Origin of the sequence: Rhizobium pisi, assembly GCF_003938655.1 — a bacterium.
Classification (GTDB): Bacteria; Pseudomonadota; Alphaproteobacteria; order Rhizobiales; family Rhizobiaceae; genus Rhizobium; species Rhizobium pisi.
The window spans coordinates 115,344-172,341 of the sequence record NZ_RJJT01000008.1; the positions used below are offsets into that span (position 1 = coordinate 115,344).

Below are 56,998 nucleotides of genomic sequence, written 5' to 3' on the forward strand. Positions count from 1 at the left end.
CATTCAGGCCCTGGCTGCCAGCCACAAGATCCCGGTCAATCTGGTCGGCAAACCAATCGAGATCACTACCGGGCGCAGGCTGGCGCGGGACGGGCTTCTGACCGACAGCACGATCGTCATGCTCGACGGCGAACAGGCTTTTGCCAAGATCGACGATCCGGATGCGGAGATCTTCTGGGGCGCCTATCTCGGCACCGAGGATGAGATGGTCAGATCAGGACGGCTTGGTGATGTCGCCGCCGACATTGTGACGTTGAGGGCCGAGGCCAGGCAACGGCATGGCTGGATCATGGACATTTATCTCTTGCGCAAGGGACGGGATTTCGAGGAATAGCCGGTCCGAACCACTTCCATCATGCTTTGCCGCGCCGGGCATGATCATGTAAGAAATGGTCAGAGGATTGAGAATGAGCGTTAAGACCGCTGAGGCGAGCGACAGAACAAGCGAGGCGGATACGCACGGTCGCCCGGCGGTGGAGATGCGCAGGCGCGGCGCCTGCCCCGCCCTTGCCGCACCCATGCCAACCGGCGATGGCTTGCTGGTGCGGCTGCGACCGGCCGGTGGCGCGTTGACGTTGCCGCAATTCGCAGATCTTGCTCGCTCCGCCGCAGCGCATGGCAACGGCATTCTTGAGATCACCGCGCGCGGCAATCTGCAGATCCGCGGGCTGCGGTCCGAAACCGTAGGGCAGCTCGCTGCCGATATCGAGGCCGCCGGAATCGTTGTGCCGGACGGGCCGGCGATCGAGATATCGCCACTGCACGGCATCGATCCGGAAGAGTTGAGCGATCCGTCCGCAATGGAAATGACATTGCGCCGCACGCTCCACCATCTCATCGCCTCGCCGCGGCTCGCGCCGAAACTTTCGCTCCTCATCGACGGCGGTGGAGCCTTCGGCTTGTCGGCACTTTCCGCCGATATCCGTGTCGTCGCACAATTCGACGCAAATTGGCTTGTCTCGATCAATGGCGACGGTGAAACCGCAACGCCGGTCGCAGTCGGTCCTGCGGAGGTGGCGATATCCGCCGTCGGCGAAATTCTGAGCCTGTTGGCAGCCCTCGGGCAGGGCAGGCGGACACGCGATATCGATCCGGCGCTTCTGCGGGCGCATTTTCCTGCAATGAATGGCATTCAGTTCACTCCGTCCCGCACGACAGGGATGCCGCTTTCCGGCTTGCACCGGCTGGCGGACGGCAAAACCGTGCTCGGCTTCAGGCCCGAGTTCGGACAGATGAGGGTGCCCAATCTCACCGCTCTGCTCGATCTTGCAGAGATTCATGGCACAACAGCCATCCGACTTGCGCCCGGTCGCGGTTTCTTTCTCATTGGGCTTCCGGCAGATACAGTGCCGGCTATGCAGATCGCCGCAGCCAGACTTGGCTTCAGTGCGCAACCCGGCGAAGACAGCGAGCACATCGCCGCCTGCGCAGGCGCCGGCGCCTGCGGCTCAGCCTTCTACGAGACGAGAACTCTGGCGCGCCGCCTCATTGCCGCAGCGCCCGCCCTCTTTGACGGTTCGTTGACGCTGCATCTCTCCGGCTGCGCCAAGGGCTGCGCGCATGCGCGGCCCGCGCTGACCCTGACGGGCTCGGCTGAGGGTTACGACCTCATCCTCAACGGGCTTGCGGCGGATCATCCCGACGAACGGATCGCTGGCGGTCGGATCGATTTCGCTATAGAGAGGCTCGCCCGAGCCATCGAAGACAACAGAGATGCTGGCGAATCGACCGCCGCCTGCCTTACACGGCTTGGCACAACCGGCGTTTCGAAGGCGCTGCGACAGGAATAGGAATGCCAGACTACGATTATATCCGCAGCGGCGACGCGATCTACGAGCGTTCCTTTGCGATCATCCGCGCCGAGGCCGATCTTTCGCGCTTTACCGAAGATCAAGCCGAAATTGCCGTGCGCATGATCCATGCCTGCGGGCTGGTCGAGGCAGCAGAGCATTTCCTGTTCTCGGCCGATTTCGTCCGTGCGGCGCGTGACGCCCTGAAGAGCGGCGCACCGATCTTCTGTGACGCGGAGATGGTATCCCAGGGCGTTACCCGGGCGCGGCTGCCGGCACTGAACGAGGTGATCTGCACGTTGCGCGATCCCGCGACGCCCGAGCTCGCGCGTGAGACCGGCAACACACGTTCGGCCGCAGCCATGCATCTCTGGCTCGATCGGCTCGGCGGAAGCATCGTCGCGATCGGCAATGCACCGACCGCGCTCTTCCATCTTCTCGAACTCCTGCGCGACGGCGCCCCGAAACCGGCGGCGATCCTCGGCATGCCTGTTGGTTTCGTCGGCGCGGCGGAATCGAAGGATGCATTGGCGGAGAATTCCTATGGCGTACCCTTTGCCATCGTGCGCGGCCGGCTCGGCGGCAGCGCCATGACGGCTGCGGCCGTCAATGCATTGGCGAGGCCGGGCCTATGACGACCGGTCGTCTCATCGGCGTCGGCACGGGTCCCGGCGACCCGGAGCTACTGACCCTAAAAGCCGTGCGCGCCATCGAAGGCGCTGACGTGATCGCTTATTTCGCCAAGCAGGGCAGGGGCGGCAACGGCAAGGCAATCGTCGAACCGCTGCTGAAGTCCGGAGTGATGCTGCTGCCGCTCTATTATCCGGTGACGACAGAGATCGACAAGAACGACGAACGCTACCAGAGCCTGATCACCCAATTCTATGATCAGTCTGCCAAGTCTGTCACCGAACATCTCGATGCCGGATTGACCGTCGCCGTTCTCAGCGAAGGCGATCCGCTCTTCTATGGCTCCTACATGCACCTGCATGTCAGGCTTTCCCAGCGCTACCCCACCGAAGTGATCCCCGGCATCAGCGCCATGTCGGGCTGCTGGTCGCTGGCTGGCATGCCGATCGTCCAGGGCGACGACGTGCTTTCCGTACTGCCCGGTACGATGGCGGAAATCGAGCTGACGCGCCGTCTTGCCGATACGCAAGCCGCCGTCATTATGAAGGTCGGCCGCAACCTGCCGAAGATCCGCCGGGCGCTGGCGGCGGCCGGCCGACTTGCGGAAGCCGTCTATGTCGAGCGCGGCACCATGGCGAATGCGGCAATGGAAAAGCTTGCCGACAGGAGCGATGGCGATGCGCCGTATTTCTCCCTGGTGCTGGTGCCGGGCTGGGAGGACAGGCGATGAGCGGCAGGCTTTTCGTGATCGGCACCGGTCCCGGCAATCCCGAGCAGATGACGCCGGAAGCCCTGGCGGCCGTCGACGCGGCGACGGATTTCTTCGGTTACGGCCCTTATCTCGACAGGCTGCAACTCCGCCACGATCAACTGCGGCACGCCTCGGACAATCGCGAAGAGCTCGGAAGGGCAGGGGCAGCCCTTGCCATGGCCGCTGATGGCGCCAAGGTCTGCGTTGTCTCCGGTGGCGATCCCGGCATCTTCGCCATGGCGGCAGCCGTCTGCGAGGCGATCGAGAACGGCCCGGCTGCGTGGCGCTCGGTCGATCTCACCATCCTGCCCGGCATCACGGCGATGCTGGCCGTGGCGGCAAGAGCAGGCGCCCCGCTTGGCCACGATTTCTGCGCCATGTCGCTGTCTGACAACCTAAAGCCTTGGGATATAATCGAAAAACGCCTCGAACTGGCTGCAAAAGCAGGCTTCGTGATTGCGCTTTATAATCCGATCAGCCGGGCACGACCATGGCAACTCGGCGAGGCCTTCAAGCTGTTGCGCGACCATCTGCCGGCTGCAACGCCAGTTATTTTCGGGCGTGCGGCGGGGAGGCCCGACGAGCGCATCGCTGTGCAGCCTCTTTCGCAAGCGGATGCGTCGATTGCCGATATGGCAACCTGCATTATCATCGGCTCAGCCGAAACGCGGATCGTCGTACGGCCCGGCAAGCTTGATTTGGTCTACACGCCGCGGTTCATGGCAGGGGGAAACAGGTGATCGATCACCGCCAGTGCCGCCTCTGTTGTCTCGACCGCCGTGACCATGGGCGCCGGTGCGCGCACGACCATCATCACCTCGATACCGAGCAGGCGGGCGGCCTCAATTTTCGCATAGGTAGCGGCGCCACCGCTGTTCTTGGCAATAATGACGTCGATGTGGTGCTGCTTCAGCAAAGCGCATTCGCTCTCCAGCGAGAACGGACCACGATCAAGGATGTATGCGACATTCGCAAGCGGCGGTTCGACGGGATCGACGCTGCGGATGAGATAATGATGTTGCGGCGCCGCTTCCGCATGATGCGCGCCCTGCCGGCCGGTCGCGAGAAAGACATGGCGGGGGGAGGGGCCGAGCGCATCGATGGCAGCCGGAATGCTTTGCACGTCTCGCCAGCGATCGCCCGGCAGACGTTGCCATTCTGGACGGCGCAGAGCGATCGCAGCGATACCGGTGGTCTCGGCGGCAAAGGCGGCATTGGCCGAAATTCGCTCGGCGAAGGGATGCGTGGCGTCGATCAGCAACCCATACCCGCCGGTTTTGAGGAAATCAGCCAGCGGCAAAGCACCGCCGAAACCACCGACGCGAATCGGAACAGGCTGCACGGCCGGTTTTTCGGTGCGCCCGGCGAGCGACAGCAGAACATCGCAATCACCACGCGCCGCAAGCGCCTCGGCCAGCAGGCGCGCCTCGCCGGTGCCGCCGAGGATCAGGATGCGGGGTCTTCCCATGTCTGATGTTTCTCCTGTATCCGGCGAGCGCTGGCTGACTATTATCGGCATCGGCGAAGATGGTCCAGAAGGGCTGGGCGAGGAGGCGAGGCGGTTGATTGCATCGGCACCCGCCGTCTTCGGCGGAGCGCGGCATCACGCGCTCGCTGCGTCGCTGATATCGGGCGAGAGGCTTTCCTGGCAAAGCCCATTCGAGCGCTCGGTCGAAGCAGTCCTGGAGAGGCGCGGCACGCCCGTTGTCGTGCTCGCTTCCGGTGATCCCTTCCTTTACGGTGTCGGCGCAACGCTCTCCCGCGATGTGGCGGCGGAGGAGATGCGCACCATTCCCGCGCCTTCGGCCTTCAGCCTTGCCGCATCCCGCCTCGGCTGGCCGCTGCAGGAGGTCACGACGATCTCTCTGCATGGACGGCCGATGGATCTCATCCGACCGCATCTGCACCCCGGCCGGCGGATCATTGCGCTGACCTCGGACGAGAAGGGGCCGGGCGAGTTGGCAGCCCTGCTTGCCGGCACCGGATTCGATCAGTCGAAGCTTACCGTGCTCGAGGCGCTCGGCGGCGCTCGGGAACGGCGAAGAAGTGCCGTCGCGGCAAATTTCGATCTCGAGGACATCGATCCCCTAAACGTCTGTGCAATCGATATCGCGGCAGGGGAGGGGGCCCGTATTCAGCCTTTCACCGCCGGGCTCGAAGACGACCTGTTCGAGCATGACGGACAGATCACCAAACGCGAAATCCGGGCGATGACGCTTTCGGCGCTCGCGCCGCGCCACGGAGAACTGCTCTGGGATATCGGCGCGGGCGCGGGCTCGATCGGCATCGAATGGATGTTGGCCGATTCCAGCCTGAAGACAATCGCCATCGAGCAGTCGCCAGAACGGGCCGCGCGGATCGCTCGCAATGCATCGGCCTTCGGCGTGCCGCATCTCGCCATCGTCGAGGGTTCAGCGCCCGATGTACTGAAAGGCCTGCCGGAACCGGATGTGATCTTCCTCGGTGGCGGCGGCAGCGAAGCGGGTGTTATCGACGCTGCGATTGCCGCGCTGAAGCGGGGAGGGCGGCTCGTTGCCAACGCCGTGACACTGGAGATGGAAGCAATGCTGCTCGGCGAATATGCAAAACACGGCGGCTTCCTCACGCGCATCGAAATATCGCGCGCACAGCCCGTCGGCGGCATGAGCGGCTGGCGGCCGGCCATGCCAGTGACGCAGTGGCGCTGGACGAAAGGATGACGAGATGACCGTACATTTCATCGGCGCAGGGCCAGGTGCTGCGGATCTGATTACCGTGCGCGGCCGCGATCTCATCGCCCAGTGCCCGGTCTGTCTCTATGCCGGCTCGATCGTCTCGCCCGAACTGCTGCAATATTGCCCGCCGGGCGCGCGCATCGTCGATACCGCACCGATGTCACTCGACGAGATCGAGGCGGAATATCTGCAGGCCGATGCAGCCGGCCAGGATGTCGCCCGGCTGCATTCCGGCGATCTTTCCGTCTGGAGTGCCGTGGCCGAGCAGGTACGCCGTCTTCAGAAACACGGCATCGCCTACACGATGACGCCGGGCGTTCCGGCCTTTGCCGCCGCAGCCTCGGCCCTCGGGCGCGAGCTGACGATCCCCGCGGTAGCGCAGAGCCTGGTTCTGACCCGCGTTTCCGGCCGTGCTTCGCCGATGCCGAACGACGAGACGCTCGCCAAATTCGGCGCGACGGGCGCCACGCTGGCGATCCATCTGGCGATCCATGCGCTGAAGCAAGTGGTCGAGGAACTGACGCCGCTTTATGGCGCCGACTGCCCCGTCGCGATCGTCGTCAAGGCCTCCTGGCCGGACGAGCGCGTCCTGCACGCCACGCTTGCCGATATCGAGGCAAAGGTTGCGGCCGAGCCGATCGAGCGCACGGCAATCATCTTCGTCGGCCCCTCGCTCGCGGCCAATGACTTCCGCGAGAGCTCGCTCTACGATCCGGCCTACCAACGCCGGTTCAGAGGCAGGAAGTAACATCCGATAATTGGCCACGGCGGGTGGCCAATTATGGCGACAATCATTGGGCGGCGCTCTGCCCGGTTCTCAAACCCGCGCTGACAGGTAATCCATGCTGGTACGAAGCGCACCGGCCGGGTCCCTGACCGCATGCACTTCCGCTGCAAAGGGTTCGAAGGAGAACGGACCCTTATAACCCGCCTGCAGCAGCGCCCTGATCTGCCCGGCATTGTCGAGCCGGTCATCGCCATCCACGAGCACGCGATGGGAATCGCGCATATCGGAAACGGAGACGGAAGGATCGCTGACGCCGGAGATATGCACGAGGCCGGCCAGCTCAGGGAAGGTCGCTGCTTCGCCGGCAAGGTGGTGATGGAAGGTGTCGTGAACGAGCTTGAAGGTCGATTGCGCGCCAAGCTCTCTGATTGCCTCGGCCGCCTCGGTCTTCGAGCGCAGCGAGCAGATTTCGAAACCGAGCGGCTCGACGAGACCAATGATGCCGGCTTCATCGAGCATTGGCTTCAGTGCCGACAGCGCCTGGCGCAGATTAGCCTGCCGTTCCCCATCGGCGCAGCCGGTGCCATCGTTCTTCGGAACGAGGACGAGCGCCTTGGCGCCAGACGCGCTGGCATAGTCGATCAGTTCCTGCGCTTCTCGTGCGCGGGTTTCATTCCATTCGTTGAAGCGCTGCAAAGCGTTGATCGAAATGATTGTCAGGCCGTGACGAGCGGCGGCATCCTTGATCGCTTCCGGCCTGGTGCCGTCGACAATCGCATTACCGGAAAGGTCGTTGCGGATCTCGACGGCGTCGATGCCGAGCGACTTTGCCAGTTTGAAGAAATCATCGATAGCAAGCGACGGAGCGGCCATATGGTTGAGCGCAAAGCGGATCGAAGTCATGACGGAAATATCCTCCTCGTCTCCGCGCCACGGCGGAGCGGTTCCTCGTGAATGGGCGAGCGAATCTCTATCCGAATTCACCCGGCAAACCATCCGTCATTGCCGGAGGCCGCTTTCATTGCTGAGAGATTTTCAATCGAAATGATGGAATTCATTCATTCTCAGATGTTCTCGGAGATATAGATATCGAATGGCAGGAAGGACTGACCGGGAACGGCAGCCTCACCATGCTCGATCGCACCGACCATCAGCGACAAAAGCTCCTTGCAGAGAGCGGGCAGCGGAGTAGCGACCACCATGGTGACGATATCGTCGGCAAGGCCGGCCTTGCTCTCCGGCGTCAGCTCGTTGACCACGAGCACGATCCGACCGGCGACACCCTCTTCGCGGAAGGCGGAAATCGCCCCCTCCATGCCGCCGCCGCAGACATAGAGGCCGACGAGATCGGAATGTTTCTGCAGAAGCGTCAGCGTTGCCTCATGGGTGATTTCGGCAGTCTCGAGGTTGATCAGCGTATCGACGACATCGAATTCCGGGGCGTTCTCGCGAAAATAGGAGCGAAAGCCGATCTCCCGCAGCTCATGGCCGTGGAAGCGGTGGCTGCCGACGAAACACGCGACCTTGCCGGGCTTCTTCGCCGTCCGCGCGATCGTCCATGCGGCGGTGCGTCCGGCCTTGCGGTTGTTGACGCCGACATAGGCGTCACGCACCCCTGTGGCGAGATCGGAAAGCAGCGAGAAGACAGGGATGCCGCGTTCCTTCAGCTCCTCGACTGCGGTCGTCACCGCCGGATAATCGGGACCGACGACAGCGACGGCCTGGTTGCGGGCGCCGAGTGCCTTGATCTTTTCGTTGATGGCGGCAGGCGTCGTCGCCGAGGGGTACTCGATCTGGATCTGGAGACGGGCTGTGGTGACAGCGCGCGCCGCCGCTTCGATTTCGCGGGCAAAGGTCTGGTAGAAGGATTGGGTTGGTTTCTGCAGCAGGAAGGCAAGCCTGTATTGCGGCAGATCCTCAAAGACCCGCTGCCTGATGAGGCCGACGGCATGATAGCCGATCGCCTGCGCCGCATCATAGACCCGTCGCGCCGTCTCCTCCCGCACGCGATGGCGAGCATTGAGAACGCGGTCGACGGTGGCAACGCTGACGCCGGAGGCACGGGCGAGATCGGATATGGTGGGGCGGCGCATGGATGTTCCTGATGGATTCAATCATTGATGCAAGCCAATAATGATGGCTTTTGATAGATTATATCAAGCCTGCATTGAGCGCCTTTCAAAGTCAACCTATCCTCCTCGGCAACAGCATAGCGGGAGGCGGATGATGGCGATCCAGACAAAGAAACGTGACTACGACCTGCTCGGCGAAAGCGGTCGCACCGCCGTCGAGACGGGGCTGGCGGCAGCCGAATGGTATCACACCGACATTCCGCGCAAGGAAATGAAGGCACTGATGCAGCGCTCCGATGGGCCGGCAATCCGGGACACGATCATCTGGCTCGGCAGCATGGCAATCCTTGCCGGGCTCGGCATCTATTTCTGGGGTTCTTGGATCGCGATACCCTTCTTCCTCGCCTATGGCGTGCTCTACGGCTCAGCCTCCGACAGCCGCTGGCACGAATGCGGTCACGGCACCGCCTTCAAGACGCGCTGGATGAACGATGTCGTCTATCAGATCGCCTGCTTCATGATCATGCGCAATCCGGTGACCTGGCGCTGGAGCCATGCCCGCCACCACACCGATACCGTCATCGTCGGTCGCGATCCCGAGATCGCCGTCATGCGGCCGCCGGATCTCTTCCGGCTGATCCTCAACTTCTTCGGCATCCTCGACGCCTGGCATGCGGTCATCGACATGCTGCGCAATGCCTTCGGCGGCGTCAGCGCGGCGGAAAAGACGTTCATCCCGGAGATGGAGCAGCCTAAGGCGATCCGTTTCGCCCGTATCTGGCTGGCGATCTATGTTGTCACTATCACAACCGCCATCGCCATGGGCTCGATCCTGCCGCTGGTGCTGATTGGCCTGCCGCGCCTCTACGGCGCCTGGCACCATGTACTCACCGGGCTGTTGCAGCATGGCGGCCTTGCCGACAACGTCATCGATCACCGGCTGAACAGCCGCACGGTCTACATGAACCCCATCAGCCGCTTCATCTACTGGAACATGAATTACCACGTCGAACACCACATGTTTCCGATGGTGCCCTACCACGCACTGCCCAGGCTGCACGCGATGATCAAGCACGATCTGCCGGCGCCGAATCCGTCGATCTGGTCCGGCTATCGCGAGATGATCCCTGCCTTCCTGCGCCAGCTGCGCAACGAGGATTATTTCCTAAAGCGCGAACTGCCGGCAACCGCGCGGCCCTATCGCGGGGAATTTCACAACGAACTGGCCCCGGCGGCACAATAATCACGATCAAGGGAGGATAAGATGAGCGGCAACTGGATCCAGGTCTGCGGCAAGGACGAAATCGACGAAGAGGATGTCATCCGCTTCGATCATGGGGGGCGCACCTTCGCTGTCTACCGCAGCCCTGACGACGAATTCTTCGCCACCGACGGGCTCTGCACACATGAACATATCCACCTCGCCGACGGGCTTGTCATGGATGAGATCATCGAATGTCCGAAGCACAATGGCCGCTTCAACTACAAGACGGGCGAAGCCAAAGGTGCACCGGTCTGCGTCAATCTCAAAACCTATCCTGTGAAGGTCGAAGGCGACACCGTCTTCATCTCGGTATAAGGAAACGGACGTGGCTCATTTCGTCATCCTGGGTGCGGGCGAATGCGGTGCGCGCGCTGCTTTCGCGTTGCGTGAAAAAGGCTTTGCCGGCGAGATAACGCTTATTGGAGCCGAACCCCTTCCACCTTATGAGCGGCCGCCGCTTTCGAAGGCCGGTTCCACCGATGCTCGCGATCCGAAATTCATCGCCGCGTTGGAAAAATATGCCGACAGCGGCATCCGGCTGCTGACCGGCCTGGAGGCGAGGGATCTCGATACCGTAGCCAGGGCCGTCACGCTTTCGGACGGTACCGTGCTCTCCTACGACAAGCTCCTGCTCGCGACGGGCGCAGCCGCGCGTTCGTTCCCTGGCGCGCCTCTGGGAAGTCCGCGTATTCGCGCGCTGAGAACGCATCACGATGCGACGGCGCTGCGCGATGTCATGAAGCCGGGACGGCATATCGCCATCATCGGCGGCGGCTTTATCGGGCTGGAATTGGCGGCGACAGCGCGGCAGCTCGGCGCCGACGTCACCGTCATCGAAGGGCTGGAACGCGTATTGAAGCGCGGCGTGCCGGAGGAGATCGCCCATCTGCTCACAGAGCGTCACCGCGCCGAGGGCGTCGATATTCGCTGCGGCGTCTCCATCGAAGCTTTGACCGAGGAGAACGGCAAAGCCTTGATCCGGCTGTCGGGCAAAGAAGTGATTGAAGCCGATCTTGCCCTCGTCGGCATCGGTGCGCGGCCGAATGTCGAGATCGCCGAAAGGGCAGGGCTGACGATCGACAATGGCATTGCCGTCGACGCCTATCTCAAGACCTCCGCACCTGATGTCTTTGCCGCCGGCGACTGCTGCTCCTTTCCGCTGTCGATCTATGGCGGCCGCCGGGTACGGCTTGAATCCTGGCGCAATGCCCAGGAACAGGGCACATTGGCCGCGGCCAACATGCTCGACCTCGAGGAAGCTGTTTCATCAGTGCCGTGGTTCTGGTCCGACCAATACGACATGACGCTGCAGATATCAGGCCTTGCCGAAGGCGCCGTCACTCATCTGCGCCGCGATCTCGGCGCAGGTGCCTTCATTCTCTTCCATCTCGATGCTGACGGGCGTTTGATCGCCGCAAGCGGCATCGGGCCGGGCAATGCCGTGGCACGCGACGTCAGGCTCGCCGAAATGCTGATCGCGGCGCGCGCCCACCCCGATCCAGCCGCACTGGCAGCCAGCGACATCAAACTGAAATCCCTGTTGGCCGCCTGAGCCGCCCTCTATTTTTCAAAGGAATTTGACGATGAAGAAACATAAACGCGCGACGGTCGCCGACCTGCTTGCGGAAAAAGGCAAGCGCCAACTCACCATGTTGCGCGTCACCACGCTGGAGGAGGCCGAAGCCGCCGAAAAGGCGGGGATCGATATGGTTTCAGTGCCGCCCTCGCTACTTGGGCCGGTCTTTCGTGAGGTCGCCCCCACGCCTTTCGCCATTCCGGGGCTCGAATATGGCGACCATGTCTCGGCGGAAGACTATCTCCGTGCCGCCTTCGCGGCCCTGAAAGCGGGTGGCGATGCGGTCTATTGCGCCGCAAGCCTGCAGACGATCCGGCGCCTGCGGGACGAAGGCATTCCCGTCTGCGGCCATCTCGGGCTGATCCCCTCGAAGGCGACCTGGACGGGCGGCTTCCGCGCCGTCGGCAAGACGGCGGCGAGTGCAGCCGAGATCTGGCGCCAGACCAAGGCGCTGGAAGAGGCCGGCGCCTTCGCCGCCGAAATCGAAGTCGTGCCGGGAGAGGTCGCCGCCGCCATCAGCGCCAGCACCTCCATGCTGATGATCTCTATGGGAGCAGGCAGCGGCTGCGACGCCCAATATCTCTTCGCCGACGACGTGCTCGGCGCCAATCGCGACCACTATCCCCGCCATGCCAAGGTCTATCGCAACTTCGCCGCCGAACACGACCGGCTACAGCGCGACCGCATCGCCGCCTTTACAGAATTCGCCGACGACGTCAGAAGCGGCGCCTATCCGGAAAAGCGCCATCTCGTTGGCATCAATGAAGCGGAACTGAAAATTTTTCTGGACCAGTTGAAGACAGGCAATCGCTAAGCACAACCGCGTTTCGTGCCTGGATGATGTGGGAAGCGCAGCCAAGGCGCTTCTCCTCCATTGGCTTCGGCCATAGGCTGTGTCAGGAATGATGCGTTCGATTCATTCGGAACGGAGTATTCGGTCCCCTGTGACGATCGGCTTTGCGCATGCGGAATTGATTGCGGTGCTCGTCGCGGTGACGGGGGACGAGCCGCGCGTCATGACCATCCGATCAGGCAATGCGTTGCCGTCAGGTCCTTTCGAAATGGGCCACCGCACGCTGCAATCCGGCCTGCGCGAATGGGTGCAGGAGCAGACCGAGCACCCCGTCGGCTACCTCGAACAGCTCTATACCTTCGCCGACCGCGACCGCAACAACGACATCCCAGGCGGGCGAACGATCTCGATCAGCTATCTCGGCCTCGTAAACGAACAGTCGGGCGCCGGCCGGCCGGGATGGCACGGCTGGTACGAATATTTTCCCTGGGAAGATCACCGGCAGGGCCGCCCGGTCGTACTCGACGAGATCATGGCGCGCCTGAGGAGCTGGGCAGATGCCGATCCGGCAAGGCGCGACCACCGTCATCGCCGGGCGGATTTTACCTTCGGCCTCGACGGCGGCGGTTGGAACGAAGATCTGGCGCTGCAGCGCTACGAATTGCTTTACGAAGCTAGGCTCGTGGCCGAAGCCGGATGCGCAGCCGAGGCCAATCTTGGCCGGGCGATGTTTGCCGATCACCGTCGCATTCTCGCGACCGGGATCGCAAGGCTGCGCGCCAAGATCAAATATCGCCCCGTCGTCTTCGAACTGATGTCGGAGAGCTTCACGCTGCTGAGGCTGCAGCGAACCATCGAGGCATTGGCGGGGCTGACGCTGCACAAGCAGAATTTCCGCCGCCTCATCGAACAGCAGGAATTGGTCGAAGAAACCGGCGGAACCGAAAGCGAAACCGGCGGCCGGCCGGCCAAGCTTTTCCGCTTCCGTCACACGGTGCTTGAAGAACGGGCGCTGGCAGGAACGAAATTACCGCTCTCCCGCAATTGACATATGCTCATCGTGAGAATATCTATTTGCCCATGATATGCTCAGCTGGAGCATAATTAGGGCCGGTCATGAATCACCCTGTTTCCGCATCCTCGCTTTATCAGCGCGTCAGCCGTGTCATTCCCAAAGCCGAATGGATGACATTCGAAAACGACGTCGACGCGATCCTCGAGCTCAAGCGCAGCCGCAACGCCGTAATTCTCGCGCACAACTACCAGACGCCGGAAATCTTCCATGGCGTGGCCGACATCGTCGGCGACAGCCTGGCGCTCGCCCGCAAGGCGATCGAGGTCGACGCCGATGTCATCGTTCTTGCTGGCGTGCATTTCATGGCCGAAACCGCCAAGCTGCTGAACCCCGAGAAGACGGTACTGATCCCCGATCTCTCCGCCGGCTGTTCTCTGGCAGATTCGATCACACCCGAGGATATTGCGCTGCTGCGCCAGGCCCATCCCGGCGTGCCCGTTATCACTTATGTCAACACTTCAGCGGCGGTGAAGGCCGCCTCCGACATATGCTGCACCTCGGGCAATGCCAAACAGGTAGTGGAATCGCTCGGCGTGCCGAAGGTGCTGATGATCCCGGACGAGTATCTGGCGCGCAACGTCGCCCGCGAGACGGATGTCGAGATCATCGCCTGGCATGGGCATTGCGAAGTGCATGAACTCTTCACTGCCGAGGATGTGCGCCAACTGCGTGAAAACCATCCCGGCGTGACGGTGCTCGCCCATCCGGAATGCCCGCCCGACGTGGTGGCGGAAGCCGATTTCGCCGGCTCGACCGCCGTGATGTCGAACTATGTCGGCAAGCAAAAGCCGGCGCGGGTCGTGCTGCTCACCGAATGCTCGATGAGCGACAATGTCGCCGTGCACCATCCCGACGTCGAGTTCATTCGCCCCTGCAATCTCTGCCCGCATATGAAGCGGATCACGCTCAGCAATATCCGTGCAGCACTCGAGGAAAACCGTCACGAAGTCACCGTCGATCCGGCGATCGCCGTTGCCGCGCGCCGTGCCGTCGAGAGGATGCTGGCGATATGACCGAGATCCTCGAGCACCTCGCCGGACGCACGGTCATCGTCGGCAGCGGGCTTGCGGGCTTGATGACCGCGCTGACCCTGGCGCCAGAACCCTCCGTCCTCGTCACCCGCGCACTCCTCGGTACGGAGACGTCGAGCGCCTGGGCACAGGGCGGCATTGCCGCCAGCATGGGCGAAGATGACAGCGCCGAACTGCATCTTGCCGATACGCTTGCCGCCGGCGACGGCCTCTGCGATCCCGTGGTCGCCGGCGGCATCATTGCCGAGGCGCCGGCAGCGATTGCCGCGTTGGAACAAGCGGGCGTGCGTTTCGACAGGAATGTCGAGGGCGAGCTTTCGCTCGGGTTGGAGGCCGCACATTGCCGCCGCCGCATTGTTCATGCCGAAGGCGACGGCTCCGGGGCGGCGATCATCGCCGCGCTGGTGCAAGCGGTGATGCAAACGCCTGCGATCACGGTGCTCGAAGGCTTCGAGGCTCGGCGGATCTTGATGGATGGCGAGCGTGTGGCGGGCCTGCTTTGCGCCACCGCGAAAGGCGCCGCCATCCTGCCGACCTCCAAGGTGGTGCTCGCCACCGGCGGCATCGGCGGGCTCTATGACGCAACCACCAATCCGATGGGTAATTTCGGCCAGGGGATCGCGCTTGCGGCGAGAGCAGGCGCCGCGCTTGCCGATATGGAATTCGTCCAGTTCCACCCGACGGCGCTCGACTCGCGCCGCAGGCCGCTGGCGCTCGTCAGCGAGGCGGTGCGCGGCGAAGGCGCCTTGCTCATCAACGAACGGGGTGAACGCTTCATGGCTCGCACATCAGGCGCAGAGCTTGCGCCGCGCGACGTCGTCGCGCGGGCGATCAGCGCCGAAATCGCCCGCGGCGGTAGGGTCTTTCTCGATACCCGCAAGGCACTCGGCAGCCGGTTTGCCGCCCGCTTTCCCGTCATTGCAGCTCTGTGCGGCGAGGCAGGCATCGATCCGGCCAATGACCTCATTCCGGTGCGCCCGGCCGTTCACTATCACATGGGCGGCGTTGCAACGGATGCAAACGGCCGCGGCTCGGTTTCCGGTCTCTGGGTCGCCGGAGAGGCGGCTTCGACCGGCCTGCACGGCGCCAACCGGCTTGCCAGCAATTCGCTGCTGGAGGCTGTTGTCATGGGCATGCGGGTAGCACACGACGTATCTGGCATGCCCGCAAGTGCCGCAGGCACCATCTTCGCCGAGAAACTGCCGGTGGCCGCTGATGCGTCGCTTATCCGGCCGATCGTCTCGCGCCATCTCGGCGTGCTGCGCAATGCCGGCGCCATTCAGGGAGCGATTGCAGCACTTCTGCCGCTTGCCGAAGGCAATGGCCCGGCCGCCGATCCAGCCACTGTCGCGCTGCTGATCGCCGTCTTCGCCAGCCTGCGGATGGAATCGCGCGGCGCCCATGCCCGCACCGATTTTCCGCTGAAGCTCGCCGACGCCAACCGGCGCCGCATGTGCCTTTCCGACGTTCTGGAGATCGCCCGCGCGACCCCGCCCTATGCCCTTGCAAGGAGTGCCTGAAATGAGTCTCGTTCCCCTTCCGCGCCTGATCGTCGAGCCGCTGGTGCGGACAGCCCTGCTCGAAGATCTCGGTCTTGCCGGCGATATCACCTCGGCATCGGTCATCCCCCAAGATCATCGCTCGACCGTGGTTATGGCCGCTCGTCAGCCCGGCGTCATCGCCGGCCTCGATGCAGCCGAACTCGCTTTCACCCTCGTCGATCCCGAGATCGTCATGCGCCGAAATCTCAGGGATGGCGACGCGGTAAAGCCGGGCGACGTGATCGCCACCATCGAAGGCCCGTCGCGTGGCCTGCTGAGCGGTGAGCGCACCGCGCTGAATTTTCTCGGCCACCTCTCAGGCATTGCCACCGTCACGGCCGAGATCGCCGCTGCCATTCAGGACAGCAAAGCCTCCGTCGCCTGCACGCGCAAGACGACGCCGGGGCTGAGAGCGCTGGAGAAATATGCGGTGCGGGCGGGTGGTGGCATGAACCACCGTTTCGCGCTCTATGACGCGGTGCTGATCAAGGACAATCACGTCGCCATCGCCGGCGGCGTCACCGAGGCGATCCGCCGGGCGCGGACAGGCGTCGGCCATATGGTGAAGATAGAGGTCGAGGTCGATACGCTCGACCAACTGCGTGAAGCGATGGAAACAGGCGTCGATGCCGTTCTGCTCGACAATATGACGCCGGATCAACTGCGCGAAGCCGTCGTCATCGTCGACGGGCGGGCAATCACCGAGGCATCCGGCCGCGTGACACCGGCAACGGCCGCAGCCATCGCGGCTTCCGGCGTCGATCTCATTTCTGTCGGCTGGCTGACACATAGCGCGCCGGTGCTCGATATCGGGCTCGATTTCGTCAAAGCGGCGGCGACGGACGCGGTTCCGAGACGGATTGCGCAGGTACTCTGATCACTCTTCGCCGGGAGAGGGTGCAATCCTCAGGCTTCACGGCAATCCTCCCGGCTGGCACTCTATCGACGGCCAGTAACTTAACGTCTCGATATGAACGATGACGTCCGCCTGAGGACCGCGGCGAGATGAATAACGTGCCGAAATGGCACGCATTCGCATTCGACGGAAAGTGTCGGCAAAGCATTTCCTCCCAACGCAGCTTGAGAATATGCAAATATTAGATGAAAATTCTTCTTTTTAAAGCAAAGCGGCTATGCGAAGCGGCATTATAGCTCTAACATGCCTTCGACCGCAGGTGCGTTCGCGCGCCTTGGCTTTCAGGGGTGAGAACCGAGATGCAACCGACATCCGGGCAGACGTCGACGAACAGGCTATGCCTGCTCGGAAGACCGCGATTGCTGGCAGCGGGGAGGGAACTTCCCTTGCCGGAGAAGTCGTATTTTCTCCTCGCCATGCTCGCCGCCGAAGCCAATCTCGAACTTGACCGCGAAACCGTCAGGCGGCAGCTCTGGCAATCCGAATTGCCGGAAAAGCGGGCGGGCAGCCTGCGCCAGCTGCTCGCGCGCATCGAGCAGAGCATCCCCGCCGATCTTCCACCGCTGCTTGCCGCAACGCGAACCCATATCGGGCTTGCGGACGGCTGGGAGGTCGACGTCCATATTCTGAAACAGAAGGGGCCGCTTGCCCCTGGGGACAGCGAAATCCTCAACGGCGAGTTGCTCGAAGGCGCCAAATCGCCGACGCAGGGCGCCGAGGACTGGCTGACCTACGAACGCCAGCGTGTCGACGAACTGCGCTCTACCCACCTCAGCCGGCTGGTCGAGGCCGCCGACGAAAGATCGGACGAGGAGCAGGTCGCGCTTGCCAGGCGTCTCCTGGAACTCGACTCCGCCAGCGAGACGGCGTACCGCGCCTTGATGCGCCTCTATGTCGGGATGAACGATCCGGCGGCCGCACGTCAGGCCTATCTCAAGTGCAAGAGCCAGCTGAAGGACGATTTCGACACCGAGCCGGAGGAGAGCACCACGGCGCTCGCCCGCGAGCTCGGCCTGATACCCCCGGCGCAGGCCGCCGCACCGGAGCGCGCAACAGCGCCCGGCATGTTCGTCGATCCGGTCGGCCAACCGCGCATCATCATCCTGCCGCCGGAAAGCATCTTCACCGACCCGCTGATGGAGCGCGTCGGCAGGGCGCTTCTCGAAGACGTCACCATCGGCCTCAGCCAGCAGCGCGGCTTCAAGGTGATCGCCGCGCATACGAGCCTCGAGATTCTCAGCCGTGCGGTCGATCCCACGCGCGCCTTGCCCGGCCCGCTCGACCTCAGCTTCGACTACGCTGTTTACGTCAGCATCCAGGGCCGCGACGAGGATGTCTATGCCACTTGCCGCCTGACACGGACGACGACATCGGAAGTGATCTGGGCCATCGAGCTGCCGCTCGTCATGCAGAAGATCAGCGAATCCTTCGCGCATCTGACGCGGAGGATCGTCTCTTCGCTTGCCGACACGATCGAGCGTCATGAACTGGCGATGCCGATCGGCGAGGCGCCGGCATCCGCTTACCGTCTCTACCTGGAAGGCAAGCGGCTGATCGCCCAGACCGACCTGCAGCATCTGCGCCAGGCTCGCAAATGGTTCAAATCCTCGCTCAACCGTTATGAACACTTCTCGGCCGCCCATGCCGGCGTCTCACGCGCGCTCGGCATGGAATGGCTGATCCGCGGCATGCAGGACACGGAACTGCTCGACGAGGCGAACAGTGCAGCCCGCCTCGCGCAGCAGTCCGACCCGAACAGCGGCCGGGCCTATCGCGAGCTCGGCTTCGTGGCGCTTTATCGTCGCCGGTTCGACGAAAGCCTGGAGCATTTCCAGCAGGCCCAGGATCTCAATCCCAACGACGCCGACATTCTTGCCGATTTCGCCGACGCGCTTTCTCATGACGGCGATTTCGATCGGGCGCTGGAACTCAGCCGCGCGGCCTTCAAGCTCAATCCGCTGCCGCCGGATTATTATTACTGGAACCTCGGCGGCATTCACTTCATGCGCGAAGAGTATGGAAAAGCGATCGAGGCGCTGGAACCGGTAAAGACGAAGCAGGCGACCGCCCGCCTGCTCGCCGCCTCGCATGCCATGGCGGGGGATACCGGCAAGGCTGGGAACTACGCCCGGGTGGTGCTGGAAAATTTCCCGGATTTCCGCAGCGAGGACATCCGCCATTTCGTTCCCGATCGCGATCCCGCTTATACGGAACCGTTGATAAAAGGCCTGCAACTTGCCGGTCTTCCCTGATTACATGGCCTTTTAACAAAGCCTGTAACGCTTAAATGACGCAGGCAATGTTTCCCTCCGATGGTTAACGGCAGCAAGGCGCTGCCAGCACCAATCGGAGATGGACCATGAAGACGAATGCTGAAACCACCGCAGTTCAGACACAGTCGCTGCGCTTTTCTGCCGCTGCCAGGGCAGCCATGAAACAAGACGAACTCAACGTTTCCGCCAATGCGCTCGAGAGCCTGACGCATGCGCTAAGGTTCCGCTGAGGACCATATCAGCATGTCCGCTTTCACCGACCTTGAAACGCTTGCCGGTGACCTGGAACGATCATCGGCCGGTGTCAGCGACTATCACGACCGCGCGGTCACGCCGGCCCAGACGCTTGCGGCGATCAGGCCGCACCTGCGCGAATTCGGTATCACGCGCGTCGGTCTCCTGACCGCGCTCGATGTCCTGAACATTCCCGTCGCCTTCGCGACGCGGCCGAACAGCCATACGCTCTCGGTCTTCCAGGGCAAAGGCATCGACAATGACGCCGCCATGACCTCGGCGGCCATGGAGGCAATCGAGACCCGGATCGCGGAAATTCCGCCGGCCGACCTGACGGAGGCGACGGTCGAAGGCATGCGGGCGGAGCGTGCCGCCATGATCGATCTCGACAATGTCGCACGCTGCGCGCCCGACGAGATCGGCAGTCACCCCATTCCCTGGTGCTCCGGCCTCGATATCCTTTCCGGCAACAGCGTTTTTGTGCCCTGGTGGCTCGTTGGCCTCGATCATCGCGGCGAAAGGCCGCCGGGCTTCGAGCAGTCGAGCGACGGGCTTGCCTCCGGCAACACGCCCGCCGAAGCGGCGTTGCACGGACTCTGCGAGCTGGTGGAGCGCGACGCCTGGGCCTTGACCCAGCTCAAATCGCCGGAACACCTGAAGGAGAGCCGCATCGACCCGGCCTCCTTCGGCGATGCGGTCATCGACATCATGACCGATCGGATCGCACGCGCCGGCATGCGGCTGCTGCTGCTCGACATGACGACTGATATCGGCGTTCCCACTTTCCTCGCCGTCATCCTGCCCGGCAATCTTTCCGATCGTGTCGATGCACGCTGGTCGCATGTCTGCGGCGGCTGCGGCTGCCATCCCGATCCCGTGCGCGCCGCGCTGCGCGCCATCACCGAAGCGGCGCAGAGCCGGCTGACCGCGATCGCCGGCAGCCGCGACGATTTCTCGCCGCGCATCTATCAGAGGCTCGACCGCAGTGCAGCCATGCAGGAAGTGGTCGAACTCTGCGAGGGCGATGGCCGGATGCGCGCGTTCCAGACCCGTCATCGCCGCCCGGCGACGATCCAGGAGACCATCCGCCAAATTGCCGGCCGGCTGACGGCGACCGGCATCGAGCAGATCGTCGTCGTGCCGTTTGCGCACGGGACCCTGCCGGTCTCGGTCGTCAGGGTGATCGTGCCCGGCCTGGAGGTCGATATTTCGGGCCAGTACATCCAGCTCGGCATGCGTGCGGTCAACACCTTAAGAGGAGCCCAATCATGAAGGTGATGTTCGTCGGTCCGAGCCTTGGCATCGATCTCGCCGCGGCAAGAGCGATGTCTCCCCGCATCGATTTCCGGCCGCCGGCCGCCTGCGGCGACATCCTGAAGGCGGTAGAAGATGGCGCGACCGCGATCGGCCTCGTCGACGGCTATTTCGGCGACCTTCCTTCGGTCTGGCACAAGGAAATCCTCTATGCCCTCGAACGCGACGTCGCGGTTGCCGGCGGCGCCAGCATGGGGGCACTGCGGGCGGCCGAATGCGCTCCCTTCGGCATGGTCGGCCTCGGCGCGATCTTCGAGGACTACGAGGCCGGCCGGCTGATCGACGACGAGGCCGTCGCGCTGGTGCATGCGCCGCAGGAGCTCGGCTGGCTGCCGCTTTCCGTCCCCTGGGTCGATTTCGAGCCGACGATCGAAGCGCTTCACGCCCATGGCGAGATTTCGCCCGGCGAACGCAAGAAACTGCTGCTTGCCGGCCGTTTCCTGCATTTTTCGGAGCGAACCTATGCGAAGGTAGTCGACGAGTGCCACTTCGCCCGCAAACCACGCCGCGACCATATCCTCGCAGCCATCCGCAAGTTCCGCGTCGAGCGTAAGCGCAACGACGCGCGGCTGGTGCTGGAGTGGCTACGCCGCGACGAATTCCTCCCCGTCAACCGTGACTGGCGCTTCGCCGCTACCTCCCACTGGGAGCTTCTGCACGCCGAAGTCACGCGCAGCGTGACTCCTGTAACGGTAGAATAACGGTCGCAGCGGAAAGATGCACTGATGATGGAATCGTAGGGTTTCACGACCAAGAGGGCGGAAACGATGTTTGAACAATATGCCGAAGGTACAGGCAGTGAATACGCAAGGATCTTCCGGCTGCTGTCGGCAGCCAAGGAGGAGGCTGAAAAGCTTCAGCTGCGTAATCTGATGCACCTGACGAACATGGCGCTGCTGCAGGTCGTCATCGATTGGGACGGCATAGATCCCGACAGGGAGCTAGACGTCAATCTCGAGAAGCTGCTTGGCAGCAAGGCCAAGATCGCAATGAAGGACGCCAGCGAGAACCTGATCCTGATCGATCGTCATTGATCTCGATCGATGTCAATTGATCCCGATCAGTCGCTATTGGTCCTTATGCGGTCCGTTGGAATCGCATGACGGATTGCCGGTCTATTCGGCCGCGTCAGCTTCCAACTGTTCGGTGTGGGCGATCGCCTGAACAAGCTTCAGGATCTTCTTGCGAAGAGCTTCGTTCTTGATCGAGAAGAAGGCAGCATTGAGAAGAACGCCTTCACGCGAAATGACGAATTCCTCGCTGGGAGCTGGGTTGTCGTTGGCCGTATCCGGCGTCGACAGATCGTCGAAAAACGTCCTGACATCGACCTTCAACGCGCCGGCGATTTCAACCAGCATGCTGGCGGAAACGCGATTGGAGCCCTTTTCATATTTCTGAATCTGCTGGAACGTCACGCCAACACGATCTCCCAATTCCGTCTGGGAAACTTTCCTCAGTAGACGCTGTATACGGATGGTCTTTCCGACGTGAACGTCCACTGCATGCGGTTCTTCTTTCATTTTATTTTCCCTCCTGAGGCCAGCGGACATGAGGTTATTCGTCATATCCCTGCCTGACAACTTTTACCCGAGATGTATAAAGCTCGCAATTGCTTGGTTGTAAGTCGTCTCAAACCGAAACACTGCAATGCTTCATTCAGTATCCAGCAAAAAACATGCCAAAGTAGCACTTTTGTAAGGCACATCACGTTTTTCGCGATGCCGGAGCGTTCGCGCGAAAAATTGTGCGGCGGCTTGCCCTCAGGAATTGCGTAAACCGGATCAGAGCGACCAGAGGCGCTGCGCATTGGCGAAAAGCAGCTTGGAGCGCTCCGCCTCGCTGCTGGAGGAAAGCACGGCATGGGTCGCGGCCACCCAGGTGGAAAGCCCGCCGCCGCGCGTGCAGACCGGCCAGTCGCTGCCCCAGACGACGCGATCCCAGCCGAAACTTGCAATCACATGTTCGATGTAAGGCCTCAGCGTCTGCGCCGTCCATGTCTCGGCATCGGCATAGGCGACGACACCCGAGACCTTGCAGATGACGTTCGGCCGCCGGGCGATCTCCGATACACCGGCCTTCCAGGGCTCGAAGGCATCCGAGCGGATATCGGGCACGCCGCAATGATCGAGAACGAACTGCACATCCGGGGCAAGATCGACGAGGGCGGTCACGCGGCCTGCCTGATGCGGAAGCGTGCAGAGGTCGAAGGTCAGGCCGCTGCCGCCGATCCGCCTGATGTTTTCGCGAAACAGCGCGCCTTCGGACACGTCGTCGGGCACGACATGCAGCACGCGGCGGAATCCCTTGACGAAGGGATCGGCCTTTTGCCGCTCGAGATAGGCGGCAAAGCCTTCGTCTTCCGGCCGGCAGGAAACGATGGCGCCGGCAATCATGCTGCCTGCCCGTTTGGCAATGCCGGCGACATGATCAGTCTCGGCCTGTATGACGGCAGGATCGACGTCGACTTCCATGTGCAGCACTTTCGTGATGCCGCAGCGCCGGGCCTCGGCCGCATAAGTCTCATAGAGGAAATCGTGATCGAGGTCAGGCTCGCCCGAAAGCCAGGGATAATGCAGCGCCGACCGGTCGATGATATGCAGATGGGTATCGATGAGCACGCTCTTTTTCCTCCGGGGAGTGGCCTTCCGGCAACCTATCTTTGGTGAATGGATTGTTCAAATAGAAATTCTCAGCTGTCAGCGGGGCTGGCGACGTCGGCGCCGGCCAGCAGCGAAAGCTGGGCTGCGGTCTTCTGCACCAGCAGGATCGTCTGGCTGATATCGGGTGCCGAAGGCGCATTCACGAGAGCGATGAACGGACAGGTGAGGGCGGCGATGCAGCGCCGGTCCGGCCCGAGAACGGGAGCGGAAAGATTGTAGACGCCTGACGTCTGGGCGCTTGCCATCATCTCGTAGCCGCGCTCGCGGATCTGGTTGAGACGGTCGTAGAATTCCGCGCCGAGTTCGATGTCGGTGTGGCTACGCACATGTTCCAAGATCATCATCTCCCGTTCCTCCTCGCTGCGGAAGGCGAGGAGCACATGGCCCGAACCGGTGTCGAAGAGACTGATATGGGCACCGACACGGATCGAAAATCCCCAGTAATCCGGCGCCTCTTGCTGGGCGATGACAACAGCCGCGCCGCGGTCGAACACGGCAAGGTGATTGGCCTGGCGCGTGCGCTGGGCAAGATCGCGCATCAGCGGCGTAGCATAGGAAGCAAGCCGGCGCACCGGTGCGTGCAGCTGGGCGAGACCGAAGAGTTTCAAGGTCAGCGAGTAGCGATCGCCGTCCAGCCTGGTGACGTAACCGCGGCGCACCAGACGGTCGAGCATGCGGTAGAATTCATTGGGGCTGCGGTCGAGCCGCTTGGCGATCTCTGCCTGGGTGAGGCCGCTGTCGACGCCGGCAAGCAGCTCCAGAATATCGAGGCCCTTGTCGAGGGCAGGAGCGCGGTAGCGGTCGGACTCGTCGATCTCCATTCCTTCCTCCTGTGAATATAGTCCTGCATATACGCAGAACCGCAGCCGGAAAAGGAAAACTTCGCACTTGACCCTTGGCCAATCGTCTGTTTGTCTATAAACAGACAAATTATAGCTGAAGACACGCTGGGAAGGCGAAAGCCTGGAGACGTCCAAACGGCGAGATCACAAACACGCCGGGGACAGGGAGGAAGACCATGCAGCGCATGGGAATAACCATCAGCCCCGGAGCCGGCCCGGAAGCAAGGCGGCGTGCTGCGCTAACCTTGCCAGAACCCGGTCGAAGCGCGCAAAGAAAGCTGAAGCATGTCGCGCGAAACCAAGGACCTGAAGCGTGACAGGCGAATCTGAAAGATCGCGATACACTTTAGTGATAGACGGCGACGGGCGAGCTTCATGGCTGAGCCTTCGCCTGAGACGCATTGGCATACCATCGTCCAGCGTGGACAAATCAAGAAAAGGCCCGTGACATGACAAACAGACTTTCCGGCAAGACCGTTCTCATCACCGCCGCCGGTCAGGGCATCGGCCGGGCGACGGCAATAGCCTTTGCCGCGGCCGGCGCCAAGGTCCACGCGACCGACATCAACATCGATGCGCTGGCTGCCCTTGCCGCCGAAACCGGCGTTTCCACCCATAAGCTCAACGTGCTCGAAGAGGATGCGGTCAACACCCTCGTCGCCGAAATCGGCGCCGTCGACGTGCTGTTCAACTGCGCCGGCTTCGTCCATGCGGGCTCGATCCTCGAGATGAAGGATTCCGATCTCGAATTCGCCTTCAACCTCAACGTCAAGGCGATGATCCGCACGATCCGCGCGGTGCTGCCCGGCATGCTTGAGCGCAAGGACGGGGCGATCATCAACATGGCCTCCGTCGCTTCCAGCATCAAGGGCGTGCCGAACCGCTTTGCCTACGGCGTCACCAAGGCGGCGGTCATCGGCCTCACCAAATCCGTCGCCGCCGATTATGTCGCTCAAGGCATCCGCTGCAACGCCATCTGCCCCGGCACGGTGGAAAGCCCGTCGCTGCAGGACCGCATGCGTGCCCAAGGCGATTATGATGCAGCGCGCGCCGCCTTCATCGCTCGCCAGCCGATGGGTCGACTCGGCACGCCGGAGGAGATCGCCGATCTTGCCGTCTATCTCGCCGGTGCGACCTACACGTCGGGCCAGGCGATCGCCATCGACGGCGGCTGGACGATCTGATTTCAGCCGATCATGCCGCCGGCAGTCCTGCCGGCCGGCCACTGCCGTCGACCCATATGAACGGCCCTATACAATTATAATCGGGAGGAACAACCATGACCCGCATCACCGACCTTCGCGTCTTCGACCTTCGCTTCCCCACGTCGCAAAGCCTTGATGGCTCCGATGCGATGAACCCCGATCCGGATTACTCCGCCGCCTACGTCATTCTCGATACGGACGCGCCTGATCTTGCCGGCCACGGCCTGACCTTCACCATTGGCCGTGGTAACGATATCTGCTGCATGGCGATCGAGGCGATGCGCCACCTCGTCGTCGGCGCTGACCTTGCCGAGGTTCTCGCCCATCCCGGCAAGTTCTGGCGGCATCTGACGAGCGACAGCCAGTTGCGCTGGATCGGCCCGGAAAAGGGCGCCATTCACCTGGCGACCGGCGCGGTCGTCAACGCCGTCTGGGATCTGCTTGCCAAGCAGGCCGGCAAGCCCGTCTGGCGACTCGTCGCCGAGATGTCGCCGGAAGAGATCGCCGATATCGTCGATTACCGCTATCTCACCGACGTGCTGACGCGCGATGAAGCGATCGAGATCCTGAAGCGGGCGGAGGCGGGCAAGGCGGAACGCATCGCCACCCTCGAAAAGGAGGGCTATGCCTGCTACACGACCTCGGCCGGCTGGCTGGGTTATGAAGACGAAAAGCTGCGGCGCCTCTGCCAGGAGGCGATCGACGCCGGCTTCAACCATATCAAGATGAAGGTCGGCCGCGATCTGGAGGATGACATCCGCCGCCTCAGGATCGCCCGCGAGGTGATCGGTCCCGACCGTTACCTGATGATCGACGCCAACCAAGTCTGGGATGTCGGCCAGGCGATCGACTGGGTCAAGGCGCTTTCCCCAGCCAAGCCCTTCTTCATCGAGGAGCCGACAAGCCCCGATGACGTCGCCGGTCACCGCAAAATCCGCCAGGCGATCGCGCCGGTGAAGGTCGCGACGGGTGAAATGTGCCAGAACCGCATCATGTTCAAGCAGTTCATCGCCGAAGGCGCGATCGATATCGTGCAGATCGATTCCTGCCGCATGGGCGGGTTGAACGAGGTGCTCGCCGTACTGCTGATCGCCGCCAAATTCGACCGGCCGGTCTGGCCGCATGCCGGCGGCGTCGGCCTCTGCGAATATGTGCAACACCTGTCGATGATCGACTATATCGCGGTCTCGGGCACCAAGGACGGCCGCGTCATCGAGTATGTCGATCATCTGCACGAACACTTCCTCGACCCCTGCCGGATCGAAAACGCAGCCTACATGCCGCCGACCCTGCCGGGCTTCTCCATCGAGATGAAACCGGCGTCGATCAGCAACTATACGTTTCGAGGCTAAGAAATCGTCATCTGAGCTGACGTATCCAATGCCGGTGGCATGATAATTTCTTGATTTTTACAGTCTTTCTCGCGGCCGGCGGGCTTCCAATCTGACGGGACTGCTCCAATTCACTTGGAGGCGGCGAAGCTTGCTTTTTAGGGCGCCGAGGAATATTTTTGAAACGTGAATGCGGAGGGGGTCCAGCACCAGCGGGCCAGCAAATTTTATTGAGCAGAAACAATAGAATGTTTGCGATCCAGCCATGCCCAAGTTTCACGCCGTCAGGAGACTATACGCCTATCTGCTGATCGTCGCGGCAATATTGCTGTCGATCGGCACGGCTCATGCCGCCATGACTGAGGAGAGCGGACGCCGCGTAGCCCTCGTCATCGGCAATTCGGTCTACAAGACGCTGCCCTCGCTTCCCAATCCCGCCAATGATGTCGAAGAGGTCGCCAACACGCTGCGCTCGGCCGGATTCGACGTGACAATCGGCGTCAATGTCGACCGCATCGGCCTCGAAGATACCGTGCGCCGCTTCCTCCGTTCGACCAACAATGCCGAAGCCGGCCTCATTTATTACTCGGGCCATGGCATCCAGGTGGGCGGGCAGAATTTCATCGTTCCGGTCGATGCGACGCTGGAGACGCCTTATGACGTCGAGACGCAGACCATGCCGCTCGACCTGATCCTGAACCATCTCAAGCAGAATTCGCGTGTGCAGTTGATCTTCCTCGACGCCTGTCGCAACAACCCCTTCAACGCGCAGAAATTCTGGATGGCGGAAAAGCTGGAACCGGTCGGCGCCACGCGAGGGCTTGCGCGCATCGACAGCGATCTCGGCAGCCTGATCGCCTTTTCCACGGAACCAGGCCAGGTGGCGCTCGACGGCAACGGGGCGCTGAGCCCCTATTCCGAATCCTTCATCAAGCGCGCCAGCGAACCCAACAAGGAAATCCGCCAGGTCTTGACCGATGTACGCCGCGATGTGATCGCCATGACCGACGGCAAGCAGGTTCCCTGGGAAAATTCTTCGCTGACGGACAGCTTCTATTTCATTCCGGCGCCGCCGCCGCCGAGCGTCGAGCCGATGCAGCAGGCGAGCGTGCCGGAGGGAGCCGTCGCCACGAAACTGACGATCGCGCCGCCGCATGACGAGACAGGCTCGGCTCTTGTCGTCACCCTTAATCAGCTTCCGCAAACCGGCAAGCTTACCTTCGACGGCAAGCCGGTCGAGCAGGGCGCAAAACTTCCCGCCGCGGCGCTGACGGCGCTGACCTATGATTCCACAGGCGTTGCCGCCGGAACCATCGGTCTGATCGGCTATACAGTCAGCGATCCTTACGGCCAGGCGACGCAGGGTGTGGTCGCGATCACCGTCTCGGCCGATGCCGGCGCCAAGCTCGCCCAGCTCGAGCAGGAAAAGCAGGTGCGGCTCGCCGATGCCAGCGCCTATCTGAAGGAACTGCCGCGCGATATCGACGCAACGATCGGCGTCGGCCCCGTCAAGGCCGGTCTGCCGGTCGTTCCGGCGTCGGCCGCGGAAATGACCTTCAAGGTCGCGGCTCTTCCTGACAAGGGGACGCTACGCGCCGGAGACCGGGTGATCGGGCTAGGCCATGTGCTTGAGGCAGCCGATATTCCTGCCCTTTCCTACGAGCCGCAGATCGGCACCGAAAACCAGAGCTTCGCCGTGACGCTGCAGACCGCCAACGATGACCTGGCGCCCGCCACCGTCACCTTCAAACCGGTGCTCGACGCCTGCGATACCGCAGCCGCAGCCCCCCTCGACCTGCAGGGCGTCACCGCGGGCAAACTGCCGAACGAAATCGACCCGAACATTGCGTTGCCTGCGTGCGCGGATGCGATCAAGACCTATCCCGAGGTCGCACGCTTCATCTATCAGCTCGGCCGCGCCCAGCTTGCCAACCGCGACACCAAGACGGCCTTTGCGACGATCAAGAAGGCAATGGATGCCGGACATGTAAGGGCGATTTCGGAGATCTCTGCGCTCTATCTCGTCGGAGCGTCTGTACCGGCGAACCTTGAAAAGTCTAGCGAGATTGCCGCCATGGGCGCGAAGAAGGGGGATCCCTATGCGCTCTATGCCTATGGGAAAAGCCTGTACTACGGCAGAGGAGCCAAAGCCGATACCCAAGAAGGCCTGAGGCTAATGCTTCAGGCAGCCGATTTGGGCCATACCTACGCAATGAACGAACTTGGCTATATCTTCTTAAACGGCGTCAATGTCACACCCGACGTAGAACGTGGTGTTCGATTTTACGAGTCAGGTCTCAAGCGAGACGACATATATTCGATGAACAGCCTCGGGATGATTTATCGCGCAGGCAAAGGCGTTCCGCAGGATCTTGAGAAGGCCCTTGAGCTTTTTAAAAGGGCAGCAGAAGGCGGCCAGCCTTATGCTCCGCGAAATATCGGTCTTATGTATAGAGACGGCTTAGGAGTGCCTAAAGACGAGGCAACCTCTATTACGTGGTTGGAAATGGGCGCCGAGCGCGGTGATTATTGGAGTGCGTTCGAGCGGGCCAAGATGGCCAAAGGCGACGGTTCAGACGCAGAGAGCCTGGTCACCGCAGCTCATTATTTTGCCCTTGCGAGCGCGCTCAACAGACCTGGCACAGGCGACCCTAAGAAACAGTCGGACAAAGAGCTCGCCTCCTTAGCTGATTCTGCAAAGAAGAAGGCAGCAGAGGTTTTTTCGAGCGAACTGACGCCGCAAGAACTCAAGGCTATTCCGAAGACCAAATCGCTGAACGAGAGGCTGGCGCTTCTTGCGAAGGCGACGTGGGTGAAGCGAAATCCGAGATACGATCTCTTCTAAAGCGGCGATCTGGGGGCGCCCGACATGACCAGCAAACTCTTCATCCGTGTACTCCTGTGCTCGACCTTTATCGCTGGTTCGGGTGTAGTCCTGCAGGGCTGCATCTTTGACCCGGGAGCCAAGACGTTATTCGCCAATCAAGAGCCGCCTCGCAAGAAAACGCCAACTATTAACAAGGTAGCAGCGAAGAGTAATGAGACGACATTCGCTCGTTCGGATAGAAGTTCGGGCTCAGGCAGCTCTTCAGGTATGGGTAGTAGTTCCAGCGGCAGCAGTTCTAGCAGTGGCAGTTCTAGTGGCGGGAGTTCCAGTGGCGACACAGGTGGCAGTGATCCCGGCGGCAGCGATCCCGGCGGCTGGAACTCAGATCGTCGTTTGAAGACGAATATTCGTCGTGTCGGCACTTCCCCTACCGGCATTCCGATTTATGCATTTCGCTACATATGGGGCGGACCACTCTTCGTCGGCACAATGGCGCAGGATCTTCTGTTGATCAGACCTGACGCAGTAATTCAGGGCGCAACTGGATATTACAAAGTGGACTACGATATGCTCGATATCAAAATGATATCCATACCGGAGGACCTCTCGCTAGCACCAGCGGCGGCAGCTGCTACGGTCGCTGCGCTCGCGGTCGATGCAGCAAAAATGCAACCTCTGATAAAATTTCCGGTTTCCGTACCACAAGATACTTTACAGCTGGCAATGTGATCGGGGACCATCACGTTCGATGTTCGCGACACATCGGTTGTGGTAGTAGTCCGTCTGTCCGTTCAGCTTATCCGTTGAGCCCCTTGAAACGCACCGGCTGGTAACCGCGCATCAGGAGGCTGCCGAGCGAATAGGTGTTGCGGCAGACGCGGCCCTTGCAGGCGTTCGGCGAGGCCTCCATCACCTCGACCTTGCGGTCGTCGGTGAAGCGCATGAACAGCAGGACGTGCGAGCCCGGCTTGTTCAATGCGTCGCCCGGCTGCATCGACCAGGGGTCGGAGAGGCGCTTGGCGATGCCGGGAATGGCGCGGGTCGATACATGCATCTTCAGGCCCCAGGCATCGCTGACAAACCCGGAGCAGTCGACGCCGAGGATATTGGATTGCGGCGCGCTCTTGGTACAGACGTTGCCGGCGGTCTGGCCTTTTTCCACGCCGCCGATGAAATCCTCCAGCGGCGTCTTGCAGCCCCAGCAATAGGGAACGCCCTTCACCGTCTGCCCCCGTTTGCCGATCAGGTAGATCGGACGACGCAGCCGGTTCATGTTGGCGCAACCAGGTCCGGGATCGTTGCCGTAGGCCGCCGGCGTCACCATCCAGTTCAGCGTCTCGAAGCCGATCGCCCGCTCGATGACGTCGCTGCGCGATTTCGGCACGATCGCGACCTTCGGCGTCTTGCCGGGCTTGCCCATGTTCAACGGCTTGGCGGGCTTGGCGACGGCGAGTTTGCGGCCAGGCTCCCGACCGTCGAGTTTCAGCACTTGCGCCCGGCTCTCCTGCGAGCGGAGATAGAGCACGTCGCCGCGCGGACCGATCGCCACGAAGCGCCTCGAAAACACCGTGCCAGGGTCGATCGGCAGGTCGTAGACGCGATCCATCGTCCCGTTCGGCGTGAAGCGAACCACCAGCATGCCGGTACGATCCGGCTGGTCGGCGGGTACGAGCTCGACCAGCGCATAGGGCCTGCCCGTGGTGTCGATGTCGAGAAGCTCGACGGTGCCGATCCGCCCTTCCGAAGACAGTTGCAGAGAGAGGAAATTCTCCTCCGAGCTGCTGCGCCGCAGCAGGATTTCCGCCTTGTCGTTTGTCGCCGAGACTTCAGCAACGATATCGCCGAGCCCGCGGCTCGGCACGTACTGGACGACTGGCGGGCGAGCGTCGGGCCTGCTGGTGCTGCGGCCGATCTCGTCGATGATGCTGTTCAGCGGACCCGGCGGTACCGAGCCCATGGAGGCGAAGACAGAGCGGGTGTAATCGTCGGCATCGCCGCCGTCGACGGCGCGTAGCGTCTGCGACCGGCCGTCGGCGTCGGTGGATCGCTCGAGCGGCACGACACCGTCCGACCAGAGATAGAGTTCGTTGTGAACGACGGCGAGGTCCTCCGGCGCGGCATTGTCAGGCAGCGGCAGAACCTCGGGATCAGCCTGCGAGCGTTCGGCGTCGACGGCAAGTACGCGGCCGTTGTTCTGGTCGAGGATGTAGATGGTGCCGTCGTCGCCGACGGTGATCGCCGCAGGCCCCGATGCCTCCACTTCCTCACTGGACGAGATGATGCCGACAGAGCGCGCGCCGTCGCCGCCGCGAAGCTCTATGATCGTCGTGTCTTTGGCGAGAACCGGCGAAGCGACCGCAAGTGTCGCGGCAAACAGAATATGCGACCCCAAACCACGCATTGCCTCGACCCTCAAAGAGACCGTCAAGTCTTTAAAAATGGTAGGATAGATGCGCCTCGTCAGCAAGCTATTGCTTTCCAAACGATTTGGAGATCCGCGCGGTCAATAGTACAAGATCATCGTCTCGAAGCTTTGCGGGCAGGGAAAGCTTATGCTGGAATGGAACGGTGATGAACTGGCGCTTGATATAAGCTTGCTGGAGCAGGTTCGCGCAGCGAGGATAAACTTCTCCGATCGCGTCTGCGCGGCCTCGGCCAGCGCGGACGAGAAGCATCTGGCGCAGTTGCGCTCCGAGCCGACCTATCTGATGGCCGAGTTCCTTTATTCGATGAAGGTCTTCGGCATCAGCACCGCCGAGGATATCGAACGCTTCGCCGATCTGCACAATGACTACGTGGTGTCGCTCACCCGCGATCCCGCCAAGCTGCAGCGCCTCGGGCTTTCACAGGATCGCGCGCTCGCCTCGATGTTCACCGCCGACACCAAGCCGCGGCTGATCCAGAACTGGGCTGATAAATCAGGCGCGATCGACCAGTCCAACCTTGCCCGTTTCCTCGTCGCCGTCATGTCGAGCGAGACCTGCCGCAAGACGCTGATCGATTTCGAGATGGCGGGCTTCATGCAGCGCACGCGCTCGCCCTATGGCACGATGGTCGTCTGGTCGACCGGCAAGATCGAGGAAATCTTCGGCGAAATGCTGCGCAATCTCCGCCTCAGCCTGCAGGAATTGAAGATCCTCTAATGCATGTCGCCCGGAAGTGTGCAGCGGTTCGGGGTCAACGACATGCATAAAACAAAGAGCTGAAGCGCCGCTGCCAGTCGATTTCAACCCTCCCAATCGATTGGCGCCGATCGCCGTTGCCTTCCTTCCGGCCCCTCCCTATTGTCGGGGCGCTTGTCGCGCAATGGCGCCAATAGGACGGACTTGACGACGATGACGAAATCCTGGCTCACAACCCGGTCTATCGGCCTTCTGCTGGCGCTGCAGTTCGCTCAACCCGGCTATGCCGGTCCGGCTGAGGATGCGCTGGCTGCGCGAAACCCGTCGTTGGCGGCGCTGCGCCAACACGATGAAAAGGCTTTTGCTGCCGCCGCCGCGATCATCGTCGAACACGAACACGCCAAGGGCCTGACACCAGGCGAGGGCAAGCTGCCCGAGACGACTTCGCCCGGCCGCGACATGGGCTCGGCGCCCGGCAAGGAATTCACAGTCGACAATCCGGATATTCTCTGGCTCTACAATTCCTCGCCCGAAGGAATGAGCGACCTGATCTCGATTTTGAAATCAGCCGGGCAGAAACCCAAGAACTGACAGCATCCTCTGCGCAGTCGAACGGACTATATCAGCCGGTGGATATTGCCGAGTCTGAGTCTTGCTCACGTCTTTGCCTAGGCGGTTTCTTCGTGGCTCCAAATAATTTGTAACCCTCCCTCCGGCAAGACAGGCGCCGCCATCCCAATTTCGCCGGTCAGTGCTATTCTCATCTTCAAGACAGTGTGAGATTGTTCGAAGAGGAGGTTTTCCAATGCCAAACCGCAAAGCCATCCTAGCCGCAGCCACATTCCTTTCGCTTTTCCCGATGGCTCCCGCCGTCGAGGCGCAGAACGAACGCACACTGACCGAAGCGCCGGCGCAGACCGGACCCGTGAGCATCACCTTCGATCGCGCGGAGGCCAAATACGCCATCGGCGAAGTCGTCGGTCTCTTCATCCAATCGACCGAGAACGCCTATGTCACGGTCCTGAACGTCTCGCCGAACGGCTCCGTGGTGAAGCTCTTCCCGAACAAGTACCAGACCGATGCCCTTGTTGCCGCCGGCAAGCGCGTGCAGGTGCCGGATCCGGCGAGCGGCGCCAGGCTGCAGGTCTCCGGCCCGGTCGGCCAAGAGCAGATCAAGATCTTCTACTCCTCCAAGCCGCTGACCATCTTCGCCGATCTCGGCGGCAGCGGCAGCGGCATGTTCCGCTCGATCGACGGCGGCATGGACGCCGTTTCCCGCAGCCTTGAAGAAGCACGCAGCCTCGGCACCAAGATCAGCAGCAAGACTGTGATGCTGACGACAGTCGACAGCCCGGCGGCCCTGCCACCCTCCGCCGTCCCGCCCGTCGCTGCCGCCCCCGCGGCAAAACCCGCACCGGTCGAACAGGCTGCAAAGCCGCCCGTTGCGTCCGCTCCGAAGCCGAAGCCTGTCGTGAAACAGGAGGTCGCCAAGAAGCCGGAACCGGTGATCGAAAAGCCGAAGAAGCCCGCTCCGAAGCCCGTCGAGCAGGCGACGTCGCAGCCGCCGAAGAAATACAAGATCGTCACAAATCTGGCGCCCGGCCAGGAGCTTGCCGCCGATGAGCTGGAGCTGATCGGCCCTGCCACCGGCACTTCGTCCAACCGGCCCACGCAGTCGTCCCAGTCCTATCAGGCGTCCCGGCCGAAGATGCCGAAACTGCCGATGCCGCAGCTCAAGATGCCGCAATTCAAGCTCCCCGGCGGTTTCAGCATCAAGATGCCGCAGCTAAACCTCGGCCGTTCGGCCGAATCTGACCAAGCCGGCGAGGAGATCGAGACGGCCAATGCCGATACGCCTGCTTGCAACGCACTTCTCGACAAGCTGAACACTGCCGTTGCCGCCAAAGATATCGCTACCGCCGCAACGGAAGCCGATGCGATCGCCGTCAGCGCCGATTGCGGCCAGTTCCAGGTGAATGCCCAGCGTCGCGTCGCCGCGCTCAGGCTTTCCGCCGCCCAGGAAATGATGGCCGATAACAAGCCGGTCGCCGATTACGAGCCGCTGCTTGTCGCCGCCGACAGCCCGCAGGTGCTCTGGCAGGCATCGGCCACGCTCGGCGAGATCTATTTCTCCGCCCGCCGCTTCGCCGATGCCGCCGCCGACTATCAGCAGGCAATCGAGATCATCAAGAACGAAACCCGCACGCCGAAAGCGCCGCCGGCCGACACCATTTCCGATCTCATCCAGCGCGCCGCCCAGGCCCGCATCCTTGCCGCCAACCCCACGAGCGACAATCCACAAGGCAGCTTCGTGCCGGCCGAGAAGGATCACCGCAGCGGCGTGCTCGGCGGCATCTATTCCGAAAATGTGCGCGGCATCGTGCCGGTCTCCATCCCGGTTCCGATCACCTTCGACTTCGACAAGTCGAGCTTCACCTCGATCGGCACCGAGGCCGCCCAGGAATTGCTGGAGGCGCTGAAGGAGCAGAAGCCCGGCCGTGTCATCCTGATCGGCCACACCGACCGGCGTGGGGCTGACGACTATAACCAGAAGCTTTCCGAGCGCCGCGCCCAGGCCGTCGCCGATTTCCTGAAAAGCCACGGCATCGACGCCACGATCGACGCCGAAGGCCGCGGAGCTTCCGAGCCGGTGGAGGTCACCGCAACCGCAAACCTCACCGAAGACGATATCGACGCGCTGAACCGCCGCGTCGAATGGCGGCGCGAATAGCTGGGCGAGGGGAGGTTTGGCCATGTCCGCATCCGTTTCCATGGCCGCAACACTCGTCTTCCTTGCCGTGGCAACCACCGATGGCCTGGCAAGGACGATCGAGGCGCCGGAGCACGGCACGGTCAGGGCAGTCCTGATCGGCATCGATCTCTACCGTAACGTTCCGCCGCTGCACGGCGCCGTCGCCGATGCCGAGGACCTCTCCCTGTCGCTGCGCTCGGTCGGTGTCGAAGACATGACGCTCTTGAAAAACGGCGAGGCCGACCGCGAAGGCATCTTCCATGCGATCGAGGCCGTCACGGAAAGGGCGGGCTCCGGCGATCTCGTCGTGCTCGGCATTGCCGGCCACGGGTCGAGCGAGCCGGAACGCGTCAGGGGCTCAAAACCCAGCGGCCGCGACGAGGTCTATGTGCTCGCCGGCTTCGATACCCGGCTGCCCGGATCGCGCGAGCGCATCTTCGGCGACGAATTCAAGGTGCTGATCCACAAGCTGGAGGCCAAGGGCGCCGATGTCCTCTTCATCGCCGATACCTGCCATGCCGGCGGCATGACCCGCGACGTCGATCCGCGCGGCGCTGATATCACCTGGCGCCAGGCGCCGTCCTATACGATCGAGGAGGACGACCTCGCACCGATTTCGACGACGGCGGATGCGCTCTCCACCGGCTTCGATTACAAACGGCTGACCTTCCTTGCCGCCGTCGACGAGAACACCAAATCGCCTGAGATATCAATTCCCGGCATTCCGCAGAAGCGCGGCGCGCTGAGCTATGCGACGGCTCGTGCCTTCGAAGGGGCCGCCGACCGCAACGGCGACGGCGCCGTCAGCCGGCGCGAACTCTTCGAATATGTGCGCCAGTCGGTCTATCAGTTCACCGATCAGCGACAGAACATCTTCACGCAGAGTCCGCCCGGGGCCGATCTCGACCGTGCCGTCGTCTATGACTACGACGGAGCGGGCACGACGACGGACGTCGAAAAATCCAGCTCGCCACCGCCACCGGCCGAGCCAGCGCCGATCACCGTCGGCGCCCTGGGTTCCGATCCCGTGCTGCAGGGGATCGAGCCGGCCGTCGCGCCGTTCAAGCTGTCGGGAGGTGCGGATGCCGAACTCGTCTTCGATCCTGAAAAGCACGAGGCGATTGCCGGTGGCGATGTCGTCGCCTCCAGCATCGGCGCCGGCGACATGCCTTTCGTCGTCGACCGGATGGCCGCGCTCGACACGCTGAAGCGACTGTCGGAGACGAACCCCCAGACCGTGCGCGTGACGCCTTCCGACACCGTCCATCGCGAAGGCGAGCGCGTCGGCGTCACCGTTTCGGATATATTGGGGCGCAGGCTCGTGCTTTTCGACGTTACGGGCGATGGAACCGTGCAGTTCCTCTATCCCGGCGAAAAAGACGCAAATGCGCCGATGCCGGCCGCCTTCGATCTCGATCTTTCCGTCGTCGCACCTTTCGGCACGGATCTGCTCGTCGCCGTCACCTCCGAAACCCCGATGCCTGACCTGGTGGAATTTCTGCAGCAGAACGACAGGCGCCGCACCGCCGGCAACATCGCCAAGCGCCTCGGCGAAGTCCTGCCCAAGGGCGCGCGTGTCGGATTCACGGTCCTCTATACATCCGCCGGAGCCAAGCTATGAGCACGTCGATCAGCAGGATCCTCAACGTTGCGGCCATCATGCTTCTTCTGGCCTCTCCGGCGCTCGCGCAGCAGGATACGGATTTTGCCGGCGAGGATGGCGGGCGCGTCATCGGCGGCCAGGCGGCGAAAAAGGGCGAATGGCCCTGGCAGGTGAAGATCCTGGCGCCCGATCCCGAGCAGCGCGGCCGCTTCGGCGGCCATTGCGGCGGTTCGCTGATCTCGCCGCGCTGGATATTGACGGCCGCCCATTGCGTCACCAGCGGCCGCTCCGGCAAACAGGATCTCTTCGCCCGCGACCTCCTGATCGTCGAGGGCAAGTCGAAGATCGACAAGGTGATCTCCGTCGATGGGCCCGACAAGCCGGGCCTTGCGGTGGAAGACGTCGTTATCCATGAGGATTTCGACCGCAAGGTCTTCGCCAACGACATCGCCCTCATCAAGCTTGCGGAACCCGCGGTCTCGAAGCCTGTCATCCTCGCCTCTACCTCGGATGACGCAGTCGAAGCCGCTGGCCACACGGCAGTCGTCACCGGCTGGGGCTACACCAAGGCCGATCACGGTTGGGACGACAAGTACCTGCCGACGGAATTGCAGGAGGTCGAGCTGCCGATCGTCTCGCGCGATGATTGCCGCGCCGCCTATCGCGAGAGCTCGATGCGCATGAACCCGATCGATGAGCGCAATGTCTGCGCCGGTTATGCCGAAGGCGGCAAGGACGCCTGCCAGGGCGACAGCGGCGGGCCGCTGGTCGCCCAGCGTCCCGACAAACGCTGGATCCAGCTCGGCATCGTCAGCTGGGGTGCGGGCTGCGCCGAGGCGGAACATTACGGCGTCTATACCCGCGTCGCCGCCTTCCGCGACTGGATCGCCGCAAAGACCGATGGCGACGTGCCGAACGCGCCGGACAGCTCGATATCGGCCGACGGAGACCAGGTTGCAGCGGTTGAGACCAAGCGCAAGCCTCCCGGAAGCGACATCGGGGCAACGCAGCAGAAACAGACGCCGGCCGGTCAGCTTGAGGCCAATCTTGCGATCACCACGCCGCCCGGAAACACCACCGAGGCGCCGGTCGCCAACACGCCCGCCGGCAATCAGCCAGAGGTCCCAGCGCCGCTCGCCCAGGCGCCCGTCGTCGAAAGCTCGCGCGGCGACCGCGCGCTGCTGATCGGTATCGACGATTACGAAATGCGCGAGGCCAAATTGACGGGCTCCGCCACCGACGTGAAAGCGATGCAGGTCTTCCTTGCCAAGACACTCGCCTACCGCCCGGAACAGATCCATACACTGACCAACCGCAAGGCGACCCGTGAGGCGATCCTTGCCGAGATCGACGACTGGCTGGTGCGCCAGTCGACGCCCGGAAGCCGCGTCTTCCTCTATTTCAGCGGCCAGGGCTCGGAAGAAATGGGCGCCGATGCGACGACGAGCCCGACGCTTGTGGCAGCCGATGCCAAGCTGGTGCGCGATGGCGGCAAGGTGACCGTCACCAACCAGATCCGTGAAACCGAAATCGCCGCACGACTGAACAGCCTCAAGGATCGCCGCGTCACGCTGCTGATCGACGCCTGCCATGTCGGCCCCGGCAGCCGCAGTGCCGTCGCGGCCCCTGCGGGCGGCACCGTGCGTTGCCTCGGCCCTGCATTGGCATCGCTTGAGCCGCCGAACCGATCGGGCAAGGAAGCGAAATTTTCCTTCGGCGGCGAAACGGCGATGGTCTGGTCGGCCGTCAATTCAGGGCAATGGGCGCTCGTCGACCAGGAAGCCAAACCGCCGCTCGGCGTCTTCACCCACCGCTTCATCGAAGGCGTGCAGGAAGGGGTGGCGCGCGCCGCCGACAAGCCGAACGTCAGCAATGCGGCCCTCCTCGATTACGTCCGGCGCAAATCGGACGAATATTGCCGGGCGCATGCGGGAGATTGCCGCTTCACGCCGGTGCCGCAATTCTACGGCCTGCCGGATGCGCTCGGCCGCGACGTCGTCACCGGCGAGGAGGCAAAGACGCCGGTCGCTGCAGTCGAGAATACTTTGAAGAGCGACAACGAGGCAGGCGTTGCCGTCGACGTGTTGCCCGGCACCTCCGTCAGCATCGGCGACAAGGTGGCGATGCGCGTCTCTACCAAGAAGCCCGGCTACCTGATCCTGGTCGATATCGACGCCTCCGGCAAGCTGACGCAGCTTTACCCGAACAAGCGCTCAATGGGCCTGAAACCATCGGCCAAGGGCGGCGACAACCGGCTCGATCCGGCGAGGCCGGTGGTCGTGCCGGACGCGCGCAATCCCTATATCGGCTTCGAATATGTGGTGGAGGGGCCGGTCGGCGTCGGCATGGTCGTCGCCATCCTCAGCGACAAGCCGATCGAGGTGCTAGACCTGCCCGATGTCCCCACGCCGCTCGTCGGCCAGCGCGCCGCCTTCAACTATGTCTACGACCTCGCCCGAAGCCTCAGGATCGTCGGCGACGACGAGACCGGCGCACAAGGCAAATGGTCGTTCGATTCCAAATTCTATCGCATCCGCTGAACAGGAGCGAACCATGTCGAGATCCATTCTGCTGGCGGGCCTTGCCGCTTCCCTGATGGCGGTTGCACCGGCCCGTGCCGGCGACAGCAAGGCGATGCTTGCGGCGCAGGCGGGGCTCGCCGTCGATCTCATCGAACGCACGCTGGCGACCGAGAGGGCCGCAAACATCATGGTCTCGCCGGCAAGCCTTGCCGCTGCTCTGGCTCTCGCGAGCCTCGGCGCGTCGGACGAAGGCAAGGCGGCGATCGCCAAAGGCCTCGGCTTCGGCGGCGCGGCAAAGGGACCGGAGAAGGTGCTCGACGAGATGACGCCGGAAAAGCCGCCGACAGCGGATGCGCCGCTGGCGACCGGCGTGGCGATCGTCTTCGACGACAAGCTGGTGCTTGCCCCCGATGCCCTCTCCATGCTCGCCGGCCACCGCATCAAACCCACGATCGAGGATCTGGACGGACCGAAATCGGTTGAGCACATCAATGGCTGGGTCAAGGACGCCACGAGAGGCGCCATTCCGGCAATCCTCGACGCACCGCCCGGCGGCGGCTTCGTCAGCCTCGGCGCGCTCTCCTTCAAGGCGCGCTGGAAGACCTCGTTCGAGAAGGAAAGTCCGGCCGCCCCTTTTCGGCGGCCCGATGGTTCGACGATCTCGGTGCCGATGATGCATCTCGCCGCCGACGAGCAGGAATTCCGCTTCGATGACAATTTCGTCGCCGTCGACCTCCCCTATAACGGCGAGACCTACCGCATGGTGGTGATCGCGGCGCGCTCCGGCAAGGGCATCAGCGGCGCCGACCTGAAGGCGCTTGCGTCCTGGCTTCAGGGCGAGAAATTCGAAGCCGCCAAGGGCGAAATCTTCCTTCCCCGCTTTTCGTTGAACGACGGGCGTGATTTGATGCCGGTGCTCACCGCGATGGGGCTGGCGCCCGAAAAAGCCAAGGATGCGGCCTTTCCGGGTTTCACTCGGGAAAACATCAGCTTGTCGCGCGTCCTGCAGAAGACGATGATCAAGATCGATGAAAACGGCACGGAAGCGGCGGCGGCAACGGCTGCCATCACCGAGCGGAGCATCGATCCTAAACTGGTCCGCGTGACCGCCGATGCCCGCTTCGCCTTCGCGCTCCGGGATACCAAGACCGGCCTTCTCTTGGCCGCAGGCCTTGTCGGGGATCCGCTTCTGGCGGGCGAATAGAATTCGGTTTTCATGAATACGGTAATCGCAGGGGGATAAGTGCATGAGAAGTGATCTGATCGCCCGCTACACGATCGGCGAGCCGGTCTACGAGAACGAGTTCATCGTCTATCCCGCCGAGGACAAACGGATGGATCGTTCGGTCTTCATCGTCGCGCCCGATGTCGCGCTGAAACTTGATAAAGCCCGCTTCGAGCGGGTCTGGACCTCGGTTAACGAAGCGAAATCGCTGACCGCGCGACGTTTCGTCGAAATCGAGGACCTCATCCCGCCGTCCCCGGAAGACGACAATTTCTATATCGTCGAGAAACGGCCGTCGAAAACGCTGCACCAATATCTCGAAGAAACGGAAATGGTGGCCTACGAGCGCGCGGTCGAGATCGGCCGCCACATTCTTGAGGGGCTGGCGACGCTGCACGGCGCGGGTTACGCCCACAATGCGCTAACGGATCAGTGCATCTACGTGTCGGAGGATTATTCCGGCCTTTCGGTCAGGATCGGCAACCTGCACCTGATCTCGAAGATCGGCGAGCACATCATCCCGCCCTATGTGCCGGAATTCGGCGCGCCGGAGATCTATGCGAGCGGCACTTTCTCCGCTTCCGCGGCACTCGATATCTATGCGATGGGCATGATCGCCTACAAGCTCTTCCTGCCGCGGCAGACCTATGCCAGCGTCTTCGACAGCGTCATGGTCTGGGAAGACGAACACCAGCGCGAACAAAGCTGGAAGAACATCCACCTCGATCCTTCCAATATCTTCCCCCGCCTGGATGTTCTGATCCCCGGCTTTCCCGAAGGTATTGCAAGCCTTGTGGAACGGATGCTGAGCCGCGACCCGGCCGCACGGTCGCGCATGGGCGCTGATGCGCTGGACGAATACAACCGGGTGACGAGAGGCGCTCAGCCGGTGTCGTGGGATACGCGCAGCGGCATGCAGCAACAGGCGGAGCCGCCGAAACCGAAGAAATGGACGCTTGCCAAAATTTCCATGATCGCCGCGCTGCTGCTGATCTGCATCGGCGTCGGTGTCGTCACCATTCCGAAGCTGCTTGCCCCGGACCCGAAGCTCGTCGCCGATGTCGGCGTCTGGAAGAAGGAGGCGGAAAGCCGCAGGGAGAAGGCGATCGCCGCCAAGGCGCCGGAGCGTCCTTCCGGCGATCAGGCAAAGCTTTCCTATGACACCGGCGCCTCGGCGCTGACCTCGGCCGATGCGCTGCTGAAGGATGAAGACTACGAAAAGGCCCTTCCTGGTTTCCAGACGGCCGCCATCAATCTCGGCAATGCGCTGATCGGCATCTCGAAGGAGAACGCCGAGAAGGCGAAAGCCGCAGCTTCCGCCGCAGGCGGCGACAAGGCGCCAAGTTTTGCCGACGCCGAAACCAAGATGAAGGCTGCCGCCGATAGCGCCGCCGCCAAGCAGATGCATGGCGCGGTCGAAAACTATGACGCTGCGAAGGCGGCTTACGACGATCTCTCCAAGGCTCTGAGCGCCCTGTCCGCAGCCGAAAAGGACGCGGCGGCGAAGCGCGATACCGCCAATCGCGTCGGCGCCGGCGACAGCCCCGACTTCACCAAGGCGAACGGCCTGATGGCCGATGCCAAAACCAAGGCCGAGCAATGGCAAATGCCGGCGGCCATGACGGGTTACGGCGACGCAACCAAGTTGTTCGATGCCCTGATCGCCAATGTCATGGCGGCGAAGGGCGAGGCGACGGCGCTGAAGCAAAAGGTCGCCGATCTCTATGCCTCGATTACGACCCGCGCCGGTGCCGCCGATCCGACGCTTGCGGCAATCCAACCGAAACTCGGCGAGGCCGACGGCCGCTACACCTCGGAGGCCTACAAGCTCGCGGTCGCAGCCTACCAGCCGATCCTTGCCGATCTCGAGGCGCTGTCAGCGCGCGGCTTCTGCCCGGTTTCGCAAACTCTCGCCTTCGAGACCGTCCCGGCGGGAAGCTATTCGCTGGAGAATGTCCGACTGATGACCTCCTCGATGAAGGAGCTCGGCGGCATGCTCGGCGTTGCCAATGGCGCAGTAAAGATCGACAAGTCCTTCTGCATGCAGACGAAGGCCGTCACCCGTGCCGAGATGGCGGAATATTACACCGCCAATTCCGATCCCGCCGCGGCTCAAGCCTATGCCGACAATCCGCAGCAACCGGCCGACGACGTGCCGCTTGCCGTGGCGCAGAACTATACCGCCTGGCTGTCGAAGCAGTTGAACGCGCCCGTCCATCTGCCGTCGGCGACCGAATGGATGGCAAGTGCGGCGAAGATCCCCACGGAAAAATTGCCCGATAACGGCGATATCATCCTGCAGTGGAGCGCCACCCCCTGCGAAGCCGGCGGCAACGTCGCCTTCATGGCGCAGGAAGGCTCGACCTTCGTCGTCTGCTCCGATGCGTCGGCCGGCGGCATCTTCCGCGTCACCGCCGAATTGCGCTGAGCGATCTGAAGTGTGGAGACGGAATAGGGGAGCGGTGTGCGCTGACATCGGCGCGGGTAATCTGTTGCTAACCCGTATTGCGTCCATCAGCGCAAACTTGTCGACGCAACGCAGGGCGCCTCGACATAAGGTTCCAGAGCGCCCTCTATTCTTCATCCGACAGCTCGCGCTCAAGCGGTGCGCCTCGATAGTTTTCAATTCCAAATTACAGAATACGCGCGTATATTGAACGTGGGGACTGCGGTGCCCGTGCCTTGAGGGGTCGAGGACAATGTGCTGGAATACATCATCAGCATTCACGCCGGTCGGATTTGCTTTGCGAGGGCGGCCGGCATCTCGCAAGATCGTATGGACGCTGGGCGACGCGGCGCGTCTCCTGATCAACGATTGGCCTTGCGATGACGGCGAGGAATATGTGGCTGCCGTGAAAGCCTGCGTCGACGCGTTGAGCGGGAAAATCGCTCCGGAACAATTCCGGGAAGCGCTCCTGCGTGCGGCCGATGAGGCGGGTATCGCTGCTCTATCGCTCGTCCCGCAGGGAATTGGAGAACGGCGGCCGGACCTTCCCCCAATGATGCAAACATAGGCCTATTTCCAGGGGCCATCCGCTTTTCGACGTCAGGTTTGCACCAATAGCGGACGGCTATCCGATTCTTCAGCGCTGCTGGAGAGCCAGCCTGACGCCCAGAGCGCAATAAATGCCCCCTACGACTTTACCTTGCCACTTCGCCACTGCCGGGTAACGGCGCAGGAGGCGCCCGAGGCTTCCCGCGCTACACGCGAAAACAATCGTGCTCAGGAACCCGATGAACGCGAAAAGTACACCCAGGATGCTCAATTGCAGGAACACGGCCCCATTCTCCGGGCGAACGAATTGCGGAAGAAACGCAAGAAAAAACAGCGCGGTTTTTGGATTTAGAACCTCAGCCAGAACCCCGTGCTGGAAAGCTTGGCTGGCAGTCAGCCGACGTTCGATCGGACCAAGCAAAGATGCATCTTTTGTCAGAATAGCTTTGGTTCCCAGATACACCAGATAACCTGCGCCGACGAATTTGATCACAGTAAACAGGGTCGCTGACGCGGCAATGATTGCAGAAATACCGACAACGGCAAACGCCGTATGGATGATGTCGCCCGCCGTGATACCCGCTCCGGTGGCAAGTCCAACTCTGGTTCCCGAAGTCGTAGCTCGCGCCACCGTCAGGAGCGTAGCTGGCCCCGGAATGAAAACGAAGCCGAGAACGATTGCGCAATAGGTCAGTAGGGTTCCATGGTCGATCATTCAGGTTCTCCTTGAGGCGCTTGCTTACATACAAATCAAGACGCTGTGGGTTTGCAAGAGCCTAATTAGCGCGATGAACCTTCAGCGCGGCCAGTTCTGAGTATGTTTAAAGACCGTTTAGGGCCAAACTCCGCCATGGCTCAGATACAGGAAAAGGCAAATTCCGCGCGAAGTTTGCTGCCCCCAGGCCTGCACGCAGGGTGATACAGCCAGTGAAGTCAACCGGCCGCCTGCCCGGCCAGCACGGGAGCCGAGTGCCGGCTCCCTACCCATACCATGACGGCGTCCCGCAGCTCGAGCCTTCGACACTGCGGCTCGTCTCTCAAGCCTCGGATTTCAGCTTGCCGCCGACCGCCCAGGAATCCTTGGCGATCTCTGTTATCAGGATTTCCAGCGATTCCGGCGGGCACGCCAGGGTTTCGACGGCGGCCCTGGTCGCTTCGCGGGCGAAGGCGCGCTTCTGATCGTCGGTGCGGCCGGGATGCATCTGCAGGTGAAGAATGGGCATGTTTTCTCCTTGGTCACGTTGGCAATGCCCGTCGCCTTGGCGCGGGCATGACGACTATGTTGTAAATGTTCAGGTTGATAAATAAGCTGTGGGTTTCGTCATTCGAAACCTACAGGTAGGTAATCATGGACAAGCTGGCTGGCATGGCGATGTTCGTCAGGGTCATCGACAATGGTAGTTTCGCGGCGGCCGCAGAGATCGCGCAGGTATCGCCGGCCATGGTTGCCAAGCACATCAAGACGATCGAGACCCGGCTCGGGGCGAAGCTGATCCATCGCACGACGCGACGCCATCAGCTGACAGAGGTCGGCCAGCTCTATTACGAGCGCTGCAAGCGCGCGCTTTCCGAAGTGGCGCTGGCCGAAGCGTCGGCGAGCGAACTGCAGTCAGCGCCCCGCGGCCGCCTTCGACTGGTGGCACCCGTCAGCTTCGGGACGCAAGTCCTGGTGCCAGCGCTGATCGATTATCAGAACGCCTATCCCGACGTCAGCATCGAGCTATCGCTCGACAACAATGTCCATGACCTGGTCGGCGAGGGGTTCGAGCTCGGTATCCATATCGGCCCGCTCTCGGACAGCAGCCTCGTCGCCCGCGCGCTCACACCCTATCGGCGCATTCTCGCTGCCTCGCAGGACTATCTTGCCCGCCATGGCCGGCCTGCCTCGCCGGAGGCTCTGACGAACCATCTCTGCCTCGGCCACTCCTATTGGCGCATGCAGGATCGCTGGCACCTGGTCGGACAGGGTGGCGAAATGCGTGATGTGTTGATTTCCGGAAAATTCTCGACAAACCAGGGGGCGGCGCTCCGCATGGCAGCACTCAGCGGCGCCGGAATTGTACTTCAGCCGGAACTGCTGCTCGCCGCCGATATCGCCGACGGACGGCTTGAGCAGGTGCTGCCGGAATGGTCTTACAAACCTGTACCGATGCACCTCATCTATGCGCCGAACCGGCGGCCGACAGCCATGTTGCGGACGATGATAGATTTCCTGGTGGAACGGTTTGGTTAACGCGCTCGGTGGAGACCGACATCGCTGTACGGTTTGGAACTCGCCCCCACCTCCGGTCTGATCCCGCGGCGGCTAGGCAGGCGGTCAACTAGCGCCGCGCCGGCGGTTTCGTGGCGGCTCGCCGCTGCAGGGCGAAACGCGCCGCCGAGCAGTTGACGTCGGGAACGAGATCGTAGGTCTGCTGGTAGAGGCTCTGCGCCAGCGTATTGTTGCCGCGATTTTCCGAGGCGAGGGCTGCGAGCGCCGTGCGCTTGTAGGCCTCGATGATGGGCTCGGCGGCCTTTGCCAGCGCCGCGTCGTCAGAGGGTTCGGCCGACAAAGAAAGAGCGGCATAGGTTGCCTCGCCATCCCTGCCGACACGGCCGCCGACGGCGCCGTTGAAGCTCGCTTCCGAAACCTGGCGCATGTGCCTGGCGTTCTTGATGCATGTCGGGATGCGGGCGGCTTCCGCATTGATGCGCTCCGCCGTCGGACCGCTGTCGGAGCTGCTACCACCGGAGAGGATCACGTAGCCGATGATGCCGACGATGGCGAGGTATGCCACGCCCATGCCGGCGAGGAAGGCAGGCTGCTTGAGCAGCGACTTCTTCGGCTTGTCGTCAGTGGTCTTGGAAGCCTCCTTCTTCGGCGCCTCCTTGGCGGCTGCCTTGACGACGAACTGGAATTCGACGTCCTTGCCGAGGCGGAAGCTATCGCCCGCCTTCAGTGAGGCCGTCTGCAACAGTGCTTCGCCGCGCAGCACGATCGGGTTCAGCCCCATGCGGCGGATGATGAAGCCGCCGTCGCTCTGCTTTTCGATGCGCGCATGGATCGGCGCCAGGAAGGGATCGTCGACGACGATATCGGCATTTGCCGCCCGCCCGATCGACATTTCGGGCCGGTCGAGCACATGGCTGCGGCTCTGGCCGCCGGGACCGGTCTGCAAAAGGCTTGGTTTGTTTCCGCGAAAGAAGGAAAAGGCCATGATCAGAACATCCCACTCGACATCATCTCGACAATTGCCGGCGCCAGGACCAGAAGAAGGATCGATACGACGATCATCATCGCCGGCATGACGATCTTGGCTTTCAGCTTTTCACTGGCCCTGTCGGCCTTCTCCCAGCGGCGGAAGCGCAGGTCGCGCGCATGTTCGCGCAGCAGTTCCACGCGGTTGCTGCCCTCGACTTCGCCCTGGATGACGGCGCGGATGACGCGCACGACCTCCTCAGCGGTCATGCGGCGCTCCAGCCGTTGCAGCGCCTCGATCATGCCGGTGCCGAGCGCCACATCCTTCAGCGTCTGTTCGATCTCCTCGCTCATGACGGTGCCGGGTGCTGCCTCGGCATAAAGCCTCAGGCTTTCCGGCAGGGTGGCCTGCGCCTGCTGCGTCATGACGACGAGATCGAGAAAGTAAGGAAATTCGCGCGAGATGCGCTCCTTGCGATCCTGCGCCTTGTCGTCGGCGACGACCCAGAAATAGATGGCGGGGACAAGGCCGAGTATCAGGCCTGCCACCAGCCCGCCGATCACGCTGCCGCTGGCGATGCCGAACAGCAAGCCGAGAACAACGAAGCCGAACAGGCTCAGAACGACGAGAAGCGCGATATATTCCCGCCCGGTCACGCCGCCGAAGGGCCGGCCGCCATAGATCAGCTTCTGCTCGAGCTGCGCGCCGTAATCGGCCAGAAGCGGCTCGAAATGCTTCAGCACGAATTCGACCGGCGTGCGCATGCCGATGCTGTCGACGATATTCGGCGGCGGACCGTCGCCGCCATGGGACCGGCGCACGACCTGGATGCTGCCGAGCAGATCGCCGATCCACCAGACGAAGAGCGCCGCCGTGATGCCGGCAAGGACGATGACGATCGGGCCAAGAGGTATATGCGACATCATACCGACACCTTCATCATCGCGCGCATCCAGAAGAAGCCTGTGGCATAGAGAATGGCGCCGACGATGGCGATGACGATGCCGATCGCGTTGCCGAACACCTTGTCGATCAGCTCAGGCTGGCCGAAGAAGATCATCAGGATCATGAAGAGTGCGCCACCATTGACGACGCGGAAGTTCATGCGCGCCTGCGACGAGGAGGTCGTGATCTTCTGATCGAGCTTCCAGATTTCCTTGAAGGATTTCGACATTTCCGTCAGCGGTTCCGAGATATCGCCGCCCTGGCGGGCAAAGAGGCCAAGTGCCGCATCGACCATCTTGAAATGCAGGCTCGGCACGTTGCGGCCGTGGCGGTCGAGCGCCTCAACCAGACCGATGCCGAGCTTCTGTTCGCGGGCGATGCGCTCGAATTCGCGCGAGGCCGGCATCTGGCCGGTATCGGCGACCGCATTGACGGCGATGGCGAGCGGCTTGCCGGTGCGCACCGCCGAGACGATCTGATCGACGGCATAGGGAAGCTGCGATTCGATCTGCAGCCAGCGGCGCTGCAGGAAATAACGGATCACGCCCTTGGGCAGGAAGAAGGCGACCGGGATCGCGACGACGATGCCGAAGATCGGCCCGAAGATCAGCGAGACCACTGTGAAAACGACGACCGCCGTGATGATGTAGGCGAGGATCATCGTATAGGGCGGAACGGCGTCGCGCCCAAAGACCTGTGCCGCCTCGCTGGCGAGTGCGATGTCGCGCTCGGTCGCGCGCAGCAGCGGCGCCGGCCAGCGCACCGGCGCGCCCCAGACCAGCAGCCCCGCCGTTATTGCGCCGAGGGCAACCGCAAAAATCTGCAGAATGCTGATATTCATGGTTTTCCCCTCAGACGAACATGTCAAGTTTTTCGATTTCGCCGTCGTCGTTGAACTCGACGAGTTCGGCGACGAAGCTCGGCAGGTAACCGGTGAAGGCATGCACGGCCTGCCCGCCGGCGCGGCCGACGAGATTGAAGATCGGCTCGACGATGATGAGGCCGGTGTCGGGGTCGATGCCGATCACCTCCGATATCTCGGTGACGGCACGCCGGCCGTTCGCCAGGCGGTTCAGCTGCACGACGAGCTCGACGGCAGCAACGATCTGCTGGCGGATCGCCATGACCGGCAGCGAGCTCTGGCCCTGCAGCACCATCACCTCCAGGCGGGTCATCATGTCCTGCGGCGTATTGGCATGCGCCGTCGTCATCGAACCGGCATGGCCTGTGTTCATCGCCTGCAGCATGTCGATCGCCTCGGCGCCGCGGCACTCACCGACGATGATGCGGTCAGGGCGCATGCGCAACGCGTTGCGCACGAGGTCGCGGATGGTGACGCTGGTTTCGGACTCCGCCGTCTTCGGCCGCGATTGCAGGTAGACGACATGAATGCCGTCGAGCTGGAGTTCGGACGTGTCTTCGACAGCGACGACGCGTTCGCCCACAGGGATGAACTGCGACAGGCTGTTCAGCAGCGTCGTTTTGCCGGAGCCGGTGCCGCCTGAGACGACGATGTTCTTGCGGGCGCGGACGGCGGCTTCGAGGAAGGCGCGCATCGGCTCGCTGAGTGCGCCGGCAGTCACCAGCTTGCTGATATCGAGCCGCGACTTACCGCCGAATTTGCGGATGGTGAGGCAGGCGCCCTTAACCGCAAGCGGCGGAATGACGGCGTTGACGCGCGAACCATCCGGCATGCGGAAGTCGGCCATCGCCTCGCTCTCGTTGATCGAGCGGTTGGAATCGACGGCGATGCGCTCGATCACCTTCATCAGCTGCCGCTCATTGGCGAAGGCGAAGGGATAGCGTTCCAGCAGGCCGAATTTTTCGACGTAGATCTCATCATAGCGCGTCACCATGATTTCCGAGATGACGTCGAGATCCATCAGCTCGGAAATCGTACCCCAGCGATACATCAGCTCCTCGATATTGGAGCGCAGGTGCATATGGGCGATCTCGTAGCGGTCGCCGGCGTTGAAAAGGGCCTGCCTGGCCTGGAAGGCGGCACTGAAACGGGTGTCGAGCTGGGCGAAATCCGAGCGGGTGGATTCGAAGTTCAACTTGAGTTGCAAGGCTGAAATCAAAGCCTTGCCGACATCGAAGAGGCGGCGATTGTCCTGGTCCTCGCGCGCGAGGCTTGCGGTATTCGACGAGGCGTCCCGCCGCCCGGTGCGGGCGATGCGTTTTGCCAGCCATCGATAGACGGCGTTCTTGATGACGAGGATGACGAGATCCTGGGGTGCTGCATCAAGCGCCTCCTTGATGAACATGTCGAGACGCTCGCGGATACGGGTTCGCGTCTCCTCGCGGCCGAAATCGGAGGACTTCACCAGCCGGTCATATTGCGTGTCCTTCAGCAGGCGCTCGTGGATTCCCATCTGCAAGGCGAGCACCCGCTCCTGATCGGGAAACTGCGTGACCACTTCGGGGGCTGCCGCCGGTTCCACCAGCTCGATCGTGACGTTCGGCACCCAGATCGACATGCCGGCCGATACCGCAACCGGCGTGCCGGCCCGAAGCGGCTGGTCGTCGACGCGCGTCGGGTTGCGGCCGTGATGCTGCACCGACCAGCCTTGTCCCGACTTCCGCAGCACGAATTGCGGCGAGGAGACATGGCTGCCGCGCAGACGCACGACGCCGGCGCCAGCCGGCAGCGTCAACGTGCTGCTTTCGCCGACGAAATAGGTCTCATTCGCCGAAAGCGGGATCACTTCCCGGCCGCTGCCGTCCTCATAGGAAATCTTCAACAGCATGGCTCACTCCCCCGCGACGGTCACATGCGCGTCCAGTTGATGCTCGGCAGTTCCTCGACACTGTTATCTGTCGGATTGCGCAGCACGAGGTTGAGGCTGCCGTTCGACTGACCAAGGGCGAAGATCAGCATTTCGGCTTCCGACGGCGTCACCTCGACAGTCACGTTGTTGTAAGTGCTATTGGCCTTGGTGACGGCGCCTTCGGCAGTCGTCGCCGCGCCAACGGCCAGAACCTTGACGTTCTGCAGGAAGGTGCGGGTGACGACGCGGGTGCGTGAGCTGATGCCGAGTTTATAGTCCTGCGCCTGCTTGCGGTAGGCGTTGACGTCATTCTCGTCGGCGCCGGGATATTGGGTGAGATAGTTCTTCAGCATCTGCTCGACCGGCGACGACGGCTGCGCCGGAGCCGCCGGCTGCGCGGTCGCGGCAGGCTGGCCCGGAACGGCGGGCGCCTGGCCGGGAGCTCCCGGCTGGGTCGCGGCGGCCGGCGCCACGGGCTCGACCGGTTCGTCCACAGTGCCGAGGATATCGACATAGCTGCCGGGCTCGACGAAGTGGCCAACGGCCGCGGTCGCGTTGACGGGAAGGGTAAGTGCGCGCTTGCCGGGTGCGATCATCGTCGTCAGGCGTCCGCCGTCGGTATCGTCGAAATACTGGAAGAGCAGCACCGAGCCGGCCGGAATGTCGGCCGCCGCCGTCCTGTCCTTCAGCCACTCCCTGTAGGCGCTGGCGGCGGGAACCGCGAGCTTGGCCAGCGGCCCGAAGCTTTCCGGCAGCATGACCGGTTCGGCGAGCATGTCAGGCGTAATCGCTTGGCCTCTCGTGACCTTCCGGTCTGGCTGGAGGCGCATGAAGGCATAGGCCACCTGCTCGTTCTTGACGCTCTCCGTCCAGAAGTACAGCAGAACGCCCGTGATGAGCCCGACGATGACAGCCGCGATGAGCTTCCAGTTCATGGTGTTGTTCCTTCGAAGAAGGGTTGCCTGATTTGAATGACCTCGACGGTCCTGCCGTCGCTTTTGCTGCTGGTGTAGAGAACATTCGCCTCGACGCTGCCGCGCCGGCCATAGAGGGCGGTGACCCCGCCGCGTTGTGCTGGTGGGGTCTCGATGGTGAAGCCGTCGCGGGCAAGAAGATCGGCGCGCGCATCGGACCACCGGGAAGCAGACAGCGTGCCTTTGGAGACGACCGTGCGCGACATATGGCCCTTGTCGTGGTCGCCGATATCGCTCAGCACCTCGACACCGGCCGGCGGACGCAGCGACGGTGGCAGCTTGCTGACATCGGCGGGGGCCGCAAAGGCCGGCAGCGTCGCGGCGACGTCGTCGAAACGGGTCATCAGCACCTCGGTCATCGGCGCATCGGCGGGACGGCGGATCAGGATCGACACGCCGGGGATGGGCGCCCGTGCCGAAGGGTTCGCCGGGTCCTGCCGGCGGAGATACTCAAGCGCGGCCTCGCCGTCCCCGTCGAAGAAACGCACGACCACGGCGAGATCGTAGCGGATGCGGCTCGTCTTCGGGACGATCAGCATATTGGCGGCGATGACGGCGGTCAGTTCTTCCTTATCGTTGCTTTTCGGCAGGGCAGGTCGGGTGTTGGCAGCCAGCATGCGCAGCCATTCGTCGGTGATATCGGAGATGCTGCGATCGCTCTGGTATGGTGTAAACTCCAGCGGCTGACCATTGATGACGAGGTCACGCGGCGAGCGTTCCGGCGCACCGAGGATACCGGCCAGCATCGAATTCAGCGTCGCCCTAAGATCCTTGTAGACTTCCGCGCGGCTCGGCGTGGTGATGATCGCGGCTGCGAACCAGACAACCAAAATCAAGCCGATGAGATGGCTAGCGAGGCGGAAGGAAATGCGCGCGCCCTGTCTCATCTTATTTCGCTCCCGGAAAAACGCCGTCGAAGAGATCGCCGGAATCGCTGGCCACGTCGCGGATTTCCCGGCGCAGCGTCGGATCGTAGCCACGGCGCGTGGTATCGTTGTTGTGGGAGGCAAAGAGCGTCGAGTCGTCCACCGTGAACGCATCCTTCCAGCGGATGCTTCTGATCGTATCGAGATCGTCGGAATCCCTGAACTTGTAGATGCGGTCGGCCGTCGCGGTGACGAGCTGCGGCTTTTCATTGGCGAGGTCGCCGACGATATCGCCGAAATCGCGACCGTCGCTCTTGATGGTATTCTGCACGTCGTCCCAGACAAAGGTGCGCTGGGGGTCACCATCGCCTTCATGCGACGGCGTGCGCGAGCAGTTCATCGCGTCCCCTCCTGGCAGTGCCGGCAACGCCGGGATCGGGAAGACGTTCGAGAAGTCGGAGGTGCAGTTCAGCCCATTCGCCTCGGCGAAGGCGGCGTTGCGCATGGCAAGCATGGTTCCCACCTTCTTGGTTGAAATCCTGTTCGCGTGAATGACGAAAATCACGATCAGCAGGATGATCGGAGCGGCGAGCACGAATTCGATCGAGGCGAGACCGCGCCTGTCGCGATGCAGCCTCATCAAGAGGCCGCCGCCCGTGTGCTCAGTGGGTGTTGACGGCAGCCCAGGCATTGGCTCCTCCCTTGTCGAAGACGCGCGTCAGGCCGGTATACCTGTCGGCGGCCGGGCTCTGCTTGATAGTGTTCGAGACCTCACCGATGTCGTCGGCGAGCGTGGCGGGCGCTAGCGATGCCAGCCAGTCCTGCGTGTAGAGGTCGAAGGCCGTATAATTGTGCACCCAGCTCTGCGCCAAGGCATAGGCGGATGGCGTCTTGTCCTTGAAGATCCGGACTTGAAGCCTGGCGCGGGGCGCGCGTGAAACGATCGCCAGCGTCTGGTAGTCGGTGAGCTGGTCGCCGCCAAAGGGCGTGAAGTTGAAGGGCGCGCGTCCCTTCAGCCAGTAAGGCTTCGGGAAGGAGACGACAGGCAGGCTCGCACCAGCCACGGAGATCGCGCCACCTGCCGGGCCGCAGACCTGGTTCCAGATCATGTCGAACTTGCGGGTGAAGTCGTTCTTGTCCTTCGTCTGCGAGTCGGAATAGCGCGGCGGCACGTCGATCGGCAGTTGGAAGGGATTGGTGATGCCGAAGCCGACACCGAAGACCTTGTCGGCGATCCAGAAGCTGGCATCGAGCGCCAGTTCCTGCCACCAGCTGAGATCGCCGGCATATTGCTCGACAATCGCCTTGAACGGGACCTTGCTCAGATAGGCCGGGCCGAAGGCTTCATAGAAGATGTAGAACTCCACCAGCTGATCGTCGATGCCGCTCTCGTGATTGACCCAATCGCGAATGTGGCTGCCGTCGACACCACCCGCCGTCAGCGGACCCTTGCCGTTGGGGAAGCCGCGATTGGCGAACTCGCCGCGCATGAGGAGCGGATCCTGCCCCTGGGTGCCATAGGACATGGCGAGGCACATTTCGGTATAGGCAGCGGCTGGATTGACGCCATCACGGTCCACCGGCAGGTTGCCGCCGGCACCTTCTCCAGCCTGGCCGCAGTTTTCGCACGGCGGATGAAACACGACATGGTCAGATTTGTTGAGGCGTACCAGATGCAGAGCCTCGTTGCCGACGCGCTGCGGGAAGCTTTCCACGAGGTAATCGTTCAGGTCGTTCATCGCATCGATGATGTCACTGGATTTGTTGATGAGACCCCAGGGATCGTATTTGACTTGCGCCGCCACCGTATATGCAATCGCTTTGGTGGCTTCAGTCGCCCGGAACCCCTGAAACGCCAGGCAAGCGCCGTAGATAATGCCGCCGACGATCGGGACCTTTTGCCAGCCGGGGCAATAGGGCATCGGCGGAAGCGGCGGCAGCAAGGATGCCGGCCCGAAGCCTTCCGTGAAGGAATATTCGGCAAGTTTCGCCAGAATGACACCCGAGCGCAGGGCCAGTTCCGCCGTCGTGAGCTGGTAGGCGACGGACGTTGCCATGACGACGGTTGCCTGCGAGGAGGCGACGTTGTTCATCGCCATGATGTTGAGATAGCGCGCTTCCCAATCGGCATGGACGAGCGCGGCGGCGTCGGCGGTATCCTGCGTGCGCTGCTTGTCATAGATCATCTGCCCGGTGTTCAGGATCCAGACGATCATCAGCGCGAGAGCGATCGTCATGTAGAGGATGATCGGCGACAGGAAGCCGCGTTGATCGCGGTGCAGGCGCTTGATGAACGTCGGTGTCATAGCAGGTTCACCTCCGCCGTTGAGATCGTGTAGTAGCGCCCGTCCTTCCTCTGGCCGCGGGCAAAGACCCAGCCGGCATATTCAAGCAGCAGGAAACGCGCTTCCACCTTGGCGGTCACAGGCACGTGGGGCGAGCGGTTGATGGCGGCATAGAGCGCCATCGGCGCGCGGTCGACGGTGACGGTGACGTTCTGCGGATCGAACATGTAACGGGCCTGGTTGCGCATCGCGCGCCAGTTCTTCGAAAGGCCCGAGGCATCGGCAAGGTTCTTCAGCGCATCTTCCGGCGGCTGGCAGGCGCCGATACATTTCAGCTGGTCGTAGGGCGCGGCTGGGATCAGCGCCAGGCGGGCGGCAAGATCGGCCTTGCCGGCGGCAGCATCGTCATCGCAGGTCTTGACGTCGATTATGCTCCGGATGGTGATCGGCAGGGCCGGGCAGAAATAAACGCGGGCGCTGCGGGCCGCCGCATAGGCGGCATAATGGGTGAAGAGGTGGTTTTTCGCCAGGATCGCAAACTGGAAGACCACGAACATGAAGAAGACGAAGACCGGCGTGACGAGCACGAAATCCATCATCGTCGTGCTGCCGGAGACATCGCCGTGCAGCTCCGATATCCGGCGCCGGCGGGCGGAAAGCCGCGGCAGCAGCAGCATCGAGGCAAAGAGCACCAAGGCGATCACAAAGGTGCCGAAAAGCGCGCCGTGGTCCTGCGGAATCCAGAAGGTGCGGGAGTGCAGGATCGAACTCCAGAAGGCACCGTCGAAAGTGGGGCGTTCGAGTTCGGGGCGCATTGCCGTTACCTCACGAGTGAAAGAGGGGTGAAACCAGGCATGAAAAGGCACCAGAGAAGACCGAGAGCAGCGGCAACGCCGAAGCGGACGGTATGATGTGTTTCGCGCGGCTTCAGCACCGAAGCGGCATCGCGGAAACCTGCGGGCAGGAGCAACGCGAACAGTCCGACCGTCCGCAACAGCACGCCCCACTGAACACGCCGCGCCATGGAGAAAACGGCGATCACGCCGCCGACCATCAGCGATGCGAGGGTGACGTCGATGGCGGGCCAGAGGCCGAGAATGGCGCCGAGCGCCGCCATCAGCTTGACATCGCCGCCGCCACAGCTTCCGGCTGCGAAGGCGACGAAGAAGATCATGCCGGCCGCAAGCAGGCCGGCAAAGGCAAGGCCGATCCCTGCCAGACCGCCGCCGACGGCCGCCAGCATGAAGCCGGCAAGCAAGCAGGGATAGGTCACGGCGTTCGGGATGTGACCATGGCGGTGATCGAGCACCGCCGCGGTCATGGTGCAGGCGACGGCAAGAGCCGCCGCTGCAGGCATCAGGGTCAGATCATAGGTGGTATCCATGATCCCGGCCCACTTATTGGCCCGGCTCAGGAATTCTCTCAGCATCCGAGAGGGCCGTGTTCTTTTCGTTGAACCATTCGCCGATCTGTTTGCCGAATGCGAGCAGAAGCAGCATCAGCGGAATGACGATCAGGGCGACGGCAAGAACGATCTGGGCCATGTCGCCACGCTCGTCCTTGTGAAGTGCAATTGCGAGAGTCTTGAGTTTGCCGAACATGTGAGTACTCCTCGTTCTCAGGTTTGTTTCGGATCAAATCCCTGGTGAAGATGAACCAAGCATGCGCTATCGCTCCGAACGAGCACGTTGCTCGTTCCAATGATATTTTCTGCTTCAGCTTAACTTCCCCGGCGGCCAACGTTTGTTGAGCAACACCATTAAGACCCAAGAGTGCGCCCAAGGCCAGCCCTCCGTCAAGCAAACGAAACGAAGGGTTCCAATTGTCTTGGAGGCATCGGTTGACAAAACCGAGTTGACGCCGGATTTTTTCAACTAAACGCCTGAATCGTCTGCAGTTTTACCTGCAAAGACGACGTTTTGGACGACCTTCCGAGTCCTCGTCTACTGCTCCATAATTGGTCAATTCTTTCAAAGCGATAGAAGAAACGGCGCATTGCGGTCAGAATGGCCGTCCGCGCGGGACGCGGCCATGGCGTTGTTTGGCGATCTGGATTAAGCTTTCCTGAAATCGTGGCTATAGTCCCGCCAGTCGATCCGGAGAGAAAACGATGGAAACGATGAGCAGCATCTTGATACTTGCACTGGTCCTCATTCCACTGATGATGTTCTTTCCGACCGCGGTTCAGATGAT

At 62.3% G+C, this 56,998-nt stretch carries 53 protein-coding genes and 1 pseudogene (2 of these 54 only partly in view); 34 read left to right on the top strand and 20 right to left on the bottom strand.

Annotation, left to right across the window (positions count from 1 at the left end):
* The 5 genes from cobF to EFD55_RS12980 all read left to right on the top strand — a co-directional run.
* Positions 1–334 carry the 3' end of a precorrin-6A synthase (deacetylating) gene (gene cobF, locus EFD55_RS12960; protein ID WP_125845454.1) on the top strand. It extends 431 nt beyond the left edge of the window, so 334 of the gene's 765 nt are visible here — the last part of the coding sequence; its start codon lies off the left edge, out of view; the stop codon is at positions 332–334.
* A 73-nt stretch (positions 335–407) separates the two neighbouring features.
* Entirely contained in the window at positions 408–1,790 is a 1,383-nt protein-coding gene (cobG, locus tag EFD55_RS12965) for a precorrin-3B synthase (protein WP_125845455.1), read from the top strand.
* A gap of 2 nt (positions 1,791–1,792) precedes the next feature.
* Complete coding sequence (locus tag EFD55_RS12970) at positions 1,793–2,425, top strand: precorrin-8X methylmutase (protein ID WP_125845456.1); 633 nt, start codon at positions 1,793–1,795, stop codon at positions 2,423–2,425.
* The gene (locus EFD55_RS12975; protein ID WP_125845457.1) at positions 2,422–3,150 is read left to right on the top strand and encodes a precorrin-2 C(20)-methyltransferase; all 729 of its coding nucleotides are present in this window, start codon (positions 2,422–2,424) and stop codon (positions 3,148–3,150) included. Before EFD55_RS12970 ends, EFD55_RS12975 begins: the two co-directional genes overlap by 4 nt.
* Positions 3,147–3,911, top strand: coding sequence for a precorrin-3B C(17)-methyltransferase (locus EFD55_RS12980; protein WP_125845458.1), 765 nt, complete (start codon positions 3,147–3,149; stop codon positions 3,909–3,911). Before EFD55_RS12975 ends, EFD55_RS12980 begins: the two co-directional genes overlap by 4 nt.
* Here EFD55_RS12980 and EFD55_RS12985 read toward each other — a convergent pair.
* On the bottom strand, positions 3,875–4,639 hold the full coding sequence (locus EFD55_RS12985; RefSeq protein WP_125845459.1) for a cobalt-precorrin-6A reductase: 765 nt from the start codon (positions 4,637–4,639) through the stop codon (positions 3,875–3,877). The two genes, EFD55_RS12980 and EFD55_RS12985, sit on opposite strands and share 37 nt — an antisense overlap.
* Here EFD55_RS12985 and cbiE point away from each other — a divergent pair.
* Together cbiE and cobM are read left to right on the top strand one after the other, a co-directional pair.
* Positions 4,638–5,870, top strand: coding sequence for a precorrin-6y C5,15-methyltransferase (decarboxylating) subunit CbiE (cbiE, locus tag EFD55_RS12990; RefSeq protein ID WP_125845460.1), 1,233 nt, complete (start codon positions 4,638–4,640; stop codon positions 5,868–5,870). The genes EFD55_RS12985 and cbiE overlap by 2 nt on opposite strands.
* A gap of 4 nt (positions 5,871–5,874) precedes the next feature.
* On the top strand, positions 5,875–6,633 hold the full coding sequence (gene cobM, locus EFD55_RS12995; protein WP_125845461.1) for a precorrin-4 C(11)-methyltransferase: 759 nt from the start codon (positions 5,875–5,877) through the stop codon (positions 6,631–6,633).
* 69 nt (positions 6,634–6,702) lie between these two features.
* Here the strand turns inward: cobM and EFD55_RS13000 are convergent, their stop codons facing one another.
* Entirely contained in the window at positions 6,703–7,515 is an 813-nt protein-coding gene (locus EFD55_RS13000) for a TIM barrel protein (RefSeq protein WP_125845462.1), read from the bottom strand.
* 161 nt (positions 7,516–7,676) lie between these two features.
* Positions 7,677–8,705, bottom strand: coding sequence for a LacI family DNA-binding transcriptional regulator (locus tag EFD55_RS13005; RefSeq protein ID WP_125845463.1), 1,029 nt, complete (start codon positions 8,703–8,705; stop codon positions 7,677–7,679).
* 133 nt (positions 8,706–8,838) lie between these two features.
* Here EFD55_RS13005 and EFD55_RS13010 point away from each other — a divergent pair, with 133 nt between their 5' ends.
* The 13 genes from EFD55_RS13010 to EFD55_RS13065 all read left to right on the top strand — a co-directional run bounded on the left by EFD55_RS13010 (position 8,839) and on the right by EFD55_RS13065 (position 21,735).
* Complete coding sequence (locus EFD55_RS13010; protein ID WP_125845464.1) at positions 8,839–9,927, top strand: fatty acid desaturase family protein; 1,089 nt, start codon at positions 8,839–8,841, stop codon at positions 9,925–9,927.
* Between the two features lie 21 nt (positions 9,928–9,948).
* A complete protein-coding gene (locus EFD55_RS13015; RefSeq protein WP_125845465.1) occupies positions 9,949–10,263 on the top strand; it encodes a MocE family 2Fe-2S type ferredoxin in 315 nt (104 codons plus the stop codon).
* A 10-nt stretch (positions 10,264–10,273) separates the two neighbouring features.
* Positions 10,274–11,500 (top strand): NAD(P)/FAD-dependent oxidoreductase, encoded by a 1,227-nt coding sequence (locus tag EFD55_RS13020; RefSeq protein WP_125845466.1) that lies wholly within the window; start codon positions 10,274–10,276, stop codon positions 11,498–11,500.
* Between the two features lie 31 nt (positions 11,501–11,531).
* Positions 11,532–12,338: a 3-methyl-2-oxobutanoate hydroxymethyltransferase gene (locus EFD55_RS13025; RefSeq protein ID WP_125845467.1), complete on the top strand. Its 807-nt coding sequence runs from the start codon at positions 11,532–11,534 to the stop codon at positions 12,336–12,338.
* A gap of 130 nt (positions 12,339–12,468) precedes the next feature.
* The gene (locus EFD55_RS13030; protein ID WP_125845468.1) at positions 12,469–13,365 is read left to right on the top strand and encodes an NUDIX hydrolase; all 897 of its coding nucleotides are present in this window, start codon (positions 12,469–12,471) and stop codon (positions 13,363–13,365) included.
* A 68-nt stretch (positions 13,366–13,433) separates the two neighbouring features.
* Complete coding sequence (gene nadA, locus EFD55_RS13035) at positions 13,434–14,405, top strand: quinolinate synthase NadA (protein ID WP_125845469.1); 972 nt, start codon at positions 13,434–13,436, stop codon at positions 14,403–14,405.
* Positions 14,402–15,943, top strand: coding sequence for an L-aspartate oxidase (locus tag EFD55_RS13040; RefSeq protein WP_125845470.1), 1,542 nt, complete (start codon positions 14,402–14,404; stop codon positions 15,941–15,943). The genes nadA and EFD55_RS13040 overlap by 4 nt, the downstream gene beginning before the upstream one ends.
* Complete coding sequence (gene nadC, locus EFD55_RS13045; RefSeq protein ID WP_125845471.1) at positions 15,921–16,841, top strand: carboxylating nicotinate-nucleotide diphosphorylase; 921 nt, start codon at positions 15,921–15,923, stop codon at positions 16,839–16,841. The genes EFD55_RS13040 and nadC overlap by 23 nt, the downstream gene beginning before the upstream one ends.
* 338 nt (positions 16,842–17,179) lie before the next feature.
* Positions 17,180–19,132 (top strand): BTAD domain-containing putative transcriptional regulator, encoded by a 1,953-nt coding sequence (locus EFD55_RS13050; RefSeq protein WP_125845472.1) that lies wholly within the window; start codon positions 17,180–17,182, stop codon positions 19,130–19,132.
* Between the two features lie 107 nt (positions 19,133–19,239).
* Positions 19,240–19,383 (top strand): hypothetical protein, encoded by a 144-nt coding sequence (locus tag EFD55_RS33150; RefSeq protein WP_165504814.1) that lies wholly within the window; start codon positions 19,240–19,242, stop codon positions 19,381–19,383.
* A 13-nt stretch (positions 19,384–19,396) separates the two neighbouring features.
* Positions 19,397–20,659 carry a YcaO-like family protein gene (locus tag EFD55_RS13055; protein WP_125845473.1) on the top strand — a complete coding sequence of 421 codons (1,263 nt, stop codon included), beginning with the start codon at positions 19,397–19,399 and terminating at the stop codon, positions 20,657–20,659.
* The gene (locus tag EFD55_RS13060; protein ID WP_125845474.1) at positions 20,656–21,402 is read left to right on the top strand and encodes a TfuA-like protein; all 747 of its coding nucleotides are present in this window, start codon (positions 20,656–20,658) and stop codon (positions 21,400–21,402) included. The genes EFD55_RS13055 and EFD55_RS13060 overlap by 4 nt, the downstream gene beginning before the upstream one ends.
* 66 nt (positions 21,403–21,468) lie before the next feature.
* The gene (locus tag EFD55_RS13065) at positions 21,469–21,735 is read left to right on the top strand and encodes a hypothetical protein (protein ID WP_125845475.1); all 267 of its coding nucleotides are present in this window, start codon (positions 21,469–21,471) and stop codon (positions 21,733–21,735) included.
* A gap of 81 nt (positions 21,736–21,816) precedes the next feature.
* Here the strand turns inward: EFD55_RS13065 and EFD55_RS13070 are convergent, their stop codons facing one another.
* From EFD55_RS13070 to EFD55_RS13080, 3 genes are all read right to left on the bottom strand, one after another.
* Positions 21,817–22,221 (bottom strand): helix-turn-helix domain-containing protein, encoded by a 405-nt coding sequence (locus EFD55_RS13070; RefSeq protein WP_008531490.1) that lies wholly within the window; start codon positions 22,219–22,221, stop codon positions 21,817–21,819.
* A gap of 261 nt (positions 22,222–22,482) precedes the next feature.
* Positions 22,483–23,319: an amidohydrolase family protein gene (locus EFD55_RS13075; RefSeq protein ID WP_125845476.1), complete on the bottom strand. Its 837-nt coding sequence runs from the start codon at positions 23,317–23,319 to the stop codon at positions 22,483–22,485.
* A gap of 71 nt (positions 23,320–23,390) precedes the next feature.
* The gene (locus EFD55_RS13080) at positions 23,391–24,182 is read right to left on the bottom strand and encodes an IclR family transcriptional regulator (RefSeq protein WP_125845477.1); all 792 of its coding nucleotides are present in this window, start codon (positions 24,180–24,182) and stop codon (positions 23,391–23,393) included.
* A 470-nt stretch (positions 24,183–24,652) separates the two neighbouring features.
* Here EFD55_RS13080 and EFD55_RS13085 point away from each other — a divergent pair, with 470 nt between their 5' ends.
* The 4 genes from EFD55_RS13085 (at position 24,653) to EFD55_RS33460 (ending at position 30,295) form a co-directional block, all read left to right on the top strand.
* On the top strand, positions 24,653–25,387 hold the full coding sequence (locus tag EFD55_RS13085) for an SDR family oxidoreductase (RefSeq protein WP_125845478.1): 735 nt from the start codon (positions 24,653–24,655) through the stop codon (positions 25,385–25,387).
* A gap of 95 nt (positions 25,388–25,482) precedes the next feature.
* Positions 25,483–26,760, top strand: a complete 1,278-nt coding sequence (locus tag EFD55_RS13090) for an L-fuconate dehydratase (protein WP_125845479.1) — start codon at positions 25,483–25,485, stop codon at positions 26,758–26,760.
* 244 nt (positions 26,761–27,004) lie between these two features.
* The gene (locus EFD55_RS13095; protein WP_125845480.1) at positions 27,005–29,584 is read left to right on the top strand and encodes a caspase family protein; all 2,580 of its coding nucleotides are present in this window, start codon (positions 27,005–27,007) and stop codon (positions 29,582–29,584) included.
* Between the two features lie 24 nt (positions 29,585–29,608).
* Positions 29,609–30,295 (top strand): tail fiber domain-containing protein, encoded by a 687-nt coding sequence (locus tag EFD55_RS33460; RefSeq protein WP_183736708.1) that lies wholly within the window; start codon positions 29,609–29,611, stop codon positions 30,293–30,295.
* A gap of 67 nt (positions 30,296–30,362) precedes the next feature.
* Here the strand turns inward: EFD55_RS33460 and EFD55_RS13110 are convergent, their stop codons facing one another.
* A complete protein-coding gene (locus EFD55_RS13110; RefSeq protein ID WP_125845481.1) occupies positions 30,363–31,967 on the bottom strand; it encodes an NHL repeat-containing protein in 1,605 nt (534 codons plus the stop codon).
* Between the two features lie 151 nt (positions 31,968–32,118).
* Here EFD55_RS13110 and EFD55_RS13115 point away from each other — a divergent pair, with 151 nt between their 5' ends.
* The 8 genes from EFD55_RS13115 to EFD55_RS13150 all read left to right on the top strand — a co-directional run bounded on the left by EFD55_RS13115 (position 32,119) and on the right by EFD55_RS13150 (position 43,804).
* Complete coding sequence (locus EFD55_RS13115) at positions 32,119–32,709, top strand: hypothetical protein (RefSeq protein WP_125845482.1); 591 nt, start codon at positions 32,119–32,121, stop codon at positions 32,707–32,709.
* 192 nt (positions 32,710–32,901) lie between these two features.
* Complete coding sequence (locus tag EFD55_RS13120; RefSeq protein ID WP_125845483.1) at positions 32,902–33,279, top strand: hypothetical protein; 378 nt, start codon at positions 32,902–32,904, stop codon at positions 33,277–33,279.
* Between the two features lie 214 nt (positions 33,280–33,493).
* Positions 33,494–35,419: a DUF4384 domain-containing protein gene (locus EFD55_RS13125; protein ID WP_125845484.1), complete on the top strand. Its 1,926-nt coding sequence runs from the start codon at positions 33,494–33,496 to the stop codon at positions 35,417–35,419.
* A gap of 22 nt (positions 35,420–35,441) precedes the next feature.
* Positions 35,442–37,061 carry a caspase family protein gene (locus EFD55_RS13130; RefSeq protein ID WP_125845485.1) on the top strand — a complete coding sequence of 540 codons (1,620 nt, stop codon included), beginning with the start codon at positions 35,442–35,444 and terminating at the stop codon, positions 37,059–37,061.
* Positions 37,058–39,583, top strand: a complete 2,526-nt coding sequence (locus tag EFD55_RS13135) for a trypsin-like serine protease (RefSeq protein WP_125845486.1) — start codon at positions 37,058–37,060, stop codon at positions 39,581–39,583. The genes EFD55_RS13130 and EFD55_RS13135 overlap by 4 nt, the downstream gene beginning before the upstream one ends.
* 13 nt (positions 39,584–39,596) lie before the next feature.
* On the top strand, positions 39,597–40,769 hold the full coding sequence (locus EFD55_RS13140) for a serpin family protein (protein ID WP_125845487.1): 1,173 nt from the start codon (positions 39,597–39,599) through the stop codon (positions 40,767–40,769).
* A gap of 43 nt (positions 40,770–40,812) precedes the next feature.
* Entirely contained in the window at positions 40,813–43,218 is a 2,406-nt protein-coding gene (locus EFD55_RS13145) for a protein kinase domain-containing protein (protein ID WP_125845488.1), read from the top strand.
* A 271-nt stretch (positions 43,219–43,489) separates the two neighbouring features.
* Positions 43,490–43,804, top strand: coding sequence for a DUF982 domain-containing protein (locus tag EFD55_RS13150; protein ID WP_125845489.1), 315 nt, complete (start codon positions 43,490–43,492; stop codon positions 43,802–43,804).
* Between the two features lie 69 nt (positions 43,805–43,873).
* Here the strand turns inward: EFD55_RS13150 and EFD55_RS13155 are convergent, their stop codons facing one another.
* A complete protein-coding gene (locus EFD55_RS13155) occupies positions 43,874–44,500 on the bottom strand; it encodes a LysE family translocator (protein ID WP_125845490.1) in 627 nt (208 codons plus the stop codon).
* A 322-nt stretch (positions 44,501–44,822) separates the two neighbouring features.
* Positions 44,823–45,011: pseudogene (locus EFD55_RS13160) on the bottom strand (4-oxalocrotonate tautomerase); the annotation flags it as partial.
* A 122-nt stretch (positions 45,012–45,133) separates the two neighbouring features.
* On the opposite strand from EFD55_RS13160, the gene EFD55_RS13165 reads away from it, so the two are divergent.
* Entirely contained in the window at positions 45,134–46,018 is an 885-nt protein-coding gene (locus EFD55_RS13165) for a LysR substrate-binding domain-containing protein (RefSeq protein ID WP_125845492.1), read from the top strand.
* A gap of 88 nt (positions 46,019–46,106) precedes the next feature.
* Here EFD55_RS13165 and EFD55_RS13170 read toward each other — a convergent pair whose 3' ends face one another.
* From EFD55_RS13170 to EFD55_RS13220, 11 genes are read right to left on the bottom strand one after another with little or no spacing between them, the layout of a single operon-like run.
* On the bottom strand, positions 46,107–46,982 hold the full coding sequence (locus EFD55_RS13170) for an FHA domain-containing protein (protein WP_125845493.1): 876 nt from the start codon (positions 46,980–46,982) through the stop codon (positions 46,107–46,109).
* Positions 46,983–46,984: 2 nt separating this feature from the next.
* Positions 46,985–47,890 (bottom strand): type II secretion system F family protein, encoded by a 906-nt coding sequence (locus EFD55_RS13175; protein WP_125845494.1) that lies wholly within the window; start codon positions 47,888–47,890, stop codon positions 46,985–46,987.
* On the bottom strand, positions 47,887–48,750 hold the full coding sequence (locus EFD55_RS13180; protein WP_125845495.1) for a type II secretion system F family protein: 864 nt from the start codon (positions 48,748–48,750) through the stop codon (positions 47,887–47,889). The genes EFD55_RS13175 and EFD55_RS13180 overlap by 4 nt, the downstream gene beginning before the upstream one ends.
* A 10-nt stretch (positions 48,751–48,760) precedes the next feature.
* Positions 48,761–50,659, bottom strand: a complete 1,899-nt coding sequence (locus tag EFD55_RS13185; RefSeq protein ID WP_125845496.1) for a TadA family conjugal transfer-associated ATPase — start codon at positions 50,657–50,659, stop codon at positions 48,761–48,763.
* A 20-nt stretch (positions 50,660–50,679) separates the two neighbouring features.
* Positions 50,680–51,615, bottom strand: a complete 936-nt coding sequence (gene cpaB, locus EFD55_RS13190; RefSeq protein ID WP_125845497.1) for a Flp pilus assembly protein CpaB — start codon at positions 51,613–51,615, stop codon at positions 50,680–50,682.
* Positions 51,612–52,541, bottom strand: a complete 930-nt coding sequence (locus EFD55_RS13195; protein ID WP_125845498.1) for a hypothetical protein — start codon at positions 52,539–52,541, stop codon at positions 51,612–51,614. The genes cpaB and EFD55_RS13195 overlap by 4 nt, the downstream gene beginning before the upstream one ends.
* Position 52,542: 1 nt before the next feature.
* Complete coding sequence (locus EFD55_RS13200) at positions 52,543–53,211, bottom strand: pilus assembly protein (RefSeq protein WP_125845499.1); 669 nt, start codon at positions 53,209–53,211, stop codon at positions 52,543–52,545.
* Positions 53,183–54,826, bottom strand: coding sequence for a TadE/TadG family type IV pilus assembly protein (locus EFD55_RS13205; RefSeq protein WP_125845500.1), 1,644 nt, complete (start codon positions 54,824–54,826; stop codon positions 53,183–53,185). Before EFD55_RS13205 ends, EFD55_RS13200 begins: the two co-directional genes overlap by 29 nt.
* Positions 54,823–55,620 (bottom strand): TadE/TadG family type IV pilus assembly protein, encoded by a 798-nt coding sequence (locus tag EFD55_RS13210; protein ID WP_125845501.1) that lies wholly within the window; start codon positions 55,618–55,620, stop codon positions 54,823–54,825. The genes EFD55_RS13205 and EFD55_RS13210 overlap by 4 nt, the downstream gene beginning before the upstream one ends.
* A 5-nt stretch (positions 55,621–55,625) precedes the next feature.
* Positions 55,626–56,189, bottom strand: a complete 564-nt coding sequence (locus tag EFD55_RS13215; protein WP_125845502.1) for an A24 family peptidase — start codon at positions 56,187–56,189, stop codon at positions 55,626–55,628.
* A 13-nt stretch (positions 56,190–56,202) separates the two neighbouring features.
* A complete protein-coding gene (locus EFD55_RS13220; protein ID WP_018246152.1) occupies positions 56,203–56,406 on the bottom strand; it encodes a hypothetical protein in 204 nt (67 codons plus the stop codon).
* A 518-nt stretch (positions 56,407–56,924) separates the two neighbouring features.
* On the opposite strand from EFD55_RS13220, the gene EFD55_RS34380 reads away from it, so the two are divergent.
* Positions 56,925–56,998, top strand: the 5' portion of a protein-coding gene (locus EFD55_RS34380) for a hypothetical protein (RefSeq protein WP_281039983.1). The gene runs 49 nt beyond the window's last position; 74 of the gene's 123 nt are visible here — the first part of the coding sequence; the start codon lies at positions 56,925–56,927; its stop codon lies beyond the right edge, outside the window.

Coding starts and splice junctions, on each gene's coding strand:
- EFD55_RS13155 (WP_125845490.1), bottom strand. CDS start 44,500: ATGATCGACCATGGAACCCTACTGACCTATTGCGCAATCGTTCTCGGC.
- EFD55_RS12970 (WP_125845456.1), top strand. CDS start 1,793: ATGCCAGACTACGATTATATCCGCAGCGGCGACGCGATCTACGAGCGT.
- cbiE (WP_125845460.1), top strand. CDS start 4,638: ATGTCTGATGTTTCTCCTGTATCCGGCGAGCGCTGGCTGACTATTATC.
- EFD55_RS13065 (WP_125845475.1), top strand. CDS start 21,469: ATGTTTGAACAATATGCCGAAGGTACAGGCAGTGAATACGCAAGGATC.
- EFD55_RS12985 (WP_125845459.1), bottom strand. CDS start 4,639: ATGGGAAGACCCCGCATCCTGATCCTCGGCGGCACCGGCGAGGCGCGC.
- EFD55_RS33460 (WP_183736708.1), top strand. CDS start 29,609: ATGACCAGCAAACTCTTCATCCGTGTACTCCTGTGCTCGACCTTTATC.
- EFD55_RS13205 (WP_125845500.1), bottom strand. CDS start 54,826: ATGACACCGACGTTCATCAAGCGCCTGCACCGCGATCAACGCGGCTTC.
- EFD55_RS12980 (WP_125845458.1), top strand. CDS start 3,147: ATGAGCGGCAGGCTTTTCGTGATCGGCACCGGTCCCGGCAATCCCGAG.
- EFD55_RS13175 (WP_125845494.1), bottom strand. CDS start 47,890: ATGATGTCGCATATACCTCTTGGCCCGATCGTCATCGTCCTTGCCGGC.
- EFD55_RS13170 (WP_125845493.1), bottom strand. CDS start 46,982: ATGGCCTTTTCCTTCTTTCGCGGAAACAAACCAAGCCTTTTGCAGACC.
- EFD55_RS13140 (WP_125845487.1), top strand. CDS start 39,597: ATGTCGAGATCCATTCTGCTGGCGGGCCTTGCCGCTTCCCTGATGGCG.
- EFD55_RS13180 (WP_125845495.1), bottom strand. CDS start 48,750: ATGAATATCAGCATTCTGCAGATTTTTGCGGTTGCCCTCGGCGCAATA.
- EFD55_RS13195 (WP_125845498.1), bottom strand. CDS start 52,541: ATGAGACAGGGCGCGCGCATTTCCTTCCGCCTCGCTAGCCATCTCATC.
- EFD55_RS13005 (WP_125845463.1), bottom strand. CDS start 8,705: ATGCGCCGCCCCACCATATCCGATCTCGCCCGTGCCTCCGGCGTCAGC.
- EFD55_RS13185 (WP_125845496.1), bottom strand. CDS start 50,659: ATGCTGTTGAAGATTTCCTATGAGGACGGCAGCGGCCGGGAAGTGATC.
- EFD55_RS13050 (WP_125845472.1), top strand. CDS start 17,180: ATGCAACCGACATCCGGGCAGACGTCGACGAACAGGCTATGCCTGCTC.
- EFD55_RS13085 (WP_125845478.1), top strand. CDS start 24,653: ATGACAAACAGACTTTCCGGCAAGACCGTTCTCATCACCGCCGCCGGT.
- EFD55_RS13070 (WP_008531490.1), bottom strand. CDS start 22,221: ATGAAAGAAGAACCGCATGCAGTGGACGTTCACGTCGGAAAGACCATC.
- EFD55_RS13010 (WP_125845464.1), top strand. CDS start 8,839: ATGGCGATCCAGACAAAGAAACGTGACTACGACCTGCTCGGCGAAAGC.
- EFD55_RS13080 (WP_125845477.1), bottom strand. CDS start 24,182: ATGGAGATCGACGAGTCCGACCGCTACCGCGCTCCTGCCCTCGACAAG.
- EFD55_RS13095 (WP_125845480.1), top strand. CDS start 27,005: ATGCCCAAGTTTCACGCCGTCAGGAGACTATACGCCTATCTGCTGATC.
- EFD55_RS13220 (WP_018246152.1), bottom strand. CDS start 56,406: ATGTTCGGCAAACTCAAGACTCTCGCAATTGCACTTCACAAGGACGAG.
- EFD55_RS13110 (WP_125845481.1), bottom strand. CDS start 31,967: ATGCGTGGTTTGGGGTCGCATATTCTGTTTGCCGCGACACTTGCGGTC.
- cobM (WP_125845461.1), top strand. CDS start 5,875: ATGACCGTACATTTCATCGGCGCAGGGCCAGGTGCTGCGGATCTGATT.
- EFD55_RS13040 (WP_125845470.1), top strand. CDS start 14,402: ATGACCGAGATCCTCGAGCACCTCGCCGGACGCACGGTCATCGTCGGC.
- EFD55_RS13165 (WP_125845492.1), top strand. CDS start 45,134: ATGGACAAGCTGGCTGGCATGGCGATGTTCGTCAGGGTCATCGACAAT.
- EFD55_RS13115 (WP_125845482.1), top strand. CDS start 32,119: ATGCTGGAATGGAACGGTGATGAACTGGCGCTTGATATAAGCTTGCTG.
- nadA (WP_125845469.1), top strand. CDS start 13,434: ATGAATCACCCTGTTTCCGCATCCTCGCTTTATCAGCGCGTCAGCCGT.
- EFD55_RS13015 (WP_125845465.1), top strand. CDS start 9,949: ATGAGCGGCAACTGGATCCAGGTCTGCGGCAAGGACGAAATCGACGAA.
- cpaB (WP_125845497.1), bottom strand. CDS start 51,615: ATGAACTGGAAGCTCATCGCGGCTGTCATCGTCGGGCTCATCACGGGC.
- cobG (WP_125845455.1), top strand. CDS start 408: ATGAGCGTTAAGACCGCTGAGGCGAGCGACAGAACAAGCGAGGCGGAT.
- EFD55_RS13210 (WP_125845501.1), bottom strand. CDS start 55,620: ATGCGCCCCGAACTCGAACGCCCCACTTTCGACGGTGCCTTCTGGAGT.
- EFD55_RS13060 (WP_125845474.1), top strand. CDS start 20,656: ATGAAGGTGATGTTCGTCGGTCCGAGCCTTGGCATCGATCTCGCCGCG.
- EFD55_RS13000 (WP_125845462.1), bottom strand. CDS start 7,515: ATGACTTCGATCCGCTTTGCGCTCAACCATATGGCCGCTCCGTCGCTT.
- EFD55_RS13090 (WP_125845479.1), top strand. CDS start 25,483: ATGACCCGCATCACCGACCTTCGCGTCTTCGACCTTCGCTTCCCCACG.
- EFD55_RS13215 (WP_125845502.1), bottom strand. CDS start 56,189: ATGGATACCACCTATGATCTGACCCTGATGCCTGCAGCGGCGGCTCTT.
- EFD55_RS13055 (WP_125845473.1), top strand. CDS start 19,397: ATGTCCGCTTTCACCGACCTTGAAACGCTTGCCGGTGACCTGGAACGA.
- EFD55_RS13130 (WP_125845485.1), top strand. CDS start 35,442: ATGTCCGCATCCGTTTCCATGGCCGCAACACTCGTCTTCCTTGCCGTG.
- EFD55_RS13025 (WP_125845467.1), top strand. CDS start 11,532: ATGAAGAAACATAAACGCGCGACGGTCGCCGACCTGCTTGCGGAAAAA.
- EFD55_RS33150 (WP_165504814.1), top strand. CDS start 19,240: ATGAAGACGAATGCTGAAACCACCGCAGTTCAGACACAGTCGCTGCGC.
- EFD55_RS13200 (WP_125845499.1), bottom strand. CDS start 53,211: ATGCCTGGGCTGCCGTCAACACCCACTGAGCACACGGGCGGCGGCCTC.
- nadC (WP_125845471.1), top strand. CDS start 15,921: ATGCCCTTGCAAGGAGTGCCTGAAATGAGTCTCGTTCCCCTTCCGCGC.
- EFD55_RS12975 (WP_125845457.1), top strand. CDS start 2,422: ATGACGACCGGTCGTCTCATCGGCGTCGGCACGGGTCCCGGCGACCCG.
- EFD55_RS13120 (WP_125845483.1), top strand. CDS start 32,902: ATGACGAAATCCTGGCTCACAACCCGGTCTATCGGCCTTCTGCTGGCG.
- EFD55_RS13135 (WP_125845486.1), top strand. CDS start 37,058: ATGAGCACGTCGATCAGCAGGATCCTCAACGTTGCGGCCATCATGCTT.
- EFD55_RS13125 (WP_125845484.1), top strand. CDS start 33,494: ATGCCAAACCGCAAAGCCATCCTAGCCGCAGCCACATTCCTTTCGCTT.
- EFD55_RS13145 (WP_125845488.1), top strand. CDS start 40,813: ATGAGAAGTGATCTGATCGCCCGCTACACGATCGGCGAGCCGGTCTAC.
- EFD55_RS13150 (WP_125845489.1), top strand. CDS start 43,490: ATGTGCTGGAATACATCATCAGCATTCACGCCGGTCGGATTTGCTTTG.